At 29.8% G+C, this 51,552-nt stretch carries 46 protein-coding genes and 2 pseudogenes; 36 read left to right on the top strand and 12 right to left on the bottom strand.

Annotation, left to right across the window (positions count from 1 at the left end):
- The coding region (locus tag ACTG3V_RS08890) for a transposase (protein WP_439131811.1) at nucleotides 1-323 on the bottom strand (323 nt) is incomplete at its 3' end.
- A gap of 191 nt (nucleotides 324-514) precedes the next feature.
- Here ACTG3V_RS08890 and ACTG3V_RS08895 point away from each other — a divergent pair.
- The 4 genes from ACTG3V_RS08895 to ACTG3V_RS08910 all read left to right on the top strand — a co-directional run bounded on the left by ACTG3V_RS08895 (nucleotide 515) and on the right by ACTG3V_RS08910 (nucleotide 5,471).
- Entirely contained in the window at nucleotides 515-1,087 is a 573-nt protein-coding gene (locus ACTG3V_RS08895; protein ID WP_439131812.1) for a DUF1287 domain-containing protein, read from the top strand.
- Nucleotides 1,088-1,281: 194 nt separating this feature from the next.
- Nucleotides 1,282-3,375, top strand: a complete 2,094-nt coding sequence (pta, locus tag ACTG3V_RS08900) for a phosphate acetyltransferase (protein ID WP_439131813.1) — start codon at nucleotides 1,282-1,284, stop codon at nucleotides 3,373-3,375.
- Between the two features lies 1 nt (nucleotide 3,376).
- A complete protein-coding gene (locus ACTG3V_RS08905) occupies nucleotides 3,377-4,561 on the top strand; it encodes an acetate/propionate family kinase (protein WP_439131814.1) in 1,185 nt (394 codons plus the stop codon).
- Between the two features lie 196 nt (nucleotides 4,562-4,757).
- The gene (locus ACTG3V_RS08910) at nucleotides 4,758-5,471 is read left to right on the top strand and encodes a YebC/PmpR family DNA-binding transcriptional regulator (protein ID WP_439131815.1); all 714 of its coding nucleotides are present in this window, start codon (nucleotides 4,758-4,760) and stop codon (nucleotides 5,469-5,471) included.
- Between the two features lie 81 nt (nucleotides 5,472-5,552).
- Here the strand turns inward: ACTG3V_RS08910 and ACTG3V_RS08915 are convergent, their stop codons facing one another.
- Together ACTG3V_RS08915 and ACTG3V_RS08920 are read right to left on the bottom strand one after the other, a co-directional pair.
- On the bottom strand, nucleotides 5,553-8,279 hold the full coding sequence (locus tag ACTG3V_RS08915; protein ID WP_439131816.1) for a DNA gyrase/topoisomerase IV subunit A: 2,727 nt from the start codon (nucleotides 8,277-8,279) through the stop codon (nucleotides 5,553-5,555).
- Between the two features lie 347 nt (nucleotides 8,280-8,626).
- Nucleotides 8,627-10,492, bottom strand: a complete 1,866-nt coding sequence (locus ACTG3V_RS08920; protein WP_439131817.1) for a DNA topoisomerase IV subunit B — start codon at nucleotides 10,490-10,492, stop codon at nucleotides 8,627-8,629.
- Between the two features lie 314 nt (nucleotides 10,493-10,806).
- Here ACTG3V_RS08920 and lysA point away from each other — a divergent pair, with 314 nt between their 5' ends.
- From lysA to ACTG3V_RS08970, 10 genes are all read left to right on the top strand, one after another.
- Nucleotides 10,807-12,048, top strand: coding sequence for a diaminopimelate decarboxylase (gene lysA, locus ACTG3V_RS08925; protein ID WP_439131818.1), 1,242 nt, complete (start codon nucleotides 10,807-10,809; stop codon nucleotides 12,046-12,048).
- 96 nt (nucleotides 12,049-12,144) lie between these two features.
- Entirely contained in the window at nucleotides 12,145-12,759 is a 615-nt protein-coding gene (locus tag ACTG3V_RS08930) for a fumarylacetoacetate hydrolase family protein (protein ID WP_439131819.1), read from the top strand.
- A 3-nt stretch (nucleotides 12,760-12,762) separates the two neighbouring features.
- Nucleotides 12,763-13,278, top strand: a complete 516-nt coding sequence (locus ACTG3V_RS08935) for a GNAT family N-acetyltransferase (protein ID WP_439131820.1) — start codon at nucleotides 12,763-12,765, stop codon at nucleotides 13,276-13,278.
- A gap of 149 nt (nucleotides 13,279-13,427) precedes the next feature.
- Nucleotides 13,428-15,551, top strand: coding sequence for a Tex family protein (locus tag ACTG3V_RS08940; RefSeq protein ID WP_439131821.1), 2,124 nt, complete (start codon nucleotides 13,428-13,430; stop codon nucleotides 15,549-15,551).
- Between the two features lie 38 nt (nucleotides 15,552-15,589).
- Nucleotides 15,590-16,336, top strand: a complete 747-nt coding sequence (locus ACTG3V_RS08945; protein WP_439131822.1) for a GIY-YIG nuclease family protein — start codon at nucleotides 15,590-15,592, stop codon at nucleotides 16,334-16,336.
- A gap of 38 nt (nucleotides 16,337-16,374) precedes the next feature.
- On the top strand, nucleotides 16,375-16,467 hold the full coding sequence (locus tag ACTG3V_RS08950) for a hypothetical protein (RefSeq protein ID WP_439131823.1): 93 nt from the start codon (nucleotides 16,375-16,377) through the stop codon (nucleotides 16,465-16,467).
- 79 nt (nucleotides 16,468-16,546) lie between these two features.
- Nucleotides 16,547-16,915, top strand: a complete 369-nt coding sequence (locus ACTG3V_RS08955; protein WP_439131824.1) for a hypothetical protein — start codon at nucleotides 16,547-16,549, stop codon at nucleotides 16,913-16,915.
- Entirely contained in the window at nucleotides 16,915-17,217 is a 303-nt protein-coding gene (locus ACTG3V_RS08960; protein ID WP_439131825.1) for a type II toxin-antitoxin system RelE/ParE family toxin, read from the top strand. The genes ACTG3V_RS08955 and ACTG3V_RS08960 overlap by 1 nt, the downstream gene beginning before the upstream one ends.
- A gap of 45 nt (nucleotides 17,218-17,262) precedes the next feature.
- Nucleotides 17,263-19,752 carry a DNA topoisomerase 3 gene (locus ACTG3V_RS08965; protein ID WP_439131826.1) on the top strand — a complete coding sequence of 830 codons (2,490 nt, stop codon included), beginning with the start codon at nucleotides 17,263-17,265 and terminating at the stop codon, nucleotides 19,750-19,752.
- A 100-nt stretch (nucleotides 19,753-19,852) separates the two neighbouring features.
- Nucleotides 19,853-20,779: a sterol desaturase family protein gene (locus ACTG3V_RS08970; protein WP_439131827.1), complete on the top strand. Its 927-nt coding sequence runs from the start codon at nucleotides 19,853-19,855 to the stop codon at nucleotides 20,777-20,779.
- A 34-nt stretch (nucleotides 20,780-20,813) separates the two neighbouring features.
- Here the strand turns inward: ACTG3V_RS08970 and ACTG3V_RS08975 are convergent, their stop codons facing one another.
- The 3 genes and pseudogenes from ACTG3V_RS08975 to ACTG3V_RS08985 all read right to left on the bottom strand — a co-directional run bounded on the left by ACTG3V_RS08975 (nucleotide 20,814) and on the right by ACTG3V_RS08985 (nucleotide 23,320).
- Complete coding sequence (locus ACTG3V_RS08975) at nucleotides 20,814-21,035, bottom strand: VF530 family DNA-binding protein (RefSeq protein ID WP_439131828.1); 222 nt, start codon at nucleotides 21,033-21,035, stop codon at nucleotides 20,814-20,816.
- Nucleotides 21,036-21,698, bottom strand: a complete 663-nt coding sequence (locus ACTG3V_RS08980; RefSeq protein WP_439131829.1) for an NAD(P)H-binding protein — start codon at nucleotides 21,696-21,698, stop codon at nucleotides 21,036-21,038.
- A pseudogene (locus ACTG3V_RS08985) lies at nucleotides 21,698-23,320 on the bottom strand (aminopeptidase P N-terminal domain-containing protein). Before ACTG3V_RS08985 ends, ACTG3V_RS08980 begins: the two are co-directional and overlap by 1 nt.
- 133 nt (nucleotides 23,321-23,453) lie before the next feature.
- Here ACTG3V_RS08985 and gcvT point away from each other — a divergent pair.
- The 4 genes from gcvT (at nucleotide 23,454) to ACTG3V_RS09005 (ending at nucleotide 29,011) form a co-directional block, all read left to right on the top strand.
- Nucleotides 23,454-24,539, top strand: a complete 1,086-nt coding sequence (gcvT, locus tag ACTG3V_RS08990; protein ID WP_439131830.1) for a glycine cleavage system aminomethyltransferase GcvT — start codon at nucleotides 23,454-23,456, stop codon at nucleotides 24,537-24,539.
- Between the two features lie 104 nt (nucleotides 24,540-24,643).
- Nucleotides 24,644-25,762: an SDR family oxidoreductase gene (locus tag ACTG3V_RS08995; protein ID WP_439131831.1), complete on the top strand. Its 1,119-nt coding sequence runs from the start codon at nucleotides 24,644-24,646 to the stop codon at nucleotides 25,760-25,762.
- Nucleotides 25,763-25,774: 12 nt separating this feature from the next.
- Nucleotides 25,775-26,773: a metal-dependent hydrolase gene (locus ACTG3V_RS09000; RefSeq protein WP_439131832.1), complete on the top strand. Its 999-nt coding sequence runs from the start codon at nucleotides 25,775-25,777 to the stop codon at nucleotides 26,771-26,773.
- A 351-nt stretch (nucleotides 26,774-27,124) separates the two neighbouring features.
- On the top strand, nucleotides 27,125-29,011 hold the full coding sequence (locus ACTG3V_RS09005; protein WP_439131833.1) for a CotH kinase family protein: 1,887 nt from the start codon (nucleotides 27,125-27,127) through the stop codon (nucleotides 29,009-29,011).
- A 26-nt stretch (nucleotides 29,012-29,037) separates the two neighbouring features.
- Here ACTG3V_RS09005 and ACTG3V_RS09010 read toward each other — a convergent pair whose 3' ends face one another.
- Complete coding sequence (locus ACTG3V_RS09010; protein WP_439131834.1) at nucleotides 29,038-30,207, bottom strand: THUMP domain-containing class I SAM-dependent RNA methyltransferase; 1,170 nt, start codon at nucleotides 30,205-30,207, stop codon at nucleotides 29,038-29,040.
- A 109-nt stretch (nucleotides 30,208-30,316) separates the two neighbouring features.
- Between ACTG3V_RS09010 and ACTG3V_RS09015 the strand changes: the two genes are divergently transcribed.
- The 10 genes from ACTG3V_RS09015 (at nucleotide 30,317) to ACTG3V_RS09060 (ending at nucleotide 38,890) form a co-directional block, all read left to right on the top strand.
- On the top strand, nucleotides 30,317-31,042 hold the full coding sequence (locus tag ACTG3V_RS09015; RefSeq protein WP_439131835.1) for a class I SAM-dependent methyltransferase: 726 nt from the start codon (nucleotides 30,317-30,319) through the stop codon (nucleotides 31,040-31,042).
- Nucleotides 31,039-31,716 (top strand): ZIP family metal transporter, encoded by a 678-nt coding sequence (locus ACTG3V_RS09020; RefSeq protein ID WP_439131836.1) that lies wholly within the window; start codon nucleotides 31,039-31,041, stop codon nucleotides 31,714-31,716. The genes ACTG3V_RS09015 and ACTG3V_RS09020 overlap by 4 nt, the downstream gene beginning before the upstream one ends.
- A 95-nt stretch (nucleotides 31,717-31,811) precedes the next feature.
- Complete coding sequence (locus ACTG3V_RS09025) at nucleotides 31,812-32,294, top strand: hypothetical protein (RefSeq protein ID WP_439131837.1); 483 nt, start codon at nucleotides 31,812-31,814, stop codon at nucleotides 32,292-32,294.
- A 1-nt stretch (nucleotide 32,295) separates the two neighbouring features.
- Entirely contained in the window at nucleotides 32,296-33,987 is a 1,692-nt protein-coding gene (locus tag ACTG3V_RS09030; RefSeq protein WP_439131838.1) for an ATP-binding protein, read from the top strand.
- A gap of 61 nt (nucleotides 33,988-34,048) precedes the next feature.
- Nucleotides 34,049-34,690, top strand: a complete 642-nt coding sequence (locus tag ACTG3V_RS09035) for a response regulator (RefSeq protein ID WP_439131839.1) — start codon at nucleotides 34,049-34,051, stop codon at nucleotides 34,688-34,690.
- A gap of 101 nt (nucleotides 34,691-34,791) precedes the next feature.
- Nucleotides 34,792-35,661, top strand: a complete 870-nt coding sequence (locus ACTG3V_RS09040; RefSeq protein WP_439131840.1) for a hypothetical protein — start codon at nucleotides 34,792-34,794, stop codon at nucleotides 35,659-35,661.
- Between the two features lie 4 nt (nucleotides 35,662-35,665).
- Entirely contained in the window at nucleotides 35,666-36,499 is an 834-nt protein-coding gene (locus tag ACTG3V_RS09045; RefSeq protein WP_439131841.1) for a hypothetical protein, read from the top strand.
- Nucleotides 36,492-37,010 (top strand): hypothetical protein, encoded by a 519-nt coding sequence (locus tag ACTG3V_RS09050; RefSeq protein ID WP_439131842.1) that lies wholly within the window; start codon nucleotides 36,492-36,494, stop codon nucleotides 37,008-37,010. The genes ACTG3V_RS09045 and ACTG3V_RS09050 overlap by 8 nt, the downstream gene beginning before the upstream one ends.
- Before the next feature lie 9 nt (nucleotides 37,011-37,019).
- Nucleotides 37,020-37,931: a DUF6175 family protein gene (locus ACTG3V_RS09055; protein WP_439131843.1), complete on the top strand. Its 912-nt coding sequence runs from the start codon at nucleotides 37,020-37,022 to the stop codon at nucleotides 37,929-37,931.
- Nucleotides 37,932-37,942: 11 nt separating this feature from the next.
- Nucleotides 37,943-38,890 (top strand): hypothetical protein, encoded by a 948-nt coding sequence (locus tag ACTG3V_RS09060; RefSeq protein WP_439131844.1) that lies wholly within the window; start codon nucleotides 37,943-37,945, stop codon nucleotides 38,888-38,890.
- A 135-nt stretch (nucleotides 38,891-39,025) separates the two neighbouring features.
- Here the strand turns inward: ACTG3V_RS09060 and ACTG3V_RS09065 are convergent, their stop codons facing one another.
- Complete coding sequence (locus tag ACTG3V_RS09065) at nucleotides 39,026-41,209, bottom strand: RecQ family ATP-dependent DNA helicase (protein ID WP_439131845.1); 2,184 nt, start codon at nucleotides 41,207-41,209, stop codon at nucleotides 39,026-39,028.
- A gap of 135 nt (nucleotides 41,210-41,344) precedes the next feature.
- Between ACTG3V_RS09065 and ACTG3V_RS09070 the strand changes: the two genes are divergently transcribed.
- From ACTG3V_RS09070 to lptB, 4 genes are all read left to right on the top strand, one after another.
- The gene (locus ACTG3V_RS09070) at nucleotides 41,345-42,313 is read left to right on the top strand and encodes a KpsF/GutQ family sugar-phosphate isomerase (RefSeq protein ID WP_439131846.1); all 969 of its coding nucleotides are present in this window, start codon (nucleotides 41,345-41,347) and stop codon (nucleotides 42,311-42,313) included.
- Nucleotides 42,313-43,134, top strand: coding sequence for a twin-arginine translocase subunit TatC (tatC, locus tag ACTG3V_RS09075; protein ID WP_439131847.1), 822 nt, complete (start codon nucleotides 42,313-42,315; stop codon nucleotides 43,132-43,134). The genes ACTG3V_RS09070 and tatC overlap by 1 nt, the downstream gene beginning before the upstream one ends.
- On the top strand, nucleotides 43,118-43,471 hold the full coding sequence (locus ACTG3V_RS09080; RefSeq protein WP_439131848.1) for a carboxymuconolactone decarboxylase family protein: 354 nt from the start codon (nucleotides 43,118-43,120) through the stop codon (nucleotides 43,469-43,471). The genes tatC and ACTG3V_RS09080 overlap by 17 nt, the downstream gene beginning before the upstream one ends.
- A gap of 113 nt (nucleotides 43,472-43,584) precedes the next feature.
- Complete coding sequence (lptB, locus tag ACTG3V_RS09085) at nucleotides 43,585-44,325, top strand: LPS export ABC transporter ATP-binding protein (protein ID WP_439131849.1); 741 nt, start codon at nucleotides 43,585-43,587, stop codon at nucleotides 44,323-44,325.
- Nucleotides 44,326-44,353: 28 nt separating this feature from the next.
- On the opposite strand, the gene ACTG3V_RS09090 is transcribed toward lptB, so the two are convergent.
- The 3 genes from ACTG3V_RS09090 to ACTG3V_RS09100 are packed head-to-tail and all read right to left on the bottom strand — an operon-like array spanning nucleotide 44,354 to nucleotide 46,694.
- Nucleotides 44,354-44,716 carry a glyoxalase gene (locus tag ACTG3V_RS09090; protein ID WP_439131850.1) on the bottom strand — a complete coding sequence of 121 codons (363 nt, stop codon included), beginning with the start codon at nucleotides 44,714-44,716 and terminating at the stop codon, nucleotides 44,354-44,356.
- Nucleotides 44,717-44,718: 2 nt separating this feature from the next.
- On the bottom strand, nucleotides 44,719-45,933 hold the full coding sequence (locus tag ACTG3V_RS09095) for a sensor histidine kinase (protein WP_439131851.1): 1,215 nt from the start codon (nucleotides 45,931-45,933) through the stop codon (nucleotides 44,719-44,721).
- On the bottom strand, nucleotides 45,933-46,694 hold the full coding sequence (locus ACTG3V_RS09100) for a CDP-alcohol phosphatidyltransferase family protein (protein ID WP_439131852.1): 762 nt from the start codon (nucleotides 46,692-46,694) through the stop codon (nucleotides 45,933-45,935). The genes ACTG3V_RS09095 and ACTG3V_RS09100 overlap by 1 nt, the downstream gene beginning before the upstream one ends.
- 98 nt (nucleotides 46,695-46,792) lie before the next feature.
- On the opposite strand from ACTG3V_RS09100, the gene ACTG3V_RS09105 reads away from it, so the two are divergent.
- The 4 genes from ACTG3V_RS09105 (at nucleotide 46,793) to ACTG3V_RS09120 (ending at nucleotide 50,561) form a co-directional block, all read left to right on the top strand.
- Nucleotides 46,793-47,773, top strand: a complete 981-nt coding sequence (locus ACTG3V_RS09105) for a YheT family hydrolase (protein WP_439131853.1) — start codon at nucleotides 46,793-46,795, stop codon at nucleotides 47,771-47,773.
- Between the two features lie 66 nt (nucleotides 47,774-47,839).
- Nucleotides 47,840-48,919 carry a PorV/PorQ family protein gene (locus ACTG3V_RS09110; RefSeq protein WP_439131854.1) on the top strand — a complete coding sequence of 360 codons (1,080 nt, stop codon included), beginning with the start codon at nucleotides 47,840-47,842 and terminating at the stop codon, nucleotides 48,917-48,919.
- Between the two features lie 5 nt (nucleotides 48,920-48,924).
- Nucleotides 48,925-50,103, top strand: a complete 1,179-nt coding sequence (locus ACTG3V_RS09115; protein WP_439131855.1) for a lipoprotein N-acyltransferase Lnb domain-containing protein — start codon at nucleotides 48,925-48,927, stop codon at nucleotides 50,101-50,103.
- A 2-nt stretch (nucleotides 50,104-50,105) separates the two neighbouring features.
- On the top strand, nucleotides 50,106-50,561 hold the full coding sequence (locus tag ACTG3V_RS09120; RefSeq protein ID WP_439131856.1) for a GNAT family N-acetyltransferase: 456 nt from the start codon (nucleotides 50,106-50,108) through the stop codon (nucleotides 50,559-50,561).
- 130 nt (nucleotides 50,562-50,691) lie between these two features.
- Here ACTG3V_RS09120 and ACTG3V_RS09125 read toward each other — a convergent pair.
- A pseudogene (locus ACTG3V_RS09125) lies at nucleotides 50,692-51,552 on the bottom strand (magnesium chelatase); the annotation flags it as partial.

Raw genomic sequence — 51,552 nt, forward strand, 5'->3', positions numbered from 1 at the left:
CTACTTATCGTGGAATGCCAAGGTAAAGGTTCATCAATATCATAGCCTATAAAATAGAGAATGTCTAAACGCATTGCACTATGCCCAATCAGTTGACGATCACTGATGATATTTTCTAAATAACCTACTAAACATAATTTGAAAAATACGATGGGATCTATACTAGATTGACCACTTGAACCATAATAGTTTTTGGTCTCTGAATACAGAAATTCTAAATGAAGTACTTCTTTTAAGCGTCTGTAAAAATTGTTCTTGGGAACATGCTCACTCAACTGGAAATTATTGAACAGCTTTTCTTGATATTTCTTCTTGCCTTGCATTACTAAATATACAAAATTTCTGTATCTTTAACAAGTTGTGCAACAGGCACATTGTATAAAAATAATAGCGGTTTAATCGCTAAAACGAAAGTAATTAAATATAAAAAAGGTCTGTGTTTAACCGAAAAGTTAGTGCGTAAAAACCCGCTACTATTCTTATACTAGACCGTTAGTAGTTAGTAGTAAAAACTATGAGAATACTTTTAATAATTTTATGTTTTTGTTTTTCTCTGTTTTCTTTTTCACAAGAAGATAAATTAAGTAGTGCTGCTTTAGAATTAACAAAAGATGAGGTAGTTTACGACCCAAGCTATTTTGCAATTGCTTACCCAAATGGAGATGTACCCCAAGGTAAAGGTGTTTGCACTGATGTTATTATCAGAGCTTATCGAAAAATCGGAATCGATTTGCAAAAAGAAGTGCATTTAGATATGAAACAAAACTTTAATCTTTATCCCAAAATTTGGGGATTAAAAAAAACTGATAAAAACATAGACCACAGAAGAGTACCAAATTTAATGACTTTTTTATCTCGAAAAGGATTAGTTAAACCAATTTCGAAGAACCCAAAAGATTATATTCCTGGTGATATTGTATGCTGGAGTTTAGGTGGAGCAATTACTCACACAGGAATTGTGGTCAACAAAAAATCGAAAGACAATTCTCGTTATTTAATTGTGCATAACATTGGTGCTGGGCAAGTTATAGATAATTGCTTGTTTTCTTTTAAAATTATAGGGCATTATCGTTATAAGAATATATAATATATCATTTAAATAATTCATGTGAAAATTTATAAAGAAAATGCTATTTTTTGCGTCTTTAATGTTTTAAAATTGATATACTCAAAAATATAGTAGTCCATAAAACAACTAAATAGTAATTTAATGACTAATATCACTTTTAGTCTTTTTTTTATGCCTTATTTTTGCATTGAACAATCAACAAAATACATATAATGAGTAAAGCAATCTATGTTACAACCATAGAATCTAATAGTGGAAAATCTTTGGTTTCTTTAGGTTTATTAAGAATGATGTTAACTAGATCTCCTAAAGTAGGATATTTTAGACCTATTATCAATAAAGGTATAAATGACGCATTCGATAATCACACCAATACTGCTATTAGCTTTTTTAATTTAGAAACTGATCACGATGAATGTTTTGCCTATCACCAATATGAAGTAGTAGAATTATTGAGTGAAGGTAAAGAAGATGAAATTATACATACCATCATCAAAAAATATAAAGAACTTGAAAAAAAGTTTGATTATGTTCTTGTAGAAGGTACCGATTTTTCTGGTGAAGGTGGTTTTACAGAAGTTGATGTAAACTTAATGATTGCTAAAAACCTTGGTATTCCTGTTTTAATTGTTGGGGCTGGAAATGGTAAAAAGAAGAAAGATTTTATAAATACCATGCAAATTACCTACAATTCTTTTGTGAACAAAGAGGTAGATGTTGTTGGAGTAATTGCCAATAAAATTGAAATTGATGAAGTTGGCTTTATCAAACAAGAGTTAAATAAAGTTTTTCCTAAGAAAGTTTCAATAGATATCATTCCAAATATTAACTTTTTAGCCTACCCTACTGTAAAAGAAGTAGTTGACGCTTTAGATAGCAACATTTTATTTGGGGAGCAATTTATAGATAATGCCATAGGTAGCTATAGTATTGGTGCTATGCAACTTAGAAATTACCTTACAAGAATACGAGAAAATGCACTTGTGGTTACCCCTGGAGATAGAGCAGATATTATTTTAGGAGCATTACAAGCAAACGCTTCTAGTAACTACCCTAAAATTGCAGGTATAATTTTAACGGGTAGCTTATTGCCTGAAGATTCAATTATTAAGCTAATTGAAGGTGTGCAATCTACAATTCCAATAATTTCAGTAAGTGGAGGAACTTTTAGTATTTCTAATAAAATTGGTGCTGTACAACCAAAGATTTATGCATCTAACAAACGAAAAATTTTATTAGCATTAGATACTTTTGACAATTATGTAAATGTTGAACGTTTAACAAACATTCTATCTACATTTAAATCTGATCGATTAACGCCAAGTATGTTTCAATATAATTTGCTGCAAAAGGCAAGACAAGACAGAAAACATATTGTTTTACCAGAAGGAAACGACGAACGAATTCTTACAGCTGCTGCAAGATTACAATTGCTGAATATTGTAGATTTAACCCTTTTGGGAGATAAAAATACCATACAATTAAAATGCGATCAAATTGGTATACAGATTGATTTAGAGAAAATCAATATTTTAAATCCTGAAGATTCTATTTATAATGATGATTTTTCGAAAACATTATATGAAGCTCGTAAACATAAAGGTATGACAGAAACCACTGCTGTAGATTTAGTACGCGATGTTTCTTATTTTGGTACGCTTATGATTCATAATGGCTTAGCAGACGGAATGGTTTCTGGAGCAGTACACACCACCATGCACACCATAAAACCATCTTTACAAATTATAAAAACAAAACCTGGTGTATCAGTTGTTTCTTCTGTATTTTTTATGTGTTTATCAGATAGGGTTTCAGTTATGGGAGACTGTGCTGTTAACCCAAACCCTAATGCTGCACAACTGGCAGAAATCGCAATTTCTTCTGCACAATCTGCAGAAGCATTTGGTATTGATGCAAAAGTAGCCATGCTATCTTACTCCTCTGGAAGCTCAGGAAAAGGAGAAGAAGTAGAAAAAGTAAGAAAAGCAACAGAAATTGTGAAGTCTAAAAAACCTAATTTAAAAATTGAAGGTCCAATACAATACGATGCTGCTGTAGATATGTCTGTGGCGAAAACAAAAATGCCAGATTCAAAAGTAGCAGGACAGGCTTCTGTATTAATTTTTCCAGATTTAAATACAGGAAACAATACTTACAAAGCTATTCAAAGAGAAACAGGAGCATTGGCTATTGGCCCAATGTTACAAGGTTTAAACAAACCTGTAAACGATTTAAGTAGAGGCTGTACTGTAGATGATATTTTTAATACTGTTTTATTAACCGCTATTCAAGCAAACCAAGAATAAGATGAATATTTTAGTTTTAAATGCAGGGTCATCATCCTTAAAATACCAATTGATAGAGATGCCCTCTCAAACCCTAAAATGTGTGGGGCTTGTAGAAAGAATCGGAATGGATGATGCTATATTTACCCATGAAAAAGGTGAAGAAGAATTTTCTGAAACCTTACCAATTTTAAATCATGAAATTGGATTGAGAAAAATTGCTGAGACCTTGATGGATGATAAAATTGGTGTTATCAATTCTGTTGATGAAATAGAAGCTGTAGGACATCGAGTGGTTCATGGAGGAAATAAGTTTAGTAAAACAGTTGTAGTTACCACACAAGTTAAAGATAGTATTCGAGAATTATTTGATTTAGCACCTTTGCACAATCCACCAAATTTAACAGGTATAGAAATTGCAGAAACTATTTTTACTGCTGCAAAACAAATTGCAATATTCGATACTGCTTTTCATCAAACAATGCCAAAAAAAGCCTATCAATTTGCTATTCCTAACGAGTATTTAAATCAACATCATATAAGAGCTTATGGTTTTCATGGAACAAGTCATAAATATGTTTCTGAAAAAGCTATTGAGAAATTAAACAAAAAAGATTCTAAAATTATTTCCATACACTTAGGCAATGGCTGTAGTATGGCTGCAATAAAAGACGGAAAAACCATTGATACCTCTATGGGAATGGGACCAATGAATGGTCTTATTATGGGAACACGCTCTGGAGATATTGACCCTTCTGTGATTTTCTTTTTGATGAAAAAATTCAACAAAAGTGCAGAAGAAGTAAATAAACTTCTACAAAAAGAATCTGGAATGTTAGGTTTAACTGGTCATTCTGATTTAAGAGAAATCTCTGAAAAAGCAACTGAAGGTGATGAGAATTGTAAAAATGCTTTAGAATTGGCTGCATATAGAATTCAAAAATTTATTGGTTCTTTTGTAGCTGCATTAAATGGTTTAGATGCCATTATTTTTACAGCAGGTATTGGAGAAAACTCAGCTTTAATGCGAAAATTAGCTTGTGAAAATTTAGATTTTTTAGGGATTGATTTAGATTCAGAAAAAAATGCTATTCGTTCTAAAAACATAAGAGAAATACAAAAAGAAAATGGCAAAGTAAAAATATTTGTGATACCTACTAATGAGGAAGTTGAAATTGCAAAACAATCTTATCAACTTTTAAAATAAAAAGTATTTCTGGATATTGTTATCATCCAGAAATACTAAAAGTTGGGGGAATAAATTTTAACCACTAAATTAGAAATTTGATTTAGTTTTTCAAATACCTACAAATAGGTATTATTCAATAAAAATCCATTAATCAAAAAATTGCAAAAGAACTTGCTAATTTCTACATTTGTGAGCATTTAAAAAATCAACAGAAATGGGTAGAGCATTTGAGTTTAGAAAAGCTAGAAAAATGAAGCGTTGGTCAGCAATGGCAAAAACTTTTACCAGAATTGGTAAAGACATTGTTATGGCAGTAAAAGAAGGAGGTCCAAATCCTGACACCAATTCTCGTTTGCGTGCTGTAATTCAAAATGCTAAGGCAGCTAATATGCCAAAAGATAATATTGAGCGTGCCATAAAAAAAGCGTCTGACAAAGATACTGCAAACTATAAGGAAGTATTATTTGAAGGATATGCTCCTCATGGAATTGCCATTTTATTAGAAACTGCAACTGATAACAATAACCGAACTGTAGCCAATGTTAGAGCTGCTTTTAATAAATGTGATGGAAATTTAGGAACTTCTGGTTCTGTTGTTTTTATGTTCGACCACACATGTAATTTTACAGTTAGCAAAGAAAATATTGATGATTTAGAAGAGTTAGAATTAGAACTTATAGATTTTGAAGTAGAAGAAGTTTTTGATGATGAAGAAGGGGTAATTATTTATGCTCCTTTTGAGCAATTTGGTTCATTACAAACCTATTTTGAAGAAAATAATATAGAGATTCTTTCTTCTGGATTTGAAAGAATACCTACTACTACCACCAAAGTAACTGAAGCACAAAAAGAAGACGTAAATAAATTATTAGAACGTTTAGAAGAAGATGATGATGTACAGAACGTATATCATTCTATGGAAGAATAAAGGTTGTTTTTTAGAAATTTAAAGTTTTTTAGGGTAATTCAAAATAACGAATTACCCTTTTATGTTTTTGGTGTATAATTTCTAAAATAAGCGCTGCTGACTATCATCATCCGTATTTTTCTTTTTCTTTTGTATTGCCTTTTTTAATAATGCATTCTTTTTATCTTCTTTACTTTCTCCTTCTAATGTTACTGATTTGTCTGAAATAGGTACATCAATTGGTAAACTATCTGTTACCACTTTTTCTTCTACCACCTCAACATTTTCAACTTTTTCTGGTTCAGGCTCTTCATAAGGCAAAGATTCTAGCAAATTAACATTCTTAATTTTCTCAGTCGTTAATTGATTTCCCAGTGCTTTAATACCTTTAACAGCAATAAACTCTTCAAAGTTTACAGTTTCATTTTCTAAACTACGTTTAGAAAACTGTATTTCTGCAATAGGTCTATAATCTGTAGCCACAATTTCTAATCGACTCTTAGGATGTTCTGAAATAAAATCTTCTTCTTTTTCAGGCGTTTCAATCAAAAAGCGTTTTACATAGTACTTTGCTTTTTCACCATCAAAATAAATAGCAGAAATCGGTTTGTTTGGGTTCCATTTTTCTAGCACAATCATATCATCTTCAAAATGCATTGCCAAATCTGGTTTTACAGCTTTTGCTTTTCCACTTTGTGTAATGATTAATAATTTATCTTCTGCTCTAAATTCGCCCAATAATTCGCCTCTATTATCTACATTTAAACGTTGTACAGCATCATCAAACCAAATTTTACGTGGTTTTAAAGTGGAAACACCAGCTTCTTTAAATTCAACTTTTTTAATGGCATATTTGGTAATGGTATTTCCTCGAACTCCACGACCTTTAACTGCTAAATCAGCAAAATCAATATCCCATTTTAGTTTTTTAACAGAACCAACATTTCTTAAGTTAATAGTTACTACCTCTGCTTCGCCATTAGGATTTGCTGTAAAATAATGAACAATAGAACCTTTTTTACCATTGGCTAAATCGTATTCTTTATCTCTGGTTACAGAAGTTACATTAAAACGCTTCATGTAACTTGGTCCACTTTTGCCATCTCTGTACATCATATTATACACTGTACGTTTGTCTTTCTTTTTAAAGACAGCTACATGAATAATATCTTTACCTACAAAAGTTTTGGCATCTACTTTGGTTACCATCATTCCACCATCTTTTCTAAAGATAATAATATCATCAATATCTGAACAATCTGTAACAAATTCGTCTCTTTTTAGAGAAGTTCCAATAAAGCCTTCTGCCCTATTTACATAGAGTTTTGCATTGTTCATAGCAACTTTAGAGGCAACAATATCATCAAAAATTCGAATTTCTGTTTTACGCTCTTTTCCTTTGCCGTATTTTTCTTTTAGGTTTTTAAAATAATCGATAGCAAACTCAATTAGGTTCTCTAAATGATTTTTAACCACCGCAATTTTATCCTCTAAACTTTCTATAAACTGTTTGGCTTTGTCAATATCAAATTTTGATATTTTCTTGATACGAATTTCTGTTAAACGCACAATATCTTCTTCTGTAACAGCACGTTTTAAATGTTTTATATGTGGTTGTAAACCTTTGTCAATAGCAACAATTACACCTTCCCAAGTTTCTTCTTCTTCTATATCTCTATAAATTCTGTTTTCTATAAAAATACGCTCTAAAGAAGAAAAATGCCATTGCTCTTCCAACTCATTTAATTGAATTTCTAATTCCTTTTTTAACAACTCAACAGTTAAATCTGTAGAATGTTTTAAAAGTTCTGATACGCCTAAAAAAACAGGTTTATTATCCTCAATAGTACAGCATAAAGGTGAAATAGAGGTTTCGCAATTTGTAAATGCATACAAAGCATCTATACTTTTGTCTGGAGAAACATTGGGTGGCAAATGCACCAAAATTTCTACTTCTGCAGCTGTATTATCTTCAATCTTTTTTATTTTAATTTTACCTTTATCATTGGCTTTTAAAATACTGTCTATTAAAGATTGTGTTGTGGTAGAAAACGGAATTTCATTAATCACCAAGGTCTTTTTATCTAGCTGAGAAATTTTTGCACGAATCCGTACTTTTCCACCACGTTTTCCATCATTATAGTTGGTAAAATCTGCAATTCCACCTGTTAAAAAGTCAGGTACAATTTTAAAACTTCTTCCTTTTAAATATTTGATAGAAGCATCGATCAATTCTATAAAATTGTGTGGTAATATTTTAGTTGATAAACCTACAGCGATTCCTTCTGCACCTTGCGCCAGTAATAATGGAAACTTTACAGGTAAATCAATCGGTTCTTTTCTACGACCATCGTAAGACAATTTCCACTCCGTTGTTTTCGGATTAAAAACTACATCCAAAGCAAATTTAGACAAACGTGCTTCAATATATCTAGATGCTGCAGCTCTATCTCCTGTTAAGATGTTACCCCAGTTTCCTTGCATGTCAATCAGCAATTCTTTCTGACCAATTTGCACCATAGCATCTGCAATAGAAGCATCTCCATGAGGGTGATATTGCATCGTATGCCCAACAATATTGGCTACTTTGTTGTAACGCCCATCATCTAAATCTTTCATAGAATGCATAATTCTACGCTGCACAGGTTTTAAACCATCTTCTAAAGAGGGCACTGCTCTTTCTAAAATTACATAACTAGCATAATCTAAAAACCACTCTTTGTACATACCTGTAACTTTGGTAATGGTTTCTTCTTGAGATGAGTCTAATTGTTCCCCCTCATTTGTTAATTCTTCTTCGTGTTCGTTTTCGTTTATTTCTTCACTCATAAAAAACGTTAAATCGTTTAATTGTGTATTTTTTATCTGGGCGTTACCTAAAGGTCGGGCTTTACGTTACAATCTTTTTACTTGTGCTGCATTTATTTCAGCATCTGCTCCTTAAACTAAAAGATACTGAGCCAAGTTCAGTTTGTAAAAAGGATTTCCTCTTCAATCCCTAACGCAAGCTTACTTGCTAACTTATAGTTTTATTCCTAAACTTTTTTATTACCAATTTTTATTTTTTTATCTCTAGACCTCACAGGTTTTGAAAACCTGTGAGGTCTATTTACTTTGATAACACACCTATTTTTCAGCATTAATAGCCAATCAAAGTCCTTTCCTTTGGAAAGGATTTAGGAAAGACTCTCTTCTTCTACGTAATCTAATTCAACTTTTAAATTATTGATGATAAATTTTTGTCTATCAGGAGTATTTTTTCCCATATAAAACTCCAACATTTGTTCAATAGACATTTCTTTGTCTAACATAACAGGGTCTAAACGAATATCATCACCTATAAAATGTACAAATTCATTAGGTGAGATTTCACCTAAACCTTTAAATCGAGTAATTTCTGGCTTTCCTCTTAATTTATTAATTGCATTTTGCTTTTCCTCGTCAGAATAACAATAAATAGTTTCTTTTTTATTTCGAACTCTAAACAAAGGGGTTTCTAAAATATATAAATGCCCTTCTTTGATTAATTCTGGAAAAAATTGCAAAAAGAATGTAATTAACAATAATCTAATATGCATTCCATCAACATCAGCATCAGTTGCAATTACAATATTATTGTAGCGTAAATCTTCTAAGCCATCTTCTATATTAAGAGCAGCTTGTAATAGGTTAAATTCTTCATTTTCGTACACAATTTTCTTACTCAATCCATATGAATTTAAAGGTTTCCCTTTTAAACTAAAAACGGCTTGTGTATTTACATTTCTAGATTTTGTAATCGAACCAGAAGCAGAATCTCCCTCTGTAATAAACAAAGTAGTATCTAAATAACTTTCTTTTTTAGTATCTCCTAAATGAATTCTACAATCCCGTAGTTTTTTATTGTGTAAACTTGCTTTTTTTGCTCTATCTCTCGCTAATTTACGTATTCCTGATAATTCTTTCCGCTCTTTTTCTGCTTGTAATATTTTTCTTTGCAGTTTGTCTGCAACATCCGAATTTCTATGTAAAAAATTATCCAATTTTGTTTTTACAAAATCGTTGATATAAGTTCTAACCGTTGGTAAATCTCCTCCCATATCTGTAGAACCTAATTTGGTTTTTGTCTGACTTTCAAAAACGGGTTCCATTACTTTAATAGCGATAGCTGCAATAACAGATTTACGAACATCGGAAGCTTCAAAACTCTTACCAAAAAAATCACGAATGGTTTTTACAATGGCTTCTCGAAATGCAGATTGATGTGTACCTCCTTGTGTGGTATGTTGTCCATTTACAAACGAATAATATTCTTCTGAATATTGAGTTTTACTATGGGTTATAGCAACTTCAATATCATCTCCTTTTAAATGGATAATAGGATATAACATATCTTCTGTATTGTTATTATCCTCTAACAAATCTTTTAAACCATTTTTAGAAAAGAATTTTTCTCCATTAAAAATGATGGTTAAACCTGGATTTAAATACACATAATTCTTAAGCATTTTTGCCACATATTCATTTCTGAATTTGTAGTTTTTAAAAATACTATCGTCTGGAACAAAAGAAACTTTAGTACCCTTTCTACGAGAAGTTTCTTCTAAAAACTCTTCGTTTTCTAAATTTCCTTGACTAAATTCTGCAGATGCTGATTTTCCTTCTCGTGAAGATTCTACTCTAAAAAAAGATGATAAAGCGTTCACAGCTTTTGTACCCACTCCATTTAAACCTACAGATTTTTTAAAGGCTTTGGAGTCGTATTTACCACCAGTATTCATTTTAGAAACTACATCAACTACTTTACCTAAAGGAATTCCTCGTCCATAATCACGTACGGTAACTTTGTTACCTTGAATGGAAATTTCAATGGTTTTCCCAGCGCCCATTACATATTCATCAATAGAGTTATCTAACACTTCTTTGACTAAAATGTAAATTCCGTCGTCAGCTGAAGAACCATCACCTAATTTTCCTATATACATTCCAGGACGCATTCTAATGTGTTCTTTCCAGTCTAATGATCTAATATTATCTTCTGTATATTTTGTTTGTTGACTCATAAAAAATCCTTACTGTGATTAGGTTTGAAGCTATTGCAATATAACATTAAACTTACTAAAAAGAAATGGCATTTTACGATAGTTATTAACAGGATTTCAACGGTTTTTTATAGCACAGCAATTACATCATACCAACCTTAATGAACCTAAAAGACTTGATGTTTTTAGAAAACAAAACAACATGAGAAGTAATTATTTACAGAAATAAATTCAGTATTTAAAACAAAAAAAAACAATATGTTATATTTTTAAACATATCGTAAATAAATGAACAAATAGATTACTTTTGAACTCAGTAATTAAATCAAAATAAATTGGAAAGAACACAGCTTTTAGAATTAGCAAACAAATACGGAAGTCCTTTATATGTTTACGATACAGACAAAATTGCATCACAATATAACAGGCTAACAAGTGCTTTTAGTAACGTTAAAAATTTAAAACTAAACTATGCAGTTAAAGCATTATCGAACATCAATATTTTAAAATTTTTTAAAAATTTAGGTGCTGGTTTAGATACAGTTTCTCATCAAGAAGTGCAGTTGGGATTAACAACAGGTATTGATCCTAAAAATATCATATTTACACCAAATGGAGTCTCTTTACAAGAAATTGAAGAAGTGGCTAATTTGGGAGTGCAAATTAATATTGACAACCTATCGATTTTAGAACAATTTGGGCAAAAACATCCTGATATTCCTGTTTGTGTTCGTATCAATCCGCATATTATGGCAGGTGGAAATTCTAAGATTTCTGTAGGTCATATCGACTCTAAATTCGGAATTTCGATTCACCAAGTACCACATATTAAGCGTGTTGTAGAAAACACAGGTATGAATATTAACGGAATTCATATGCACACGGGTTCTGATATTTTAGATATTGACACCTTTTTACGTGCAACTGAAATTTTGTTTGATGTTGCTAAACAGTTTAAAAACATTGATTTTATAGACTTTGGAAGCGGATTTAAAGTGCCATATAAAGAAGGAGATATTTCTACTGATATTGAACAGCTGGGTGTACAACTATCTGAAAGATTCAATGAGTTTTGTGCAGAATATGGTAAAGATATCACTTTAATGTTTGAACCTGGAAAATTCTTGGTTTCTGAAGCAGGAGTTTTCTTAGCAAAAGTAAATGTGGTAAAACAAACAACATCAACAGTTTTTGCTCATGTAGATTCTGGTTTTAATCATTTAGTAAGACCAATGATGTACGATTCTTATCATAGAATTACTAATATTTCTAACCCTGAAGGACGTGATCGTTATTACTCTGTTGTGGGTTATATTTGTGAAACAGATACATTTGGCTCTAATAGAAGAATTTCTGAAATTTCTGAAGAAGATATTTTGTGTTTCCATAATGCTGGGGCATATTGTTATTCGATGGCTTCTAATTACAATTCTCGTTATTTACCTGCAGAAGTTATGTTGGTTGACGGACAAGATTATTTAATTAGAAAAAGGCAAACAATTCAAGATATTTTGCACAATCAAGAAGTGATTGAATTACCAATTAAAGCTACAAAAAAAGAGAAAGCTACTGCTTAAAAAAGCAATATAAAAAAACATTAAATCCACTAAAAATGTATTATTTTTAGTGGATTTTTTCTTTACATTTACAAATAAATTAACACATTATAACAAATGAAAGTATTAGGTATTGGTAGTAACTATGTAACTGATTTAAACGATATAGAAGAAAAAAAGAAAGGCAAAAAATTCATTTTTTCTAAACCAGAAACAGCATTGGCTGTAAACTGTGATGTGGCATACCCACACAAAATTACAAACGAACTCATTTATGAAGTAGAGTTGGTTATAAAAATAGGAAAAACAGGAAAAAACATCGCGAAAGAAGATGCAAATTCTTATATATCTGAAATTGGTGTTGGAATTGATTATACAGCTAAAGATATTTTTAATAAAGCTAGAGAAAACAACCATCCTTGGGAATTTGCCAAAGGTTTTGATGGTGCAGCACCAATTTCAAGTTTCAAGTCCATAACAAACTACCCTAATTTAGCAAACATCAACTTCAGTTTACATATTAATGGTGAAGAAAAACAAAAAAGTAACACTGCTTATATGATTCATGACTTTGCAGATATTATTTGTTTTATTTCTGAATATATGACCTTAAAACCTGGTGATTTAATTTTTACAGGTACACCTGCTGTAGGAAAAGGAGAAATTTTTAAAAATGATCATTTACAATGTTTTATTGAAGATGAATTATTCCTTGATTTTAAAATGATTTAAGTCGTGAATATTAGACTTTCTACTTTAACTGATGTTCCAAGAATACTAGAAATTATAGACGATGCAAAAGCGTTATTAAAATCTTTACATATAGATCAATGGCAAAATGGCTATCCAAATGCTGAACAGGTAGAAAATGATATTAAAAATGGAGAAAGTTATGTAATTGTGAATGATAAAAATGCAATTATGGCAACTACCATGTTTACTACAAGACCAGAACCAACTTATAAAAAAGTGATTGATGGCAATTGGATTATAGATGAAACTTTACCTTATGGCGTTATTCATAGATTAGCCATGGCTAAAGAATTTCGTGGTTTGGGTATTGCAAAATTTGTTTTCGAGGAATTGCATCAAAAACTAAAGGAACAAGATATCAAAAGTTTAAAAATTGACACCCATGAACAAAATTTGGGTATGCAATCTTTAATTAAAAAAATGGGCTATCAGTATTGTGGAATTATTTACACCAGTTACAATGCAAAACGTTTGGCTTTTGAGAAAATTATTTCCTAAAATTAATTGATGTCACTTCGAGTGATTTTCTGATGAAAGAAGAAAATAGTATCGAGAAGTTTTCTTACATAAAAGCAAAATAAAACTATATTTACAACCTCATAAATTCATTTTTATGAGGTTTCTTTTTTTAAAAAAATTAATTCAAAATGCAAATTCATCAATACATCATTCAACAAACTCAGATTTCAGAAAAATCTATAAAAAACACACTTTCTTTATTAAATGATGACGCTACTATTCCTTTTATAGCAAGATATAGAAAAGAAATGACTGGAAATTTAGATGAAATTCAAATTGGTGAAATTGTAAAATTTAAAGAACTTTTTGAAGGATTAGAAAAGCGTAAAAAAGCAATTTTAAAAGCGTTAGAAGAACAAGATGTTCTTACGCAAGAATTGACTTCTAAAATCAATAATACAAAAGACATTACCACTTTAGAAGATTTGTATTTACCCTTTAAAAAGAAGCGAAAAACCAAAGCAAAAACTGCGCGTTTGCAAGGTTTAGAACCGTTGGCAAAAATGATAATGAGTCAACGTGTAAATGATTTGGAATACACCGCTTCAAAATACACATCTAAAGATATTGAAACTATTGAAGATGCATTAGAAGGTGCTCGTTTTATTATTGCTGAATGGATTAATGAACGAACAGATATCAGGAATAATATTCGTTATCAATTAGAACGTTTTGCTCAAATTTCCTCCAAAGTGGTTAGCACAAAAAAAGATGAGGAAAAAGCACAAAAATTTAAAGACTATTTTGATTGGAGTGAATCTTTAAATCGAATTCCATCTCACAGATTATTAGCCATTTTACGTGCAGAAAAAGAAGGTTTTATTCGTGTAAAACTCCAGATTGATACTGAAAGAGCACTCCAAAAAATGGAAGATCGAATCATTCGTTCTAACAACGAATGTGTAGATCAAATTCAATTGGCTATTCAAGATGCATTTAAACGTTTGTTGTTTCCTTCACTTTCTAATGAAGCAATTTCAAAAGCTAAAGAAAAAGCAGATGATGAAGCCATTCAAGTTTTCTCAAAAAACTTAAAACAATTATTATTAGGAGCTCCTTTAGGCGAAAAAAGAGTTTTGGCTATAGATCCTGGTTTTAGATCTGGTTGTAAAATTGTATTTTTAAATGCACAAGGTGAACTAAAACACAACGAAACTGTGTTTCCACATGCGCCTCAAAATCAATCTTTTGATGCGATTAAAAAAATTAGTTCTTTGGCGGAAGCACATAAAATTGAAGCTATTGCTATTGGAAATGGAACAGCCTCTAGAGAAACCGAGCAATTAATACAGAAAATTCAGTTTAAAAATGCCATTGATGTTTTTGTGGTAAGTGAAGCTGGAGCGTCTATTTATTCTGCCTCTAAAATTGCTAGAGACGAGTTTCCAAATTATGACGTTACAGTTCGTGGAGCAGTTTCTATTGGTAGACGCTTGCAAGATCCTTTAGCTGAATTAGTAAAAATTGACGCCAAATCAATTGGTGTTGGGCAATATCAGCATGATGTAGATCAAACCAAACTCAAAAAATCATTAGATACCACTGTTGAAAATTGTGTAAATACGGTTGGTGTAAACATCAATACTGCAAGTGAATCTTTATTAAGTTATGTTTCTGGAATTGGCCCAAAACTAGCAGAAAACATTGTGAATTACAGAAATGAAAATGGTTCTTTTTCTTCAAGAACTGAAATTAAAAAAGTACCACGTTTAGGTGGCAAAGCTTTTGAACAAGCTGCTGGTTTTTTACGAGTTAAAAACGGAAAAAATCCTTTAGACGATTCTAGTGTACATCCTGAAAGTTATGCTATTGTTGATAAAATTGCCCAAGATTTAAAAATGAAAGTCGCGGATTTGATAAGCAATAAAGAAATCTTGCAAAAAATAAATATAAGAGATTACCTTACTGAAACTGTGGGTTTACCAACATTAGAAGATATCATCAAAGAATTAGAAAAACCAGGAGTTGACCCAAGAGCAAGAGCAAAAGTATTTTCTTTTGATAAAAATATTAAAACAATTTCAGATTTAAGAATTGGGCAATTGTTACCAGGAATTGTGAATAACATCACCAATTTTGGCTGTTTTGTAGATATTGGTATTAAAGAAAGTGGACTCATTCATGTTTCCAATTTATCAGATACTTTTGTAAAAGATGTGAATACCATTGTGTCTTTGCAACAACAAATTGTAGTAAAAGTATTAGAGGTTGATGTGGTAAGAAAACGTATTCAATTGGCTTTGATTAAATAAAATAATAATTTCGTATTATTAGCATAAAATTTAAAGAAATGGGAAAGAAATTAACTGTTTACATGATTGATGGAACTGCTTATGGACCTAGATTAAGTGAAATTGGAAATTGGGTAGGTAAAGCAATTTATAGTCCTAGGTCATCAATAAACAAAATAATTGATAGAAATGAGTTTGATAATCCTGGTGTTTATTGTTTAAAAGGAGACCCAACTGATGATGCTTTTGATGAAAAAATTTATATTGGTGAAGCTGAAAATATAAAAGCAAGATTAAAACAACATTTAAGTGATCCAAATAAAGATTTTATGGAATTAATATTTTTTGTTAGTAAAGATGAACTACTAACAAAAACACAAATAAGATATTTAGAATCAAGATTAGTGCAAATTGCAATTGAGGCTAAAACAGCACAAATAGATAACGGAAACTCTCCTAGCCTCCCAACTTTACACGAAGCAGATATTTCTGATATGGAATATTTTCTAGAGCAGATTAAATTAATTTTACCTGTTATGGGATTTAAATTTTTAATTTCATCAACAGTAAGTGAAAGTGATAAAAATATTATTTCTGATAACAAATCAATCCATGAAATTTATTTGATTAAAACTAAAACTTTCAAAGCAACAATGAAAGAAACAGATCAAGGTTATATAGTTTCTAAAGGAAGTGAAGCCAAAAAAGTACTATCTAAATCTTGTACTGAAACTTATAGAAATATGAGAAGAAAACTTCTTGAAACAGGAATCCTTAAAGAAAAATTAGATATTCTTATTTTTTAGAGGACACCATTTTTAATAGTCCTAGTGCTGCTTCAAATATGGTGTTAGGCAGAAATTCAAATGGTTTTACAGAATGGATAACTAAAAAAGGATTGACTTTTAAAGAAGTTCAAGAAAAATTAAATAATTAATTGTTGATTATTCAATTACATAAAATTAAAAGAAATAAATAGATTTAATTAATTTCTTATCTTTATAAAAAAGAAAAAAATGAACATTCAAAAGAAAAAATTAGCGTTAATAAATGAAATTTTGGCAATTGAAAAACCAGATATTCTTTTAGAATTAAAAAAGGTATTAGAAACATTTAGTTTTAACGCTGAAGAAGTAAATGAAAAAAGTTTAGATTATGACAATCTAAAATCTTCTCAAGAAAATAGAAAATTAACATTTATAAATGATTTTATCAATTTAGAAAATAAAGAAACAATAGCTAAACTTGAAAAAACACTCTTTGAAAATAATGATTTTTGGAATGCATTGAGTACTTCTGAAAAAGAAGAAATAAATTTGGGAATAAAACAGTTAGATGAAGGAAAAAGACATTCTTACGAATCTGTTTTAAAAGAAATTTCCTGATGAATATTTATTTTTCTGAAATCGCAAAATTTAGATTTAAGAAGCTAACAAATTATTTATTAGAAAACTGGAGTTTACAAGTTAAAAATGAATTTCTTAAAAAATTTGATCTTAAAATTTCACAAATAAAAATGCATCCTTATAGTTGTATAGAATCTTCTGAATTTAAAGGACTTTATAAATGTGTTGTTACAAAACAAACAACTTTATTCTATCGTGTTTCAGAACAACTTAAAGAGATAGAAATAATTACCATTTTCGACACCAGACAAAATCCCAATAAGTTACAAAAGGATATATAAAACTTCTCAAATATTTTCTTACTTTCGATTCCGCGAAAAACATAAATGAAAGTCTGTATAGCCGAAAAACCATCTGTAGCAAGAGAAATTGCTAACATTCTAGGAGCCAAAACAAAACGTGATGGTTTCTACGAAGGCAATGGCTATGCTGTAACCTATACTTTTGGGCATTTATGTACACTTTTAGAGCCTAAAGATTACAAACCACATTGGAAAAGTTGGGATTTGAACAATTTACCCATGTTACCAGAACGTTTTGACACCAAGGTTACTGGCGATTCTGGCATCAAAAAACAGTTTAATATTGTAAAATCTTTATTTGATAAAGCTGAAACTGTAATTAATTGTGGGGATGCAGGAACAGAAGGAGAATTGATTCAAAGATGGGTCATCAATCAATGTAATTACAAAGGAAAAGTACAACGTTTGTGGATTTCTTCTTTAACGGAAGAAGCGATTAAAGAAGGCTTTGAAAATTTAGAATCCTCAGAAAAATACGACAATCTCTATTATGCAGGATATTCTAGAGCTATTGGAGATTGGTTGTTAGGTTTAAACGCAACTCGTTTATACACTGTTAAATTTGGTGGTTACAAACAAGTATTGTCTGTGGGTAGAGTACAAACTCCTACCCTAGCCATGTTGGTGAATCGTTATTTTGAAATCCAAAATTTTAAACCACAACCTTATTGGGAATTACAAACAACCTACAGAGATACACTTTTTAATTACGAAGATGGACGTTTCCTAAAAAAGAAAGATGGTCAAATTTTAGCGGATAAAGTCGCGCAATCTGAGTTTGAAATTGTTTCCGTAAAAAAGAAAAAAGGGAAAGAATATGCTCCTAAACTGTTCGATTTAACAGGCTTACAAGTCTATTGCAACAATAAATTCGGCTTTTCTGCAGATGAAACTTTAAAAATGGTTCAGAAGTTGTATGAGATGAAAGTGGTAACCTATCCAAGAGTTGATACTACATTTTTACCCAATGATTTGTACCCAAAAGTGCACGGAATTTTATCTAAATTAACCAATTATAGTGAACTCACGCAACCGCTCTTAGGCAAGAAAATTAAGAAAACTAAGCGTGTTTTTGATGATAAAAAAGTAACCGATCACCATGCCATAATTCCAACAGGAATTCAAGGAAATTTACAATACAATCAACAACAAGTGTATGACATTATTACCAAACGTTTTATTGCTGTTTTTTATCCAGATGCTGATGTTTCTAATACTTCTGTTTTAGGAAAAGCTGCAGAAGTTCCTTTTAAAACAACGGGTAAAGAAATTATTAACAAAGGTTGGAAAGTTGTTTTTGAGGCTAAAAAAGATAAAAATGAGATTTCTCCACAAGGTCGAAATGACAATAACAATTCTAATGTCATTTCGAGCGCAGTCGAGAAATCTCAAAATAATAAAGACGGATTACCTTCTTTTATTAAAGGTGAAAAAGGAAAACACGAGCCTTCTTTTTTAGAAAAAGAAACCAAACCACCAAGAAATTATACTGAAGCTTCTCTTTTACGCGCCATGGAAACTGCTGGTAAACAAGTAGATGATGATGAAATGCGTGAATTGATGAAAGAAAACGGAATTGGAAGACCCTCTACAAGAGCAAGTATTATTGAAACTTTATTTAGAAGAAAATACATTGAGCGTAAAAAGAAATTGGTTTTACCAACTCAAACAGGTATTGACTTAATCAATATTATTGATAATGAATTATTAAAATCTGCTGAACTCACAGGACGTTGGGAAAAACGTTTAAAAGAAATTGAACGTGGCGAATTTAACGCAGGAACATTCATCAATAACATGAAAAAAATGGTGGATGAATTGGTGTATGAAGTGCGTTCTAACACTTCTAAAAAAAGAATTTCGTTTAACTCTGATGTCATTTCGAGTGAAGCAAAGCGAAATCGAGAAATCTCTTCAGATCAAAAGATTTCTCCACAAGGTCGAAATGACAAAAAGAAGTCTAAAACAGTTGTAGGCAAAACTTGCCCAAAATGTAAAAAAGGGAAATTATTAAAAGGATCATCTGCTTTTGGTTGTTCTGAATACAAAAACAACTGCGATTTAAAAATTCCTTTTGAAATTTACGGTAAAAAGATTTCTGAAAACCAAATCATTAGATTGATAGACAAAGGCTGCACCACCAATTTAAAAGGATTTACTTTAAATAATACAAAAACAGAAGGTTTAATTCGTTTTGAGGATGATTTTAGTCTAAAATTAGAACCAAAAGTCATTACTAACAAAGTGAAGCAATCTGAAAATAATAAAGAGATTGCTTCGTCAAATACTAGCAATGACAATTCTAATGTCACTTCGAGCGCAGTAGAGAAGTCTCAAAATAAAATAACTTGCCCAAAATGTAAAAAAGGAACCATTTTAAAAGGAAAAACAGCTTATGGTTGTTCTGATTATAAAAAGGGTTGCGATTTTGTTTTTACATTTGAAAACATCAAAAAAATTGCCAACGGAAAACCTTTGACCAAAGCATTGGTTTTAGAGATTATTTATCAATAATTTATTACATTTTAGTTTAATTGTTATACTGATAATAATTACAAATCTTTTGTTATTCTCTAATTTTTGATTTAGTTTTAGCCAAAACTAATTATAAAGAATGAATTTTACAAACCCTTTGGTTTATGGTGTACCTTGCTTTTTAGGTTTAATTTTATTAGAATTAACCTACAGTAAACATCACAAAAAAGAAGAAAACAAAAAAATATACAAATGGAAAGATTTATTGGCTAGCCTTTCCATGGGAATTGGCTCCACAATTTTAGCGCCACTTACAAAAACAATAGCTGCTATTGTTTTATTTAATGTAGTATATGATTTTTTTAACCCAATTGTAGATGGTGTTCGAACCAATATTATGGGATATGAGTCATTTGGTTACGCATGGTATATTTGGATAATTTGTCAGGTACTAGACGATTTTAGTTATTATTGGTTTCATAGGCAAAATCATAATATCCGTTTGCTATGGGCTGCTCATATTGTACACCATTCTTCCTCAAATTTCAATTTAGGTACAGCTGTAAGAAATGGATGGTTTACGATATTATACAAACCTTTTTTTTATATGTGGATTCCTGCAATTGGTTTTCCTCCAGAAATGCTAGTAGTTTGCTTAGGTATTGAAGCTTTGTGGCAATTTCAATTACATTCTGTATTTATCCCTAAATTGGGTTTTATAGAAAAATTTATGAACACGCACACTATGCATCAAGTGCATCATGCACAAAATTTTGAGTATATGGATAAAAACCATGGTGGATTTTTAAATATTTTTGACAGAATGTTTGGTACTTGGAAAGAATTGGATGAAAATATCGATATCAAATACGGAGTTACGCATCCACCTAATTCCTATAATCCGTTAATTATATTAACTCACGAATACAAAGATATTTGGAACGATATGAAAAAGTCTAAAAACTGGTACCATAAATTTATGTACGTTTTTGGTGCTCCTGGTTGGAGTCATGATGGAAGTTCTTTAACCATAAAACAACAACGCAAAAAATTATTAGAATCTTAATTACTTATTGCTTTAAAAAGCATTTAGAAGTTAGTCAATCAATCATATTTTTTAGATAAAATTTTTCAACTTTTTCTCTAGCCCAAGGTGTAGTTCTTAAAAATTTTAAGGATGATTTATACGTTGGATTTTTCTTAAAAGCATTGATATTTAAAGAATATCCTAATTCTTCCCAGCCATATTCTAGATATAATTCTTCTAACATTGTAGCTAGTTTTATACCATGTAATGGGTTGTTGGGCTGTTCTTTACTCATTTATATAGTTTTTGATATTTCTACTATTTCATCAGAACTCAATATAACTTGCTCGTTAGTTGTGTTTGCCAAAACCTGCATACAAGTCGCTATTTTTTCGGGATGAATCATTTTATACTTTTTTAAATTTCCAATCATAAAAGGATTTAAAAAACGCATAACAACTTTTCCTATCCTTTCTCCTAAACGATTCTCTTCACGATTTCCTCCAATTAAAGAAGGTCTTAAAATATAAGTGTTTTTAATGTTTTGTTGCAAAACATCTCGTTCCATTTCGCCTTTAGTTTTATTATAAAAAATGGTGCTATTAGCATCTGCTCCCATTGAAGACATCACTACAAACGTATCAATTTTATGTTGTTTTGCGATTTTTGCTGCACTTACAGGAATTCCATAATCTATTGATTTATAAAGCTTTTTATCTTTTGTTTTAGCTGCTGTAGTACCTATACAACAAAAGACCTCATCTGCTATGAAGTCTTTTGAATGGTTTTCCAATTGCAAAACATCTATAAGATGTTCTTCTATTTTATCTGAAGAAATATGAACTGAATTTCTTGAAAACAATTTAATTTTAGAATATCTATTATCTCTTATTAGCTTTTGTAATAAAATGCCACCTGTTAAACCTGTAGCTCCTAAAATAATAGCAGTTTTACTCATTATTTGTCTAAATCTGGTAAAATAAATTCGTCTAAAATCGATTTTTTAGCCATCATTTTTTCAATCTCATCTGATTTTCTTGGAGATTCTCCAGAAAGATTAACAGGTGCTCCATCAGTAACTAAAATATCATCTTCAATTCTTACTGCAATTCCCCACCATTTTTTATCACAAGGACTCCCTTCTGGAATATAAATACCTGGCTCCATAGTTACTACCATATTTTTCTCGAAATTACCATAATTTCCAGGATCGTGAACATCTAAACCAATATGATGTGAAGTTCCGTGAGGAAAATAGTTATGTCTTTCATCAACCGATTTTATTATCCCAAGCTTAAACAAACCTTCATTGATAATTTTTCGTGCAGCCTGATTTGGAGCTTGCATATTTGTACCAATAGTATACAGAGCAATACCAGCTTCTTGCGCTTCATAAACCAAATCATAAATTGCTTTTTGCTCAGCAGTAAATTTTCCGCTTGCAGGAATTGTTCTAGTAACATCTGCAGTGTATCCTCTATATTCAGCCCCTAAATCCATTAAAACCAAATCGTTACCCACTTTTGTTTTATTATTTTCTATGTAATGTAGAATACAACCATTATTTCCTGCTCCTACAATTGATGGATAACCTTCATATTCTGCTCCGTATTTTTTATACACAAATTCATGAATACCTTGCAATTCGGTTTCAGACATATGAGGTTTCATGGCTTTCATCACTTCATTTTGTCCAACAGCAGAAATACGAACAGCTTTCGTTAACAACTTTAATTCTGCTTCAGTTTTTACCTCACGCATTGTTGCTAAATTTGATGATAAAAATGTTAAGTTAATATTTGTTTTAGGCTTTAAAGCTAAAGAAATTTTTTGTTGAATTTCCTTTTTCAATTCAGCTGTTTCTGCAGATTTATATTTATTCAATAATTCATCATTTTTAATTTCTGATGAACGATCAGCCAATCTATCAATAATGCTAATTACGTTAGCACTGCTCTCAATAGGCGTTGCAGCAACGTTGTTATAGACATATTCTTTCATTCTTGATAAAAAAATAGAAGGATCATAACCCGCTTTTTGCTTAAAACTTTTTACCAAATCAAAAATATCTGCACCACCCAAATCCCTATAATCGTCATTAAACTTTTCAATATAAACGTTATCAAAATTTTTAAAATTTAATTCATCAGTTAAAAATTCATTGGCGTTTTTAGATATATCAAAACCTAATTAGCTTTTTGATCCTTCTACACCTAAACGTTTTCCATTCCATTGTTCTGCTCTCGGATCTCTTTTTTGCACATACAAAATCTCATCATAGGTATTACCATCTGCATCTGTTTGCTCATCAGAAAATAAAACTAACACTCCATTTGGTTCTCTATATCCTGTTAGGTAATAAAAATTAGGATCTTGATGAAAAACATAATCTACATCATTAGCTCTATTTCTTAGTGGATTTGCAAAAACCACAGCAACTGAATTTGCTGGCATTTTAGCACGTAATGCTTCTCTCCTTTCTTTATGAAAGTCCGCAGGTAAATAATCTGTTGGTGTTTGCGTAAAAGTAGGTACTGAAATACTTAAAAATAAAATGGATAAAATTTTAAAAATCTTCATTGAAATGGATTTAAAGGTTGTATTTTCAAATGTAACATTAATATTTTTTTTGAATCCAAATATTAACAAAATATTAGTGGTTGTTAATTGTGAATTTTTCAATAATTTAGCCCAAATTTAAAGAAATCTACAAATGAAAAATATAGCATTACACAAAATTCATGTAAATTTAGGTGCAAAAATGGTTCCTTTTGCAGGTTATAATATGCCTGTTTCTTATGAAGGTGTTACCACAGAACATTTAACAGTAAGAAATGGAGTTGGTGTTTTTGATGTAAGCCACATGGGAGAATTTTTAGTATCTGGTGAAAATGCTTTAGCGCTAATTCAAAAAGTTACATCAAATGACGCTTCTAAATTAGCCATTGGTGATGCTCAATATAGTTGTTTTCCTAATGAAGATATGGGAATTGTAGACGACTTAATTTGCTACAGAATAAAAGAAAATACGTATTTATTAGTCGTAAATGCGTCTAATATTGAAAAAGATTGGAATTGGATTTCGAAATATAACCAGGAATTTGGAGCGGATTTACGAGATTTATCAGACGATTATTCCTTATTAGCCATTCAAGGACCTAAAGCTGTTGAAGCGATGCAATCTTTATCGTCTTTAGATTTGGCTGCCATTCCGTTTTATAAATTTAAAGTTGGTGATTTTGCGGGTATTGAACACGTAATTATCTCTGCAACTGGGTATACAGGTTCTGGCGGATTTGAAATTTATTGTAAAAATGATGAAGTGGAACACATTTGGAACAAAGTTTTTGAAGCTGGTGCTAATTTTGACATCAAACCAATAGGGTTAGCTGCAAGAGATACTTTACGCTTAGAAATGGGGTATTGTTTGTATGGCAATGATATTAATGATACTACTTCACCAATTGAAGCTGGTTTAGGATGGATTACAAAATTTACCAAAGAATTTGTAAATCATAAGGCATTAGCAAAACAAAAAGAAGCGAAACCTGAAAGACGTTTAGTTGCCTTTGAACTCAATGAAAGAGGAATTCCAAGGCAGGGTTATAATATTGTTGATGTTGATGAAAATGTTATAGGTAATGTAACTTCTGGAACCATGAGCCCAAGTTTAGGCAAAGGAATTGGTTTAGGTTATGTACCTAGAGAAATGACCAAAACTGGATCAGAAATTTATATACAGGTTCGTAAAAAAGCAATTCCTGCAACTGTTGTAAAATTGCCTTTTTATAAAGGATAAAAAATTCATCTTATTACATTATAAATAAAACCTTGCACTTTGCAAGGTTTTATAATTTTAAAAAAACTATTTTCGTTACCTAAAATTTTTCGATAAATATTACTATGAATTGTTTATTAACTGGTGGAACAGGTATTGTTGGAAGTCATATAATTTTTGAATGGTTGCACAAAGCAATTATCGATAAAACTGTTGATCATCTTTTTGTAATTATTAGAAATGGTGAGAAATCTGCGCAACAAAGATTAATTGCTATTTTAAAAGATGAATCTCGCCCCGAGTTTTTAAACCAATTTACACTCGATGCATGCCTAGAAAAAATTACGGTAATTCCTCAAGATTTATCAACAATAACAAAAGAAACACTTTGCAAATATCCTTTTGATACTATAATTCATTGTGCTGGTTCTACAAATTTATTGAATACTAGTGATTCTAAAGAAAAAGTACACACACAAAATTATTTAGTTACGCAGCAACTTTTACAAGAAATCCCAAAAAATGTTACTCGTTTTTTATACATCAGTACTGCGTATTCTTTCGGAATTCAAAATAACAAAGTGAATGATCGCATAGAAAATTACGAGGTTACTAGTTTTAGAAATCCCTATGAAAAATCAAAATATGAAAGCGAACGTTTTGTAAAAGAAACCTGTAAAGCTAAAAATATAGAGGCACAAATTTTAAGACCAAGTATCATTTGTGGTCGTTTAATTGATAAGCCTTTTTACGAAACTCCTAAATTTGATGTTTTTTATTCTTGGGCCATATTTTTAGATAAATATGCTAAAAAAGCCAAAGATAATTTTAGAATTTGGGTTGATAAAAAAAGTGGTTTAAATATTGTTCCTGTAGATTTTGTATCAAAAGCTATTTTACACGCTTTTTTAAATCCTACCATTAAAGAGTTAAATATTGTAAATCCCAAACAGATTTTACATAAAAATTATGTGGGTGATGTCTTGGAATCATTTAATATTAAAACCTACGAATATGTAGATCAAAAACCAGAAAATTTAAACGCTTTTGAACAGTTGTATTACAAAAGTATTGGTGGCCTTTTTGAAAAATACGTTTCTGTACCAGATTTGCAATTTAAATCGGAACAAATCTTAAAATTAATAGATCAATTGCAATTAGACATTACTTTAGGTGTACACGAAAACTTTATGAATTTAATTGATTTTTCTGTGGAAAAAAAATTTAGAAAAAGTTATTTATAAAATACAACTCTTTTGGATTCATTAACACAAATCGTTTTAGGTGCTGCAGTTGGTGAAGCTGTTTTAGGAAAAAAAATTGGCAACAAAGCGATGTTGTATGGAGCTATTGCTGGTACAATTCCTGATTTAGATGTCATAGCAGGTAATTTTACAGATACTGTTACTTCTTTAGAAATTCATAGAGGGTTTACACATTCCTTACTTTTTTCAATCATTTTTGCACCAATTTTTGCCTACTTAGTTTCTAAATTTGAGAAATATAACTCTAGAAAAGGTTGGACTTTTTTTTTCTTTCTAACATTTTTTACGCATCCAATTTTAGATGCACACACCACTTGGGGAACTCAATTATTTTGGCCTTTTGAGATTCGTTTGGCATTCAAAAATATTTTTGTGATAGATCCTTTATACACCATTCCTTTTTTAGTTTTCTTACTTTTAGCAATGTTTCAAAAACGAGCTTCTAAAAAAAGAAAATTGTATAATACTTGTGGTTTATGGGTTAGTACTTCTTACTTACTATTAACCTTAATTTTAAAGGGAGTTTCTTATCAAAAATTCACAAAAGAATTACAACAACAAAACATTACGTATACTGAAATTGAAACAAAACCAAGTCCGTTAAACACTATTTTATGGACCGCGAATGTGGAAACCAAAGATGCTTTTTTAATTGGGAATTCTTCCTTTTTTGATAAAAACCCGGTTCAATTTTCAGAATATCAGAAAAACCATCATTTGTTGGGCGATTTAGTTCATCACTCAAAAACAAAACGGATGATAGCAATTTCAAAAGGCTGGTTTACCATCAACAAAAAAAATGACACCCTTTATTTTAACGATTTACGATTTGGCACTTTAAGCATACAACCCAATGCACAAAATTTTGTTTTTAAATACAAAATTAAAATTGATAAAAATGGCACTCCCTTTTTTATTGAAGAAAAAAAGAAAAAACGAGATGCCAAAAAACTTTTGACTGAATTATGGCAAAGAATTCAGGGTAATTAAGATAGTAGGGTAAAAGTTAAATTATTGATTTATCTTTAAAATAAAACTAACTTAGCAGACGGTTTTTATTTTAAAAAAACTAAAAATCAAAGTATTACACAGTAATTTTTCGTAAACTGCAGTTTAAAAAAGAATGGATAACAATTGATTTTTAAAGTGTACAATGATTAAAATATGATCAATTTTAAAAAAATAAGTAAACTTACTTTTCTTTTATTATCAACGATTCTTTGTGCGCAACAAACCATTTTAACCAATAGCAACCTGCCTATTTTAATAGTAAATACTGAAATTAACCCGAGTACTAAATTACCTTTTGCGATACTTGATTCCCCTAAAATTTCAGCGTCCATGAAAATTATTTATAGACCAGATGAATCCAGAAATTATGCAAGCGATATTAATAACAGCAACTACCTTAATTATAATGGTAAAATAGGAATTGAATTAAGAGGAAGTAGCTCTCAAGATTTAGATAAAAAACCTTACGGATTCGAAACCTTAGAATCAGATGATGTTACTAATAACAATGTCAGTTTGCTTGGGTTACCATCAGAAAATGATTGGGTTTTAAATTCTTTGGCTTTTGATCCTTCTATGATTCGAGATTATTTATCGTACACCTTGGCACAAAATATGGGCAATTATGCACCTAGAGTAAAATATGTTGAAGTAATTGTTAATAATGACTATAAGGGTGTATACATTTTAACAGAAAAAATTAAAATTGATTCTGACAGGGTAGACATAAAAAAGTTATCCGAAAATGATAACGGACCTAGAAGTATTACTGGTGGATATTTAGTAAAAGCTGATAAAACTACTGGAGGTGATGCTGTAGCTTGGACTTTGCCCAACACAAATGGTTGGTTTACCGAATTTTTACACGATAACCCAAATTCTGAAGATATAACAAATCTGCAAGCTGCTTATATTAGAGATGTTTTTAATGATTTAGCGAATAAAACAAACCCTATAAATTCATCAATTATTGATGGTTATCCTGCTATTATAGATGTTCCAAGTTTTATAGATTTTATGATTATGGCAGAATTAACATCGAATGCAGATGCTTATCAATTTAGCACTTATTTTCACAAAGACAAAGGTGGTAAACTTAGAGCTGGCCCAATTTGGGACTATAATCTTACCTTTGATAATGATTTATTTTTATGGGGTTTTGACAGAAGTCATTACAACGTATGGCAGTTTGATTATGAAAATACTGGAACTAAATTTTGGAAAGATTTGTTTCGTGACAAAACCTTTAAGTGTTATTTTGCAAAACGATGGTCTGAATTAACAACCACCAATAGCGCCTTAAATTACAATGTAATTGAGGCTAAGATTGATGAACTTAGGGATCTATTAAGAGAATCTCAAATAAGAGAACAACAACGCTGGGGAACTGTAGCAAATCACGCCGAAAATATTGCTGCCATAAAAATTTGGATTCAAAACAGAATAGATTGGATGGATACCAACCTTGGTACTTTTACCAATTGTCAAAATGTTTCAACGCCCAATTTAGTGATCAGTAAAATACATTATCATCCATTAGAAGATGGCGATTATTCTAGCAAAAAATTAGAGTTTATTGAGATTACTAATAATTCTAATACAAATGTTAATTTAAGTGGATATTATATTTCTGAATTAGGCATATCTTATCAATTTCCTCCAAATAGTAGCATCGCTGCAAATAAACAAATTTATTTATGTAATGATTCAGAGGTTTTTGAAGAATATTATGGTATTACTCCTTTTGGCGAGTACCATAGAAGTTTAAGTAACAATTCGTATCACCTTGTATTAGCTGATGCGTTTGGGAATCGTATTGATGAAGTGATGTATAATGATGAAAATCCTTGGCCAGCAGCAGCTGATGGATTGGGTGCTTTTTTACAACTTAAAGACCTAAATTCTGACAATAATATCGCTAGAAATTGGCTAGCAAATCCTTACACACTTGCCAATACTGACATTTTTTTAGAAAATAAAATAGTAGTTTACCCAAATCCTACAAATGGAAATATTTACTTTAGATTAAATTCTAAATCCAAAAACATCACATTACACTTTCGCGTTTTTAATGCTATTGGGCAAAAACTTGGAGAATTTAAAATTGATAATCATAACCCAAAATTAGGTTTACATCATCTTAAAAAAGGAATGTATTATTACACCATTTCAAATGGAACTGGAATTATTAAGAAAGATAAAATTATAAAGAATTAAAAGAAGTACCAGTTTTCACACAAAAACTACGCTTCTCTACCTACTTTTTTTATTTTTCGTGAACCTTCATACAGTTCATATTTTACAAATTTACAGTCTAAATCTCCATTCTTTAACGCTATTCGTTTAGAAGTTCGTAATCCTACTGACTTTAAAGCATCTGTGTCAGACGTAATTAACCAAGCTGTAGAACCAGGATAATTGTGTTTTAAAGTATCACCTATTTTTTTATAAAATTCGTTGGTATCAATATTTAAACGTTCTCCATAAGGTGGATTAAACAAAATGGTGGTATTGCCAAAAACCTCTTTAGTTGAATTAAAAAAATTAACATGATGTACCCCAATAAACTCCTCTAAATTGGCAGAAATCACATTGGCTTTTGCTTTTTGTACTGCAGAGGGTGCTTTATCAAAACCCATAATTTTAAAATGAGAATTCCTTATTTTTTTCAATAACGCATCTTGTATTACAAAATATAAATCTTCATCATAATCTTTCCATTGTTCAAAAGCAAACAATTTTCTGTTGATGTTGGCAGGAATATTATTGGCAATCATTGCAGCTTCAATCAAAATTGTACCAGATCCACACATTGGGTCTATAAAGTTTTCATCACCTGTATAACCTGATAATAAAACCATACCAGCAGCCAAAACTTCGTTTATAGGTGCAATGTTGGTAGCAGTTCTATAACCTCGTTTATGAAGTGAATCTCCAGAAGAATCTAAAGAAACCGTTAACCATTCTTTTTGAATATGCACATGAATCTTAACATCAGGATATTTTAAATCTACATTGGGTCTTTTATGGTATTTATGCCTAAAATAATCTGCAACAGCATCTTTAGATTTTAAAGAAATATAATGCGAATTTGATGTAAAGTTTTTAGAATTTACAACAGCGCCAATGGCAAAAGTACCTTCAGCATCTAAATAATTTTCCCATTTTATTTTCTGTATTGCTTCATATAAATCTTCTTCATCATAAATTTTACAGGTTTTAATAGGCTTTAAAATACGCACAGCAGTTCGTAAAGCAATGTTTGCTTTATACATAAATCCCTTATCACCTTTAAAAGAAACACTTCTAACTCCTTCTTTTATATCTTGAGCACCAAGTTGTTTCAATTCTTTTGCCAAAACACCTTCTAAACCAAAAAGTGTTGTTGCTGTCATTTTAAAATCTCTGTTCATACTTATAAATTCTTTGCAAAAATACATTTTAAAAAAGGATATTTCAGAAATACAGAATTTCATTTTTTCTAAAGTAAGATTTAATTACTTTTACAGACTTATTTAAAATATGAAAAACAAAGATTGGTTTACGGAATGGTTTAATACACCCTATTATCATATTTTGTATAAAGATAGAAATGATGAAGATGCTCAAGTATTTATGAAAAATATTACTGAGTTTTTAGTTTTACCCAAATCGACTCATATTTTAGATTTACCTTGTGGTAAAGGCAGACATGCCGTGTTTTTAAATTCTTTAGGATACAAAGTAACAGGAGGTGATTTAGCTGAAAATAGTATAAATAATGCAAAAAAATTTGAAAACGAAAGGTTAACTTTTAAAGTGCATGACATGCGCAAACCGTTCAATAATAAATACGATGCTGTATTTAATTTATTTACGAGCTTTGGTTATTTTGATGATGATAAAGAAGACCTATTAATCTTAAAAAACATTAAAAAGGGTTTAAGGAAAAATGGGTATTTTGTATTCGATTTTTTAAATGCCAGTTTTGTTAAAGACACATTAGTATCAGAAGAAACTAAAATTGTTGATGATATTACATTTTACATCAAAAGAGAAATTAAAGATGGTTTTATTTGTAAAAATATTTCTTTTTTTGCTGATGATAAGCAACACACTTTTACAGAAAAAGTAAAATATTTAGATAGTACTAAATTGACAAATTATTTTACCAAAGTTGGTTTTACCATAACCAATATTTTTGGTGATTATCATTTAAATGAGTTTGATATAAAAACATCTAACAGATTAATTATAGTAGCAAAGTGAATTATATACTATTAATTATAGCAGTATTGCTAGGAGCTCTCATTGTTTTATTTATAAAACCTAGTAAAAAACTTGTGCGTTTACTATTGGCTTTTAGTGGCGCTTACCTGCTATCTGTAACAATTTTACATTTATTGCCAGAAGTTTACTCTGATAATACAGATACTAAAACAATTGGTGTTTTTATTTTAATTGGTATTATTCTACAATCTGTTTTAGAATCTTTTTCTAAAGGCGCAGAACATGGTCATATTCATTTACATTCCGATGGAAAACAATTTCCAACCTTATTATTTATAAGCTTATGCATACATGCGTTTTCAGAAGGATTACCCATTCATCATGCAGGAGACAATTTATTGTGGGCAATTGTAGTGCATAAAATTCCGATTGCTATTGTACTGACAACCTTTTTATTACAACCAAAATTCGACAAAAAAATTGTCTTTGTCTTTTTAGTAATTTTTGCACTTATGAGTCCTTTAGGAGTTCTTTTAGGTGATAAAATAGTGTTTTTTACTACTTATGCATCCGAAATTACAGCATTAATTATAGGTGTATTTTTGCATATCTCTACCATTATTCTTTTTGAAAGTACTGAAAACCATAAATTTAACCTTCAAAAGTTTACAGCAATTCTTTTAGGGGTAATATTAACGTTACTTACTCTTTAATTTATACTTATATTTAGTGGTATAAAAATACCTATTTGTAGGTATATTTATGTTTTGAATATTGTTGATATTTGAAAATATAAAATTTATTATTTATGAAAGAATTAAAATCAAAATTAATTACCCAAAAAGAAGAAATTATTTTTAAAAATTTACTAAATTTTGATTTAGCTGATTGGAAAAAAAAGCATAGTTATATAAATAAAAAAGGTGAAAAATTTAAAATAAAGACTCCTTTACCTAATGATAGATTTAAGGTAAAAAAAATATTCTTATATGAGGTAATTGGGAAAGACTGTATTTTCATACACTTAACTGATGATAAAATAATTGAAAGAAGACATGATCATAAAGTTTTTATTGGAGAAATAACGTTTGATTTAGCAGATATTGAATATCATGCCAATAGAGATGGTTTAATTAATTATAATGAAATTAAAGTTATTATTTTTAATAGTACAAATATATTATCATCTCCTGAAGATCTCCCTGTATTGGGTCCAGATATTTTTGACTTTAAAAGAAGTATAGCTTTACCCGATGATACTGGAGGTGGTGTAATTGTAGAAGGCCCGTAAAATGTATTTTTTTAAATACATAAAGCATGTAAAACTACAAATCTTATTTTTATTGGTTTGTAGTTTTTGTTATGCTCAAAATGCTACATTAGATTCTGCATATTTTTATTACAAAAAAGCAAAACAATTTGACTACGAGAATAAGCATTTTAAAGCTTATAAAAACTATATAAATTCTCTAGATTTATATAAAAAACTAAATCTTGAAGATAGTATTGCAAAATGTAACTTAGAAATCTTTGAATTAATTACATCTCAAATTAATTTAGAAGGCAACTCAAAACCTTATTTAGATGATTATTATGCATATGCTTTAAAAAAAAAGGATTCCTTTCTAATTTTAAAATCTTTAAATAGATATGCTCAATATTACTGGAATAAAGATTCTATACAAGTACCAAAATCATATTACTTAAAAGCTTTACAACTAACAAGCAGTAAAAAGCTTTCAAAATATAAAGTTAGTACATATTCTAATTTAGCGTATTTACATACTAAGAAATATCCAGATACAGCAGCATATTATTTTAAAAAAACATTAGATTTAAAGGAGTTAATGAATAAGCGTCAGTTGGTTGGTACTTATATTAATTATTCACTTTTTTTAACAGGTCAAAATAAAAAGATTGAAGCCTTAAAACAATTAAAAAAAGCTGAGGCTATAAAATTAGATAGATATCAATTAAAATATAATAAAATTATATATGGCTATCTAGCAAACTGTTATAAAGAAGTTGGAGACTACAAAAAAGCCTACGAATACTATGAAAAATATAATATTGCTAGAGATAGCTTAAATAATACTGCTCAAAACATAGCAATTTCCGATTTAGATAAAAAATATAAAACAGCTGAACAAGAAAAGGAAAACCTTCAACTAAAAATAGATAAAGAACAAAACAGAAATTTACTAATAGCCTCTCTCCTATTTATTTTTTCGGGTAGTATTATAGCCGTTTTAGCGTTTAAAAGTTCTCAAAGAAAACATAAACTCGCAGAACAACAAAAACAGCTCGAAAAACAAAAGAATTTAAACTTAATTAAAGAACAAGAAATAACCACCATAAACGCTATGGTAGATGGCCAAGAAAAAGAACGTAAACAGATTGCCGAAGATTTACATGACAATTTGGGCTCTGTTTTGGCTACCTTAAAATTACACTTCGAAAATTTAAAAATCAATAGAGAAAAAAAGAAAATAAATCAAGACGAATTATTTAATAAAACAGAGAATTTAATTGATGAGGCCTATTTAAAAGTACGCAGGATTGCTCATGCCAAAAATGCCGGAGTTATTGCAAACCAAGGTTTGTTATTGGCTTTGCAAATGATGGCCGATAAAATATCATCTGCAGATAAAATTAAAATAGAGGTGATTCATTTTGGTTTAAACAAACGTTTAGAAAACACTTTAGAACTTACTTTGTTTAGAATTATTCAAGAATTGGTAACCAATATCATAAAACATGCAGAGGCTAAAAATGCTACAATCAATATTTCTTTATATGATAAAAACCTAAATATTATTATTGAAGATGATGGTAAAGGTTTTGACGTCAAAAAAGTAAACTTAAATAACGGAATGGGTATAAGCTCAATAAAAACTAGAGTTGAGCATTTAGGGGGTAATTTTACTATAGATGCTACGCTTGGAAAAGGAAGCTCTGTTATTTTAGACATCCCTATTGCTTAAATCATTATTTGTAGGTAGGTATTAGTTTACTAAAAGTTGTATTTTTAATCAAAAATAAACTATGATAACAATTGTAATGGCAGAAGATCATCAAATGTTGATTGATGGTGTCACTTCTTTTTTTGAGTATGATGAAGAGATTAACATCATAGATTCTGTAAATAATGGTGATGATTTGGTAAAGGTGGTTGCTTTAAAACGTCCAAAACTGGTAATTACTGATATTAGAATGCCAATTATGGACGGAATACAAGCAACAAGAATCATAAAGCAAAAATTTCCTCACATTTTTATTTTAGCCATGACTATGTTCGATCAACCAGAAGCCATTAAACAAATGTTAGATGCAGGTGCAACAGGGTATATTTTAAAAAATTCAGGAATCAAAATGTTATCTGAAGCCATTGGTAAAGTTGCTAGTGGTGAAACTTTCTTTGACCCCAATGTAGCCTTTAATTTTATGAATAATTATATTGATGATAATGTTACAATTGGAGAATCTGAAAACATCATCTTATCGAACAGAGAAAAAGAAATTTTAGGTTTAATTGCCAATGGAAAAACATCCAAAGAAATTTCAGAAATCTTGTTTATTGCCAAAACAACAGTAGATACCCATCGTAAAAACATGATTCGTAAACTTGAATTTAACTCAGGAAACGAATTGGTAAAATATGCTATTGATATGAAATATCGCTTTTAATACATTTTCATAATTTTTTTAACATAAAAAATACCTATTAGTAGGTATTTTAACATTACTTTAATTTTTATATATTTGGTTATTAACTAAATTCAAATATTATGAAAAAAATAACAAAAGCTTTTTTTACTTTTTTATTACTGTTCTGCTACCACCTTAATGCACAAAGTAATTATGCAGACTTAAATACAGTAGTTTTAAGTGATGTAAATTTAAATGATGTTTCTATAGACAAAGATATCGTTAATGATAACTCTATTGAAACCTATTCAGGAAGCTTTACCATACAACAAGGAAAGCTTGTTTTTTTACCCAACGATTGTACTTTAAGAAGCGATGGTTTATTAATTAAAGACATTGACAATAAAGCTTTTAAATCAAAAAAGTGGATTAAAAAAATAAAAAAAGAAAAGAACAAGAGGCTAGACTATATTCTTATAAAAGGTGTTAAGTCACCAAATCATCCTGTAATTTTTGTGAAAAAAGTAACAAAGCCACTTAAACAAGCAAAATATTGGTCAAGAGGTAGCTCTAAACTATACCTTTCTGCGGCCCAAGAATTATATCAAAAAACAATTGAATTAAGAGAAAACTACAATTTATTTTCGGTAGATATTAAAGAAGTTGATGATCCTACACTAGGAAAAATTACAGAATACACCCTTTTTGATGCAAAGTGTAATAAAATGTCTCCAGAACAGATAAAAAACTTAAGTGATAAAGAATTAGATGGATTGAATAATTCTTTAAAAATCGGAGGTGGTTTACTCCTAAAACAAGCTGCATTAACAGGCTTAGCAGCATTAAGCAGTAAAGAGATTGCAACTGCTAGTCCTTTTCAAAAAATTCCTATGGGAAAAGATGCAGTAACTGCTGGAGTGTTTCAAGCTGCAATTATTGCTCAGTTACCCAAAATTGTAAACAACCTAAAAGAATCAAAAAAATATATAGAACAGCTAAAGGCAGAGTAAAAAAATGATATATAAAATCACAAAACTATTCTTTTTTGTATTCATATTAAGTTCTCAAATTTATAGCCAAGAAACCGATGATTATAGGTTAATAGTTGGTGTTGCAAAATTTACCGCAAATAATGTAAAACAAGAGCGTTTTGCACCTATGGTGTCTGAACGGGTTTTAGATGTTTTAAACCAACAAAACAGATTTCAAGTAATTGATTTAGATGGTACAGCTCGAAAAGAAGCCATTCAAAAAGCACAAGAAAATTACAAATCTGAAAATTGGTTAGAGGCTAACAAATCTATTAGTGCAGAATATACATTAACAGGGGTTTTAACAAGTATTAAATTTCTTAGGCTAAATGCGGGTAAAGGTTACAAAGCTACTATTACCTACACCACAAAAATAATTAATACAGAAAGTGGAGAAATAATACAAAATGGCACAGCAACTTTTTCATCAGGAAATAGTGAAATAAAACTTACTCCAGAAAGTGCTTTACAAAGCGCAATACAAACCACTATTAACCCTTTAAAAGAATATTTTTCTTCTAGTTTCCCTATTAAACTTAATCTTGTTAGAATTGAAGAAGAAAAAAAATCTAAAGCAACTGTTGTATTACTAGATGGAGGCTCTAAAATAGGGATTACTAAAGGACAAAAATTTCAAGTATATTTTATAGACAACTCTCTTGGAAAACCACTTCCTAGAATTATTGGCGAAGTAAAAATCACTAATGTATTAAGCGAAGATTTTTCTGATGCAAAAGTTACAGATGGTGGTAAAAAAATATACAAAACATTAAACGAGAATAAAAAATTAATTTGTAAAACAATAAATAATGACTAATAAATTAAACTATATTTTACCTCTACTATTTATTTTATTTTTAAATATAAGTTGTGGATCAAAACAAGTTGCTTTTTTTCCAACATCAGAACTTACTTACCAAAGCTATACAGGAGACATTCTTAATGTAAGAGTTTTAGGTTATGGTGTTAATGAAAATGCGGCTATTGAAGATGCTCAAATTAGAGCAATTGAAACATTATTTTTTAGAGGAATACCAAACTCTAGTATTTCTAAACCCTTAGTTTCTTACAACGAAAAAACAGCAAAACAAAAAAATCCGGCTTACTTTAATGAGTTTTTTGGTAGTAAAAAGTTTTTAACTTACATCTCTGAGAGCATATTTGTTGGAGGGCAAAAACAAAAAGTTATTGCTACTAAAATTAACAAAAAGCAAGCAAAACAAGAAATGGTAGATGCACTTGTAGTTGCGGTTGATGTGCTTATCAATGTTAAACCACTTCGTAAAGATTTAGAACAGAATAACATAATTAGAAAATTCGGATTTTAAAACAGTATTATGAAACAAAAAATTTTCCTATTTCTATTTATTGCAATAATTGCTAATAAATTAGCAGGGCAAGAAGTAGAACAAATTCAGCCGACAATAATGGTAATGCCTTTTACTAAAGGAGGGCAAAATGCACTAGAATTATTTGAAAATGATTTTAAATGGCAATCTATAATTGCTCGAGTAAACAATGCATTTCAAGAAAGAGGTTTTAGACCTAAAGATTTACAAGAAACCATAAATCAAGTTAAAAGAACGAAGGCAATAAACTCTCTTAAAAATGCTAATTTTAATGTAGAGGAAGCAATTTATGCAGAAGCTAGAACCGATATTATTGTAAAAGCCTTTATAAATATACATTCAGAAGATGGTGGTACCACTAATAGTGTTCAAATTTCTTTAAAGGCTATTGAAACTTCATCAAGAATGTCTCTATATGATTTACCTGTAGCATCATCTCCGCCCTTTAAAACAACCGATTATGGATATTTAGTGGATAGAGTATTAACTGAAGAAAATAGAATAGAAAAATTTATCGACGGTTTAAATGAGGCTTTTGGACAAATAATTGAGCTTGGTAAAGCCATAACCATTGAAATTTCTGTTACTGAAGATAGCAAAATAAAATTAGATGATGAAATTGGTGATAATGCGGACTTTGTTTCAGAATTAATTACAGAATGGGTAAAAAATAATGCATACAAAAATCAATATAGAATAAAACAAGACTCTGAAAACGTATTAAGTTTTGATGAAGTAAGAATTCCTTTAAGAACAGAAACTGGTAACAATTATACAATTAATGATTTTTCTAGAAGTATATCAAGAGCCATAGCAAAAATTTGTAGAGGAACAGGCATAAAAGTAAAACGAACAAAACCCTCTATTTCTGAAGGAACTATACGAATTATTCTACCTTAAAAATATATATTATGAAAACTAAAGCAATATGGTTTATCTTTTGTTTACTTACTATTAGTAATACAAACTCTCAAGAAACTCAAGAATTATTAAATTCTAGAATAGTATTATCTATTGTAATGCCTCAAAATGAGGAGAAAATTAGTTCGTCTAACTTTGCTAAAATAAAATCTAAAATTAAACAAATCATTTCTAAAAATGATGTTGCAGCAAGTGGGTATTATTCAGATTTTTTGATTTATCCTAGCATTGAAATTTATGATGAAGAAACAATTGATGCTGGTTTACAACCAACTACAATCATTAGTGGTGATTTTACACTTTTTGTAAAACAAGCTTCTACAAATAATCAATTTGGTAGTACAACAGTGCGTTTTAAAGGTTCTGGAAACAGCAAAACTAAAGCTATAAAAAATGGAATTCTGAAGATTAATACAAATCATCAAGAATTTCAAGAATTTTTAAAAAATGTAAAAACAAAAATTGTAAATTACTATCAGAATAATTGTGATTTATATATTGCAGAAGCAGATAAGTTAAATGCTAGTAAACAATATGAACAAGCATTGGTTAAATTAATTTCTATACCTTCTGGTGTTACCACATGCAGTTCAAAGATAAATGCACGAATTGTAAACTACTATAAAAATTATTCAAATAGTATTTGTGATAAAAAAATAATGATTGCAAATGGTTATTTTTCAGATAAAAACTATGATAAGGGCTTAGAAATTTTAAGAACTGTTAACCCTGAGTCTAAATGCAAATCTTCAGCTTTAAATTTGATGAAAAAAATTGAATTAAAAATTGACAAAGAAGACAAACAAGCTTTTGATTATACTATGAAACTTTACAATGACAAAGTAGCTATTGAAAAAGCGAAGATTAACAATATCAAAGAAATTGCATTAGCTTATTACAAAAACCAACCAGACACTAAAATTCACGTAATCAAATAGTTATTTTTTATTTTTAAAGACATTACCAAAAGTATTATTTGGAGCTGTCTAAAAACAAATAGCTAAATATTTTAAATTAAGTTTCTTTATGTAAAAACTGCTAGGAAAGTTTTCTTTCATGGCAGTTTTTATTATTTAATTCCCTACCTCATTGATAAACTTAATGCGCATTAAACGCAATTCTTCTTCATCGTAATCGCCATCAAACTCTTCTAAAGCCTCTTCAATATCATCGGATTCTGCTTCCATAAAATAGTCATGAATTTCTTCTTGTTGCTCTTCATCTAACAAATCATCCAAAGCATAATCAATATTAATTTTGGTTCCAGAAAAAATAATTCTTTCCATTTCACGAATCAAGTCACTCATTTCTAAACCTTTTGATTTAGAGATATCTTCTAATGGTAATTTTTTATCCGTATTTTGAATGATGAATAACTTTAAACCAGAATTTACACCTGTACTTTTTACAATAAGATCATCAGGTCTTAACACATCATTTTCATCTACATAAGAAGAAATTAACTTAACAAATTCTTTCCCAAATTTTCTAGCCTTTCCCTCTCCTACTCCATGCACTTTAGCAAGTTCATCAATCGTAATAGGATATTTTAAAGCCATATCTTCTATAGAAGGGTCTTGAAAAACTGCAAATGGTGGTACTCCTGATTTTACAGCAACTTTTTTTCGTAAATCTTTTAAAAGTTTTGTCAACTTTTCATCAGCTACACCTCCAGAAGATTTTGTGTTGGTAACTATAGAATTATCATCGTTCTCATAATAGGTATGATCTTCTGTCATCATAAACGATTTAGGTTTTTGCAAATACTGCAACCCTTTTTTTGTTAATTTTATGACACCATATTGTTCTATCTCTTTTTTGATATAATTAACTACCAATACCTGACGAATTAATGCCATCCAATAAGATGAAGCTTTCTCTTTCCCAATTCCAAAAAAGGGTTGCAAGTGGGTTTTATGAGAAGTTAATAAAGCATTTTCTTTACCAATTAAGGTATTTACAATTTCTTTAGCTTTATACTTTTGTAGGGTGTCTTTTACAACTTCTAAAAGTTTTACTACATCTTCTTTGGCTTCATGTTTTTTCTTAGGGTTTCTAGAGTTATCATCCATATCAGCTCCATCTCCATTTACTTCATCAAAATCTTCCCCAAAATAATGTAGCAAATATTTACGCCTGTTCATAGAGGTTTCTGCATAACCTACAACTTCTTGTAATAATGCATGCCCAATCTCTTGTTCAGCAACTGGTTTACTCGACATAAATTTTTCTAACTTTTCTATATCTTTATACGCATAAAAAGCCAAACAATATCCTTCACCATCATCTCTACCTGCTCTACCTGTTTCTTGATAATAACTCTCTAAACTTTTTGGAATATCGTGGTGTATTACAAAACGAACATCGGGCTTATCAATACCCATACCAAATGCAATGGTTGCTACAACAACATCACAATCTTCCATTAAAAACATATCTTGGTGCTTCACTCTCGTTTTAGCATCTAAACCTGCGTGATAAGGCACAGCTTTAATTCCGTTTACTTGTAAAACCTGAGCAACTTCTTCAACCTTTTTTCTACTTAAACAGTAAATAATTCCAGATTTACCTTCTCTTTGTTTTACAAAACGAATAATATCTTTATCAACTTCTTTCGTTTTAGGCCTAACTTCATAAAATAAATTTGCTCTATTAAATGAAGCCTTAAAACGGTTTGCATCTGTAATGCCTAAAGTTTTTAAAATATCTTCTTGTACTTTTTCTGTTGCAGTAGCCGTTAAACAAATAACGGGTACATTATCAATAGCGCTAATAATGTGTTTTAAATTTCTGTACTCAGGTCTAAAATCATGACCCCATTCAGAAATACAATGCGCTTCATCAATAGCTACAAAAGAAATTTTTTGTGTTCTTAAAAAAGTAACATATTCTTCTTTTATTAAAGATTCTGGAGCAACGTACAACAATTTTGTAATACCATTTGTAATGTCTTCTTTAACTTGAGCTATTTCTGTTTTATTGAGAGACGAATTTAATACATGTGCTACCCCATTGTTTTCTGAAATGCCTCGAATAGCATCTACTTGGTTTTTCATTAATGCAATTAAAGGAGATACTACAATTGCAGTACCCTCTTTCATTAAAGCTGGTAATTGATAACACAGAGATTTTCCACCTCCTGTTGGCATAATAACAAAAGTATTATTATTGTTTACTATGCTTTTTATAACTTCTTCTTGTAATCCTTTAAATTTATTAAATCCAAAAAATTTTTTAAGAGGACTATGTAAATCCATATAAATATTAATTAATGATTTATAGAAACAGAAACCAACTACTATATGTTTGTTGGAACTTTTTTTTATAGTAAATTTGCCTGTTTTATATATCTAAAGATATAACTTTTTTTTATTCTGATAAAAACATAACGCTTGAAAGATAGAACATCTATTATTACAAATGCAAAAAACACCATATTAGCCGAAAGTAAAGCTATTGCTAACTTGGCTAATTTTGTAGATTCTGCTTTTGAAGAGGCTGTAAAATATATTTATAATTTTAAAGGGAGAGTTATTATAACAGGTATAGGCAAAAGCGCAAATATTGCCACTAAAATAGTAGCTACTTTTAATTCTACAGGTACCCCTGCTGTTTTTATGCATGCAGCTGATGCTATTCATGGAGATTTAGGAAATGTTTTAAATGACGATGTTGTAATATGTATTTCTAAAAGTGGTAACACTCCAGAAATTAAAGTTTTAGTTCCCTTAATTAAAAATTATGGTAACAAAATTATTGCAATCACAGGAAATATTGATTCCTTTTTAGGTAAAAATGCAGATTTTACATTAAATACCTATGTTGAAAAAGAAGCTTGCCCTAATAATTTAGCACCTACAACAAGCACTACTGCACAATTGGTTATGGGAGATGCATTGGCCATTTGCTTGTTAAAATTAAAAGGATTTACGAGTAAAGATTTTGCAAAATATCATCCAGGTGGTGCTTTGGGAAAACGTTTATATTTACGAGTTTCTGACTTGATTAAAAACAATGAATTACCCCAAGTTTCTGCTGAAGACAGCATTGCAAAAGTAATTATTGAAATGACTGAAAAACGCTTGGGAGTAACAGCTGTTATCAATAATAAAAAAATTATTGGTATTATTACAGATGGTGATATTAGACGAATGCTTAGCAAAAGTAGTGATATTAAAAATTTTGTAGCAAATGATATCATGAGTAAAACACCAAAAACTATACATCAAGATGCCATGGCTATTGATGCTTTAGATGCTTTAGAAGCGCATAGTATTACACAAATTTTAGTAATCGATGATGCAAATAATTATACAGGAGTTGTACATTTACATGATTTAATTAAAGAAGGTATTTTTTAATGGCTACACAACAAAAAGAAATGTCTTTTTTAGGACATTTAGAAGAATTAAGATGGCATTTGGTTAGAAGTGCTGCTGCTATTTTTATCTTAGCAATTACTTTTTTCATTTTTGCGGAAGAAGTTTACACCCACTTTTTGCTTGCACATACCAGCCCAGATTTTATTACGTATCAATTATTTTGTGATTTCTTTAATCTATTTGGAATGGAAAGCGATTTTTGTTCTATAAATATTGGCGAAAAAAAGTTACAGAGTATAAAAGTTACTTCGCAATTAATGAACTCTATTTGGTCTTCTTTAATTTTAGGGTTAATTGTTGCTTTCCCTTATTTATTATGGGAAATTTGGCGTTTTGTTTCTCCAGGACTAACAGAAAATGAAATCAAAAAATCAAGAGGATTTATCTTTATTGCTTCACTTTTATTCTTTATTGGGGTCTTATTTAGTTTTTACGTAATTGCCCCTGTATCTATAAACTTTTTATACAACTATCAAATTACAGATACTATTGAAAATAGTTTTACACTAGAATCTCATATTGGATTGGTTACCAATATGCTGTTAGGGGTTTCTATTTTATTTGAATTGCCTGTATTAATTTATTTCTTAGCAAAAATTGGTTTAATAACACCAGAATTTTTAAAACGCTATAGAAAACATGCCTTAGTGGTTGTATTAATTTTAGCAGCAATTATAACCCCACCAGATGTTGCAAGTCAAGTTATTGTTGCAATACCTATCTTAATTTTATACGAAATCGGAATAATTGTTGCACGAAGAGTTATCAAAAAACAAGAAAAGAATGCCTACAAAAGTTAAAGAATTTAATGACTATCGTTCTAAGATGAACGAAAAAATTTTAGCTTCAGATAATAAAGTTATCAAACGAATTTTTAATTTAGACACCAATGCTTTTGCAGCAGGTCACCTACCTGTAAAAACTAAAGAACTGTTAGGTTTGGTAGCTTCTGCAGTATTAAGATGTGATGATTGTGTACAATATCACCTAGAAGCTGCAATGAAAAATGGAGTTACTAAAGCAGAAATGATGGAAACGATGTCTATTGCCAATTTAATTGGTGGCACCATTGTAATTCCGCATTTAAGAAAAGCAGTTGAATATTGGGAGCTTCTTGAGGAAGAGGAAAAAGTTTAATTGTTTATTTGTTGAATCGAGTAATTGTTTAATATTCTTTTAAGAATATAACAGCATTTTATTAAATACATTTACACAATTAAACATTTACACATTTACACGTTTTTATAAATATGATTTTAAAAGCAAACAACATTCAAAAAATATACGGAAGTAGAAAAGTTGTAAAAGGCATTTCTTTACAAGTTGAACAAGGTGAAATTATAGGACTATTAGGCCCTAATGGAGCTGGTAAAACAACCTCTTTTTATATGATTGTTGGTATGATAAAACCGAACGAAGGTCATATTTATTTAAACGATGAAGAAATCACTAATGATGCCATGTACAAACGTGCGCAAAAAGGGATTGGGTATTTGGCACAAGAAGCTTCTGTTTTTAGAAAATTATCTGTAGAAGATAATATAATGTCAGTTTTACAATTCACTGATTTATCTAAAAAAGAACAAAAAATAAAATTAGAATCGTTAATTGAAGAGTTTAATATTGGACATGTACGCAAAAATAGAGGAGATTTGTTATCTGGAGGTGAAAGGCGTAGAACCGAAATTGCACGTTGTTTAGCTTCTGACCCTAATTTTATTTTGTTAGATGAACCATTTGCGGGTGTAGACCCTATTGCTGTAGAAGATATTCAAAGTATTGTAGCTCAATTAAAAAATAAAAACATAGGTATTCTTATTACAGATCATGATGTGCAAGCCACTCTAGCCATAACAGATAAAACATATTTAATGTACAATGGTAGTATCTTAAAAGAAGGAACTCCAGAGGAATTGGCTGCTGACGAAATGGTTAGAAAAGTATATTTAGGTAAAGATTTTGAATTGAAGAAAAAGAAAATTTATCAATAAATCTTTATCACATAAAGGAATCTATACTTTAATAAAAACAACCTATATGCCACAGAATTCCAGAAGGGTCGTGTAAAAAGAATTCTTTTCCCCAATCATTCTTTACTATTTTAGATAATCTTACACTTGGAAAATTTTCTGCCAATTTTTTACTTTTTAATAGGTTTAAATAGTCTTCGATATTTTCTACCTCTAAAAAAAGCATGGAGTTATCTACCCAATCTTTCACATAAGCTTTTTGCAAATAAAAGCCTAAATTTTCATCAACTTTAAAATAAGACATGTTTGTGGATAATTGTAACTCAATAAAATCTAATGCTTTATAAAATGCTCGCGACTCGTTAAAGTCTTTTGCACCAATAAATGCTCTTATCGATTTAAAATTCTCCATAGTTATTCGTTAACTTCATGTATAGCTATAGAGAAATGAAAACTAGCACCTTTTTTAAGATCTTCTCTATCTTTAGTATAAATAATACCTCCCAAACGTTTAATAATTGATTTCACAGTAGCTAAACCTATCCCTGTATTTTCGTTATTGGTGTTTTCTAAAGTTTCAAACATATCAAAGATTTTTTTCCAATATTCTTGTTTAATTCCTGGTCCATTATCTTTATAAACAAAGTAATAATGTGTATCGTCTTTAGAGAACTCCACCTCAAGATTTACCTTTTCCTCATCACAGAATTTTCTAGAATTCGATATTAAATTTTGAAATACTTGTACAAAACCGATTTTAGAACTTCTTATGTTGATATCTAAACTATCGGAGTTTAAAGAAATTTTATTTTCAAAATCAATATTTTTAATAACACTATCTAAAAGAGTTTTTAAATTAAAATCCTCATAAACAATATGTTCTGTATTTACTTTCGTATATTCTAAAATTTCATCAATAAGAGTACTCATGTAATTCATTCTACTAGAAATGAGGTTAATGTACTCTTCTGCTTCTGTTTCTTTAAATAAATCTTTATAATCTTCTTTTAAAATCTCAACCAAAAAATTCACACCACTTATAGGAGATTTTAAATCGTGTGTTAATCGATAAGCAAAATTATTAAGCTGTTCATTTAATTTTGTAACTTTATCATTAACTTTATTAAGTTGGTGATTTCTTTTACGCAACTCTAATAAACGAACCGTTTGTTTGGCTAATAGTTTAAGAGCTTCTTTTTGTTCATTATTTAATTCTTTAGGTTTGCTGTCAATTACACACAATGTACCTAGTGCAAGACCATCTGAAGTTGTTAAAGGTGCCCCAGCATAAAAAATTACATTGGGATCATTGGTGGTTAATGGATTGTCAAAAAAACGATTGTCTTTTGTAGCATCGTTAATAATAAATAAATCATTAGGTTGTAAAATACTATGTGCGCAAAAAGCTAGTTCTCTTGGAGTTTCTTTTGCATCTATACCATGATTCGCTTTAAACCATTGCCTGTCTTTATCAATTAAAGAAATTAGTGCTATTGGTGTATCACAAATTCCAGACGCTATTTTAGCTATTGCATCATAATCTTCTTCTGGTAATGTATCAAGAATTTTATATTCATTTAATATCTTTAATCTTTCTTCTTCATTTTTGGGTAAAGCAGCTGTAATCATTATTGTTTAATTTTGGGGGTTAAATTTTTTAATGCTGATAAAACTATATACAAGGTAATAATTATTGGGATAGCTAAATAATTTGTTAACAAAATTAACACTAAAGAAAAAGTTAAAAATAAATAAACTAACCAATTGTTTTTAAAAGCATAATTTTTAAACTTTAACGAAAACAGCGTTATTTCAGAATTCATTAAATAGCTTAATATCAAAGTTATGGCTATTAAAAAATAATTATTACTTATAAGGCTTTGTACAAAAGTATAATCTGTTTTTGCCTGTATTAAAGGTAATGAAATTATAAATAAACTCATTGCTGGTGTAGGCAAACCAATAAAAAAATCAGACTGTCTTGTATCAATATTAAACTTTCCTAATCTATAACAAGCGGCTAATGTTATTACCAATCCAATAAGGGAGTAGCCTAAAATTGAATTATCGAAAATTCCATCAAAACTTTTATTTTCTCCAAACTCTACCCCATTAAATAAATTAATTTGCATCAATTTAACCATAACAATACCAGGCACAACACCACTTGTAACCATATCTGCTAAAGAATCGAGTTGTTTACCTAACTCACCAGATACGTTTAACAATCGTGCAGCAAAGCCATCAAAAAAATCAAAAATAATACCAATTACCACAAAAAAGGCTACACCTATAAAATCTTCTTGAACAGCTAAAATAGCTGCTATAGTTCCACATAAAAGGTTGCCTAGTGTTAAAAGGTTTGGTATTTGTTTTACAATATTCATCATAAAAAAATATTATTTACAACAAAAATAAGCAATCCCAGCAGTCTAATTTTCCATATTGTTAGTTTTTTTATCATATTTGTTATCAATAATTAAAAGCTATGCCTGTATTTGAGTCAAATTTTTTACCAACAATTCCTTTTAGAAATGGCCATTTTAATACTATGTTTAGGCCTCTTTTTATGAAAGATACTGCAACATACACAAGAAAAAGAATTACAACATGGGATCATGATTTTTTTGATTTAGACTTTTCTTTTGTAGGTTCTGAAACATTAGCGGTGTTAATTCATGGTTTAGAGGGTAGTTCAGCATCTAAATACATGGCATCAAATACCAACCATTTAAATAGTTTAGGTATAGATATGGTTTGTTTTAATTTAAGAGGTTGTAGTGGCGAAGATAATTGGTTACTTTCTACATATCATAGTGGCAAAACTGAAGATGTAGATTTTGTTGTTAATTATCTCTTAGAAAATTATAATTACAAAAACATCGTAATTATTGGTTTTAGTTTAGGTGGTAATCTTACCTTAAAATATTTAGGGGAAAAAAGTGATGCTGTTTCATCAACTATAAAAGGTGGAGTTGCAGTTTCTGTGCCTATTGATATTGCTACTGCTGAACAAGAAATGGATAAAATAAAAAACAAGCTTTATATGGAAATGTTTTTTAAAACAATGAAAAACAAAATCTTAGAAAAAGCACATAAATTCCCAGAATATAACTTAGATAAAGACAAATTATTTAAAGCTACAAAATTTAAACACCTAGAATACTTATATACAGTGCCTGTTTTTGGATTTGAAAGCCCAGAAGATTATTGGGAAAAAGCAAGTTCTAAACCATATTTATTAAAAATCAAGAAACCTACCTTGTTAATCAACGCTAAAGACGATACTTTTTTATCTCAAGAATGTTATCCATATAAAGAGGCTGAAAATTCTGAATTTTTCTTTTTTGAAGCCCCAAAATATGGTGGTCATGTTGGTTTTATGACCTCGTTTAAACCAGATGAAAACAGGTGGTTAGAACATAGAATAGCGCGTTTTATTAAAGAAAATATTAAGATTGATTTTTAACAAACAATATCTCTAAAAAACAGCAGTTATTTTAGTAGGTTTTAAGATATTTGTTATTCATAAATAATGCAACTTTTGAAGTATAGAATTTTATTTTTTATTTTCATATTTCCTTACTTTTTACATGCACAAGTATTTAGAAATTACTCTAACGAATTTTTAAATATTGGTGTGGATGCTGCTGCATTGGGTATGAGTAAGGCAGTTGTTGCCACCACTAATAATGTTAACGCAACGTATTGGAATCCTGCTGGTTTAGTGGGCATTGAAGACGTACAAGGTTCTTTAATGCACGCTTCTTATTTTGCAGGCATTGCCAATTACAATCATGCTGCTTTTGCCATGCCAATTGATGGTGAAAGTGCACTCGGAATTTCTGTAATACGTTTTGGAGTTGATGATATTTTAAACACCACAGAATTAATTGATAGCGATGGAAATATAGATTTTAATCGAATTAGCCTGTTTTCTGCTGCAGATTACGCATTTAATATTGCTTATGCTAGAAATTTAATTTTCAAGGATGTTAAATTTGGTGTAAATGCCAAAGTAGTTCACAGAATTATTGGGCAGTTTGCTACTTCTTGGGGATTTGGTTTTGATGTGGGCATTCAGTTTGAAAGAAACAATTGGAAATTTGGATTAATGGCAAGAGACATTACAACTACTTTTAACAGTTGGGCAATTAATGAAGCTGAGTTTGAAAAGATTAGAAACGCAATTCCAGGACAAAATCAAACCTTGCCAGAAACTACAGAACTTACAAAACCTAAAATACAATTGGGAGTTGCCAAAGAATTCAGAATTGGTCGCTTTTTTAATTTGATGTCTGAAGTAGATGTAAATGTACGTTTTGAACAAAGTAATGACATATTTTCATCAGAAATAGGTAGTATTGATCCTGCAATTGGGTTTCAATTCGATTATGACAGATTGGTGTATTTGCGTTTAGGCGTTGGTAACTTTCAGTACATCACCCAATTTAACGATGGTAAATCTTTATCTGTTCAACCTAATTTCGGAGTTGGTTTTAATTACAAAGGTATTCAAGTGGATTATGCTTTAACCAATATTGGTAGTGTAGGTAATGCCTTATTTTCTAATATTTTTTCGGTTACTTTTGATTACAGTTTCTTTAGACCTTAATATTTATGAAAAAAAGTTTTCTTTTAATTTTCTTTTTTTTATTGTTGATAAAACCTGTCAAAGCACAAGTTCAGCTTTCTACGTATGCTGAAATAAGTATTGTTACTGCAGGGCCTGGAACAGCATTGTATGAAGCTTTTGGGCATTCTGCTATTAGAATTAAAGATCCTGTATTACGTTTAGACATTATTTACAATTATGGAATGTTTGACTTTAATGCGCCTAATTTTTATGGGAATTTCACCAAAGGAAAACTTCTGTATAAATTAGCCAGATACGATTTTAAATATTTTTTAGCTAGTTATAAAAAAGACAAACGTTGGGTAAAACAACAAGTCTTGAACTTAAATAAAAAACAGCGTCAAGCATTTTTTATGTATTTAGAAAATAATGCTTTACCTGAAAATGCCACCTATTTTTATGATCCTTATTTTAACAATTGTGCCACTAAATTAAGAGATATTACGAATTCTATTTTAGGTGATAAATTACAATTTAGTGCAGAAAAAATAGAAGAAGAATTGTCTTTTAGACAACTAATGGACAATGAAAGTCCATGGAATACTTGGGGTAGTTTTGGCATCAATTTAGCATTAGGCAATAAATTAGATGCTAAAGCCAACTATAAAGAATACATGTACTTGCCAGATTATGTATATCGTATTTTTAATGAAAGTATGGTTTACATTCACAATCAACCCAAAAAATTAGTAAAAAGAGAAGATGTTTTACTAGACTTTAAAGAAGTTAAACAAACTATTCCTATACTAAATCCGTTTTTAGTTTTTACCGCATTTTGCTTACTTGGTTTGCTGATTACTTATAAGGATTTTAAGAAAAATAAAATTACCAAATGGTTCGATTTTGTGTTGCTTTTTACAACTGGTATTATTGGTGTTTTAATTGTTTTTTTATGGTTTTTTACCAATCATTCTACAACACCCAATAATTTTAACTTTTTATGGGCATTTGCACCAAATTTGATTATCGCTATTTTAACCTTTAAAAAAACACGAAAACAATGGATTACTCTATACTTTAAAATTTTAGTATTGTTAATCGTATTAGTTCCAATATTTTGGATTATTGGTATACAATCTTTCCCAATCGCAGTGATTCCTTTGTTGATTTTGTTTTTTGTACGTTATCTTTTTTTATCACGTAAACCGATTACAATCACCTAATAATGGTAGAAATAATTCCTTTTCAAGAGAATTACGCGCATCACTTTTATGATTTAAATGTAGCATGGTTAAAAAAATACTTTTATGTAGAGCCTTATGATGAAAAGGTTCTGAGCAACCCAAAAAAATATGTCTTAGACCCTGGAGGATTTATATTTTTTGCAAAATTTAATCATCAAATAGTTGGTGTTGCTGCCTTTATTAACCATCAAAGCTTTTTTGAGTTGAGTAAAATGGCAGTATCACCTGAATTTCAAGGATTAAAAATTGGAAGGAAATTGCTAGATTTTTGCATCCATTTTGCGAGAGAACAACGTTGGAAAAGCATCACTTTATATTCACATAGAAGCTTAGCTTCTGCCATTCATCTTTATAAAAAAGTTGGTTTTCAAGAAATTGAATTAGAAGAAAATTCTCGTTACGAACGCTCAGATATCAAAATGTTATTGCATTTATAGCTATAAATAAAAGCCTAAAAAAAAGTAAATTTTTAGTTGAAATTTTATTTTAAGTCGCTTTTTACAAACTAAAAAAAGGCCATCTAAAACATATATATTTTAAACCGCCTTTTTTATAGTCATTTACTATTTACAAACCACTTATAAAATTTCCATAAGGATCTTTAAATTGGGTACCTTCTGCAAACCTAAATTTACTTAACTTTTTAAATTCAACCATTCCCCATAACAAAAACTCTTTTACGAAATACGCATCATTTGGATTCATATTAGTTTGATGTTCTTCTAGAAATTTTTGCATTGGTGTAATTTTATCCAACTCATTTTTATATTGCCCATCATTAAAATCTTCTAACAATTCAAAATCATCATCAGCATTAAAAAACCAAGACACAATTTCGTCATAAGGAGATTCATCAGTCTGTTTTTCTAACTTTTTAATCTCAGGGAAATAGGTTGGAAATAAAGATTTAATGGCTTTTTTAATTAAATTTTCAGCAACCACTTGTGCACCTTCTTGTTCTCCTTCATACACCAATTCTACTTTACCTGTAATTGCAGGTATAATTCCGTCAAAATCACTTAAACGAATCATGGTTTCATCATCTCCAGATAATAACGCTCTTCGTTCAGCAGTACTTAATAAATTTTCGAAAGCAGAAATGCTTAAACGTGCACTTACCCCACTTTTAGCATCAATATATTCGCTTTCCCTAGCTTCAAACACAATTTGTTCTAGCAAATCTTTTGCCAATTCTGGCACTTTAATAAAGTCTTTTTGATTGTTTTTTGCTTCTTGTTGTGTTATGATTTTTGCAGTCTCAATATCGTATGGATAATGCGTTAAAATCTGAGAACCAATTCTGTCTTTTAGTGGTGTTACAATACTTCCACGATTGGTATAATCTTCTGGGTTTGCTGTAAATACAAACTGCATATCTAAAGGCAAACGCAATTTAAATCCACGAATTTGAATATCGCCTTCTTGTAG

This window comes from Polaribacter sp., from assembly GCF_965660385.1.
Taxonomy (GTDB): domain Bacteria; phylum Bacteroidota; class Bacteroidia; order Flavobacteriales; family Flavobacteriaceae; genus Polaribacter.

Excerpts from the sequence above, each read along its gene's own strand:
- ACTG3V_RS09065 (WP_439131845.1), bottom strand. The coding sequence starts at position 41,209 with ATGGATTTACATAGTCCTCTTAAAAAATTTTTTGGATTTAATAAATTT.
- ACTG3V_RS09095 (WP_439131851.1), bottom strand. The coding sequence starts at position 45,933 with ATGATTACAGCTGCTTTACCCAAAAATGAAGAAGAAAGATTAAAGATA.
- ACTG3V_RS08960 (WP_439131825.1), top strand. The coding sequence starts at position 16,915 with ATGAATATTTATTTTTCTGAAATCGCAAAATTTAGATTTAAGAAGCTA.
- ACTG3V_RS09080 (WP_439131848.1), top strand. The coding sequence starts at position 43,118 with ATGCCTACAAAAGTTAAAGAATTTAATGACTATCGTTCTAAGATGAAC.
- ACTG3V_RS08955 (WP_439131824.1), top strand. The coding sequence starts at position 16,547 with ATGAACATTCAAAAGAAAAAATTAGCGTTAATAAATGAAATTTTGGCA.
- pta (WP_439131813.1), top strand. The coding sequence starts at position 1,282 with ATGAGTAAAGCAATCTATGTTACAACCATAGAATCTAATAGTGGAAAA.
- ACTG3V_RS09035 (WP_439131839.1), top strand. The coding sequence starts at position 34,049 with ATGATAACAATTGTAATGGCAGAAGATCATCAAATGTTGATTGATGGT.
- ACTG3V_RS08930 (WP_439131819.1), top strand. The coding sequence starts at position 12,145 with ATGAAAGTATTAGGTATTGGTAGTAACTATGTAACTGATTTAAACGAT.
- ACTG3V_RS09120 (WP_439131856.1), top strand. The coding sequence starts at position 50,106 with ATGGTAGAAATAATTCCTTTTCAAGAGAATTACGCGCATCACTTTTAT.
- ACTG3V_RS08945 (WP_439131822.1), top strand. The coding sequence starts at position 15,590 with ATGGGAAAGAAATTAACTGTTTACATGATTGATGGAACTGCTTATGGA.
- ACTG3V_RS08920 (WP_439131817.1), bottom strand. The coding sequence starts at position 10,492 with ATGAGTCAACAAACAAAATATACAGAAGATAATATTAGATCATTAGAC.
- ACTG3V_RS08910 (WP_439131815.1), top strand. The coding sequence starts at position 4,758 with ATGGGTAGAGCATTTGAGTTTAGAAAAGCTAGAAAAATGAAGCGTTGG.
- lptB (WP_439131849.1), top strand. The coding sequence starts at position 43,585 with ATGATTTTAAAAGCAAACAACATTCAAAAAATATACGGAAGTAGAAAA.
- ACTG3V_RS09050 (WP_439131842.1), top strand. The coding sequence starts at position 36,492 with ATGACTAATAAATTAAACTATATTTTACCTCTACTATTTATTTTATTT.
- ACTG3V_RS09030 (WP_439131838.1), top strand. The coding sequence starts at position 32,296 with ATGTATTTTTTTAAATACATAAAGCATGTAAAACTACAAATCTTATTT.
- ACTG3V_RS09100 (WP_439131852.1), bottom strand. The coding sequence starts at position 46,694 with ATGATGAATATTGTAAAACAAATACCAAACCTTTTAACACTAGGCAAC.
- ACTG3V_RS09045 (WP_439131841.1), top strand. The coding sequence starts at position 35,666 with ATGATATATAAAATCACAAAACTATTCTTTTTTGTATTCATATTAAGT.
- ACTG3V_RS08975 (WP_439131828.1), bottom strand. The coding sequence starts at position 21,035 with ATGAGTAAAGAACAGCCCAACAACCCATTACATGGTATAAAACTAGCT.
- ACTG3V_RS09025 (WP_439131837.1), top strand. The coding sequence starts at position 31,812 with ATGAAAGAATTAAAATCAAAATTAATTACCCAAAAAGAAGAAATTATT.
- ACTG3V_RS08980 (WP_439131829.1), bottom strand. The coding sequence starts at position 21,698 with ATGAGTAAAACTGCTATTATTTTAGGAGCTACAGGTTTAACAGGTGGC.
- ACTG3V_RS08895 (WP_439131812.1), top strand. The coding sequence starts at position 515 with ATGAGAATACTTTTAATAATTTTATGTTTTTGTTTTTCTCTGTTTTCT.
- ACTG3V_RS08940 (WP_439131821.1), top strand. The coding sequence starts at position 13,428 with ATGCAAATTCATCAATACATCATTCAACAAACTCAGATTTCAGAAAAA.
- ACTG3V_RS09040 (WP_439131840.1), top strand. The coding sequence starts at position 34,792 with ATGAAAAAAATAACAAAAGCTTTTTTTACTTTTTTATTACTGTTCTGC.
- ACTG3V_RS09115 (WP_439131855.1), top strand. The coding sequence starts at position 48,925 with ATGAAAAAAAGTTTTCTTTTAATTTTCTTTTTTTTATTGTTGATAAAA.
- ACTG3V_RS09105 (WP_439131853.1), top strand. The coding sequence starts at position 46,793 with ATGCCTGTATTTGAGTCAAATTTTTTACCAACAATTCCTTTTAGAAAT.
- ACTG3V_RS09010 (WP_439131834.1), bottom strand. The coding sequence starts at position 30,207 with ATGAACAGAGATTTTAAAATGACAGCAACAACACTTTTTGGTTTAGAA.
- ACTG3V_RS09060 (WP_439131844.1), top strand. The coding sequence starts at position 37,943 with ATGAAAACTAAAGCAATATGGTTTATCTTTTGTTTACTTACTATTAGT.
- ACTG3V_RS08970 (WP_439131827.1), top strand. The coding sequence starts at position 19,853 with ATGAATTTTACAAACCCTTTGGTTTATGGTGTACCTTGCTTTTTAGGT.
- ACTG3V_RS09090 (WP_439131850.1), bottom strand. The coding sequence starts at position 44,716 with ATGGAGAATTTTAAATCGATAAGAGCATTTATTGGTGCAAAAGACTTT.
- ACTG3V_RS09005 (WP_439131833.1), top strand. The coding sequence starts at position 27,125 with ATGAAAATTATTTATAGACCAGATGAATCCAGAAATTATGCAAGCGAT.
- ACTG3V_RS08905 (WP_439131814.1), top strand. The coding sequence starts at position 3,377 with ATGAATATTTTAGTTTTAAATGCAGGGTCATCATCCTTAAAATACCAA.
- ACTG3V_RS08915 (WP_439131816.1), bottom strand. The coding sequence starts at position 8,279 with ATGAGTGAAGAAATAAACGAAAACGAACACGAAGAAGAATTAACAAAT.
- ACTG3V_RS08965 (WP_439131826.1), top strand. The coding sequence starts at position 17,263 with ATGAAAGTCTGTATAGCCGAAAAACCATCTGTAGCAAGAGAAATTGCT.
- ACTG3V_RS09015 (WP_439131835.1), top strand. The coding sequence starts at position 30,317 with ATGAAAAACAAAGATTGGTTTACGGAATGGTTTAATACACCCTATTAT.
- ACTG3V_RS09055 (WP_439131843.1), top strand. The coding sequence starts at position 37,020 with ATGAAACAAAAAATTTTCCTATTTCTATTTATTGCAATAATTGCTAAT.
- ACTG3V_RS08950 (WP_439131823.1), top strand. The coding sequence starts at position 16,375 with ATGGTGTTAGGCAGAAATTCAAATGGTTTTACAGAATGGATAACTAAA.
- gcvT (WP_439131830.1), top strand. The coding sequence starts at position 23,454 with ATGAAAAATATAGCATTACACAAAATTCATGTAAATTTAGGTGCAAAA.
- ACTG3V_RS09110 (WP_439131854.1), top strand. The coding sequence starts at position 47,840 with ATGCAACTTTTGAAGTATAGAATTTTATTTTTTATTTTCATATTTCCT.
- ACTG3V_RS08995 (WP_439131831.1), top strand. The coding sequence starts at position 24,644 with ATGAATTGTTTATTAACTGGTGGAACAGGTATTGTTGGAAGTCATATA.
- tatC (WP_439131847.1), top strand. The coding sequence starts at position 42,313 with ATGGCTACACAACAAAAAGAAATGTCTTTTTTAGGACATTTAGAAGAA.